General features: G+C 73.6%; 47 protein-coding genes (2 of these 47 cut by a window edge). 30 read left to right on the top strand and 17 right to left on the bottom strand.

Going from position 1 to position 57,671, the window contains the following annotated elements; all coding sequences use genetic code 11:
• Positions 1-359, bottom strand: partial view of a phytoene desaturase family protein gene (crtI, locus tag MXD95_RS01755; protein WP_250638710.1) — the 5' portion only. It extends 1,153 nt beyond the left edge of the window; only the first 359 of its 1,512 coding nucleotides appear in the window; the start codon lies at positions 357-359; its stop codon lies beyond the left edge, outside the window.
• Between the two features lie 109 nt (positions 360-468).
• A complete protein-coding gene (locus tag MXD95_RS01750; protein ID WP_250638709.1) occupies positions 469-1,599 on the bottom strand; it encodes a polyprenyl synthetase family protein in 1,131 nt (376 codons plus the stop codon).
• Between the two features lie 44 nt (positions 1,600-1,643).
• Between MXD95_RS01750 and MXD95_RS01745 the strand changes: the two genes are divergently transcribed.
• Entirely contained in the window at positions 1,644-2,429 is a 786-nt protein-coding gene (locus MXD95_RS01745; RefSeq protein ID WP_308301426.1) for a hypothetical protein, read from the top strand.
• An 82-nt stretch (positions 2,430-2,511) separates the two neighbouring features.
• The gene (gene metF, locus MXD95_RS01740; protein WP_250638708.1) at positions 2,512-3,408 is read left to right on the top strand and encodes a methylenetetrahydrofolate reductase [NAD(P)H]; all 897 of its coding nucleotides are present in this window, start codon (positions 2,512-2,514) and stop codon (positions 3,406-3,408) included.
• 84 nt (positions 3,409-3,492) lie between these two features.
• Here metF and MXD95_RS01735 read toward each other — a convergent pair whose 3' ends face one another.
• Complete coding sequence (locus MXD95_RS01735) at positions 3,493-3,789, bottom strand: hypothetical protein (RefSeq protein WP_250638707.1); 297 nt, start codon at positions 3,787-3,789, stop codon at positions 3,493-3,495.
• 271 nt (positions 3,790-4,060) lie between these two features.
• Between MXD95_RS01735 and MXD95_RS01730 the strand changes: the two genes are divergently transcribed.
• A complete protein-coding gene (locus MXD95_RS01730) occupies positions 4,061-4,813 on the top strand; it encodes a CDP-alcohol phosphatidyltransferase family protein (RefSeq protein WP_250638811.1) in 753 nt (250 codons plus the stop codon).
• A 347-nt stretch (positions 4,814-5,160) separates the two neighbouring features.
• Positions 5,161-5,775, top strand: a complete 615-nt coding sequence (locus tag MXD95_RS01725) for a hypothetical protein (protein ID WP_250638706.1) — start codon at positions 5,161-5,163, stop codon at positions 5,773-5,775.
• Between the two features lie 118 nt (positions 5,776-5,893).
• On the opposite strand, the gene MXD95_RS01720 is transcribed toward MXD95_RS01725, so the two are convergent.
• From MXD95_RS01720 to MXD95_RS01690, 7 genes are all read right to left on the bottom strand, one after another.
• Complete coding sequence (locus tag MXD95_RS01720) at positions 5,894-7,639, bottom strand: phytoene desaturase family protein (RefSeq protein ID WP_250638705.1); 1,746 nt, start codon at positions 7,637-7,639, stop codon at positions 5,894-5,896.
• Between the two features lie 10 nt (positions 7,640-7,649).
• The gene (locus MXD95_RS01715; RefSeq protein WP_250638704.1) at positions 7,650-8,831 is read right to left on the bottom strand and encodes a glycosyltransferase family 2 protein; all 1,182 of its coding nucleotides are present in this window, start codon (positions 8,829-8,831) and stop codon (positions 7,650-7,652) included.
• Positions 8,831-9,676, bottom strand: a complete 846-nt coding sequence (gene cruF, locus MXD95_RS01710) for a bisanhydrobacterioruberin hydratase CruF (protein ID WP_250638703.1) — start codon at positions 9,674-9,676, stop codon at positions 8,831-8,833. The genes MXD95_RS01715 and cruF overlap by 1 nt, the downstream gene beginning before the upstream one ends.
• A gap of 83 nt (positions 9,677-9,759) precedes the next feature.
• On the bottom strand, positions 9,760-10,350 hold the full coding sequence (locus MXD95_RS01705; RefSeq protein WP_250638810.1) for a GNAT family N-acetyltransferase: 591 nt from the start codon (positions 10,348-10,350) through the stop codon (positions 9,760-9,762).
• Between the two features lie 218 nt (positions 10,351-10,568).
• On the bottom strand, positions 10,569-13,358 hold the full coding sequence (locus tag MXD95_RS01700; protein WP_250638702.1) for an FAD-dependent oxidoreductase: 2,790 nt from the start codon (positions 13,356-13,358) through the stop codon (positions 10,569-10,571).
• A 191-nt stretch (positions 13,359-13,549) separates the two neighbouring features.
• Positions 13,550-14,308, bottom strand: a complete 759-nt coding sequence (locus MXD95_RS01695; protein ID WP_250638701.1) for a spheroidene monooxygenase — start codon at positions 14,306-14,308, stop codon at positions 13,550-13,552.
• Positions 14,309-14,440: 132 nt separating this feature from the next.
• Complete coding sequence (locus tag MXD95_RS01690; RefSeq protein ID WP_250638700.1) at positions 14,441-18,451, bottom strand: BTAD domain-containing putative transcriptional regulator; 4,011 nt, start codon at positions 18,449-18,451, stop codon at positions 14,441-14,443.
• 410 nt (positions 18,452-18,861) lie between these two features.
• On the opposite strand from MXD95_RS01690, the gene MXD95_RS01685 reads away from it, so the two are divergent.
• From MXD95_RS01685 to MXD95_RS01645, 8 genes are all read left to right on the top strand, one after another.
• Positions 18,862-19,587: a hypothetical protein gene (locus MXD95_RS01685; protein WP_250638699.1), complete on the top strand. Its 726-nt coding sequence runs from the start codon at positions 18,862-18,864 to the stop codon at positions 19,585-19,587.
• A gap of 212 nt (positions 19,588-19,799) precedes the next feature.
• Positions 19,800-20,276 (top strand): SAV_6107 family HEPN domain-containing protein, encoded by a 477-nt coding sequence (locus tag MXD95_RS01680; protein ID WP_285223483.1) that lies wholly within the window; start codon positions 19,800-19,802, stop codon positions 20,274-20,276.
• A gap of 6 nt (positions 20,277-20,282) precedes the next feature.
• Positions 20,283-20,978, top strand: coding sequence for a DnaE2-dependent mutagenesis accessory factor ImuA' (gene imuA', locus MXD95_RS01670; protein ID WP_250638698.1), 696 nt, complete (start codon positions 20,283-20,285; stop codon positions 20,976-20,978).
• 101 nt (positions 20,979-21,079) lie between these two features.
• Positions 21,080-23,731: an error-prone DNA polymerase gene (locus MXD95_RS01665; protein ID WP_480024031.1), complete on the top strand. Its 2,652-nt coding sequence runs from the start codon at positions 21,080-21,082 to the stop codon at positions 23,729-23,731.
• Positions 23,732-23,821: 90 nt separating this feature from the next.
• Positions 23,822-23,965, top strand: coding sequence for a hypothetical protein (locus MXD95_RS01660; RefSeq protein ID WP_250638697.1), 144 nt, complete (start codon positions 23,822-23,824; stop codon positions 23,963-23,965).
• Positions 23,966-24,075: 110 nt separating this feature from the next.
• Positions 24,076-25,077, top strand: a complete 1,002-nt coding sequence (locus MXD95_RS01655) for a methyltransferase domain-containing protein (protein ID WP_250638696.1) — start codon at positions 24,076-24,078, stop codon at positions 25,075-25,077.
• The gene (gene dinB, locus MXD95_RS01650) at positions 25,077-26,363 is read left to right on the top strand and encodes a DNA polymerase IV (protein ID WP_285223481.1); all 1,287 of its coding nucleotides are present in this window, start codon (positions 25,077-25,079) and stop codon (positions 26,361-26,363) included. Before MXD95_RS01655 ends, dinB begins: the two co-directional genes overlap by 1 nt.
• 154 nt (positions 26,364-26,517) lie before the next feature.
• Positions 26,518-26,928 carry an SCO2097 family morphological protein gene (locus tag MXD95_RS01645; protein WP_250638695.1) on the top strand — a complete coding sequence of 137 codons (411 nt, stop codon included), beginning with the start codon at positions 26,518-26,520 and terminating at the stop codon, positions 26,926-26,928.
• A 45-nt stretch (positions 26,929-26,973) separates the two neighbouring features.
• On the opposite strand, the gene MXD95_RS01640 is transcribed toward MXD95_RS01645, so the two are convergent.
• From MXD95_RS01640 to MXD95_RS01630, 3 genes are read right to left on the bottom strand one after another with little or no spacing between them, the layout of a single operon-like run.
• A complete protein-coding gene (locus MXD95_RS01640) occupies positions 26,974-29,514 on the bottom strand; it encodes a transglutaminase TgpA family protein (protein WP_250638694.1) in 2,541 nt (846 codons plus the stop codon).
• Positions 29,511-30,953: a DUF58 domain-containing protein gene (locus MXD95_RS01635; RefSeq protein ID WP_250638693.1), complete on the bottom strand. Its 1,443-nt coding sequence runs from the start codon at positions 30,951-30,953 to the stop codon at positions 29,511-29,513. Before MXD95_RS01635 ends, MXD95_RS01640 begins: the two co-directional genes overlap by 4 nt.
• An 8-nt stretch (positions 30,954-30,961) precedes the next feature.
• Positions 30,962-31,990: an AAA family ATPase gene (locus tag MXD95_RS01630; RefSeq protein ID WP_250638692.1), complete on the bottom strand. Its 1,029-nt coding sequence runs from the start codon at positions 31,988-31,990 to the stop codon at positions 30,962-30,964.
• Positions 31,991-32,635: 645 nt separating this feature from the next.
• On the opposite strand from MXD95_RS01630, the gene mraZ reads away from it, so the two are divergent.
• The 3 genes from mraZ to ftsL all read left to right on the top strand — a co-directional run bounded on the left by mraZ (position 32,636) and on the right by ftsL (position 35,211).
• Positions 32,636-33,067, top strand: a complete 432-nt coding sequence (mraZ, locus tag MXD95_RS01625; RefSeq protein ID WP_250638691.1) for a division/cell wall cluster transcriptional repressor MraZ — start codon at positions 32,636-32,638, stop codon at positions 33,065-33,067.
• Between the two features lie 330 nt (positions 33,068-33,397).
• Positions 33,398-34,381: a 16S rRNA (cytosine(1402)-N(4))-methyltransferase RsmH gene (gene rsmH, locus MXD95_RS01620; RefSeq protein WP_250638690.1), complete on the top strand. Its 984-nt coding sequence runs from the start codon at positions 33,398-33,400 to the stop codon at positions 34,379-34,381.
• The gene (gene ftsL, locus MXD95_RS01615; RefSeq protein WP_250638689.1) at positions 34,378-35,211 is read left to right on the top strand and encodes a cell division protein FtsL; all 834 of its coding nucleotides are present in this window, start codon (positions 34,378-34,380) and stop codon (positions 35,209-35,211) included. The genes rsmH and ftsL overlap by 4 nt, the downstream gene beginning before the upstream one ends.
• A gap of 65 nt (positions 35,212-35,276) precedes the next feature.
• Here the strand turns inward: ftsL and MXD95_RS29110 are convergent, their stop codons facing one another.
• The gene (locus MXD95_RS29110) at positions 35,277-35,402 is read right to left on the bottom strand and encodes a hypothetical protein (RefSeq protein WP_374121938.1); all 126 of its coding nucleotides are present in this window, start codon (positions 35,400-35,402) and stop codon (positions 35,277-35,279) included.
• A gap of 261 nt (positions 35,403-35,663) precedes the next feature.
• On the opposite strand from MXD95_RS29110, the gene MXD95_RS01610 reads away from it, so the two are divergent.
• The 7 genes from MXD95_RS01610 (at position 35,664) to murG (ending at position 46,397) form a co-directional block, all read left to right on the top strand.
• Entirely contained in the window at positions 35,664-37,373 is a 1,710-nt protein-coding gene (locus MXD95_RS01610) for a peptidoglycan D,D-transpeptidase FtsI family protein (protein WP_374121937.1), read from the top strand.
• A 131-nt stretch (positions 37,374-37,504) separates the two neighbouring features.
• Positions 37,505-39,205 (top strand): UDP-N-acetylmuramoyl-L-alanyl-D-glutamate--2,6-diaminopimelate ligase, encoded by a 1,701-nt coding sequence (locus MXD95_RS01605; RefSeq protein WP_374121936.1) that lies wholly within the window; start codon positions 37,505-37,507, stop codon positions 39,203-39,205.
• Positions 39,202-40,758, top strand: a complete 1,557-nt coding sequence (locus MXD95_RS01600) for a UDP-N-acetylmuramoyl-tripeptide--D-alanyl-D-alanine ligase (RefSeq protein ID WP_250638686.1) — start codon at positions 39,202-39,204, stop codon at positions 40,756-40,758. Before MXD95_RS01605 ends, MXD95_RS01600 begins: the two co-directional genes overlap by 4 nt.
• A 49-nt stretch (positions 40,759-40,807) precedes the next feature.
• Positions 40,808-41,875 (top strand): phospho-N-acetylmuramoyl-pentapeptide-transferase, encoded by a 1,068-nt coding sequence (mraY, locus tag MXD95_RS01595; protein WP_250638685.1) that lies wholly within the window; start codon positions 40,808-40,810, stop codon positions 41,873-41,875.
• Between the two features lie 82 nt (positions 41,876-41,957).
• Positions 41,958-43,409: a UDP-N-acetylmuramoyl-L-alanine--D-glutamate ligase gene (gene murD, locus MXD95_RS01590; protein ID WP_250638808.1), complete on the top strand. Its 1,452-nt coding sequence runs from the start codon at positions 41,958-41,960 to the stop codon at positions 43,407-43,409.
• A 3-nt stretch (positions 43,410-43,412) separates the two neighbouring features.
• On the top strand, positions 43,413-45,263 hold the full coding sequence (ftsW, locus tag MXD95_RS28790) for a putative lipid II flippase FtsW (RefSeq protein WP_250638684.1): 1,851 nt from the start codon (positions 43,413-43,415) through the stop codon (positions 45,261-45,263).
• Positions 45,264-45,266: 3 nt separating this feature from the next.
• Positions 45,267-46,397: an undecaprenyldiphospho-muramoylpentapeptide beta-N-acetylglucosaminyltransferase gene (gene murG, locus MXD95_RS01580; protein ID WP_250638683.1), complete on the top strand. Its 1,131-nt coding sequence runs from the start codon at positions 45,267-45,269 to the stop codon at positions 46,395-46,397.
• A gap of 25 nt (positions 46,398-46,422) precedes the next feature.
• On the opposite strand, the gene MXD95_RS01575 is transcribed toward murG, so the two are convergent.
• Together MXD95_RS01575 and MXD95_RS01570 are read right to left on the bottom strand one after the other, a co-directional pair.
• Positions 46,423-46,992, bottom strand: coding sequence for a nitroreductase/quinone reductase family protein (locus tag MXD95_RS01575; RefSeq protein ID WP_250638682.1), 570 nt, complete (start codon positions 46,990-46,992; stop codon positions 46,423-46,425).
• 126 nt (positions 46,993-47,118) lie between these two features.
• A complete protein-coding gene (locus MXD95_RS01570) occupies positions 47,119-48,765 on the bottom strand; it encodes a UDP-N-acetylmuramate--L-alanine ligase (RefSeq protein WP_250638681.1) in 1,647 nt (548 codons plus the stop codon).
• A gap of 467 nt (positions 48,766-49,232) precedes the next feature.
• Here MXD95_RS01570 and ftsZ point away from each other — a divergent pair, with 467 nt between their 5' ends.
• The 8 genes from ftsZ to MXD95_RS01530 all read left to right on the top strand — a co-directional run bounded on the left by ftsZ (position 49,233) and on the right by MXD95_RS01530 (position 55,121).
• Positions 49,233-50,774: a cell division protein FtsZ gene (ftsZ, locus tag MXD95_RS01565; RefSeq protein WP_250638680.1), complete on the top strand. Its 1,542-nt coding sequence runs from the start codon at positions 49,233-49,235 to the stop codon at positions 50,772-50,774.
• Positions 50,775-50,797: 23 nt separating this feature from the next.
• The gene (gene pgeF, locus MXD95_RS01560) at positions 50,798-51,592 is read left to right on the top strand and encodes a peptidoglycan editing factor PgeF (RefSeq protein ID WP_480024024.1); all 795 of its coding nucleotides are present in this window, start codon (positions 50,798-50,800) and stop codon (positions 51,590-51,592) included.
• Entirely contained in the window at positions 51,589-52,461 is an 873-nt protein-coding gene (locus MXD95_RS01555) for a YggS family pyridoxal phosphate enzyme (RefSeq protein ID WP_308301424.1), read from the top strand. Before pgeF ends, MXD95_RS01555 begins: the two co-directional genes overlap by 4 nt.
• A 10-nt stretch (positions 52,462-52,471) precedes the next feature.
• Entirely contained in the window at positions 52,472-53,032 is a 561-nt protein-coding gene (locus MXD95_RS01550) for a cell division protein SepF (protein WP_250638679.1), read from the top strand.
• A 49-nt stretch (positions 53,033-53,081) separates the two neighbouring features.
• Positions 53,082-53,366, top strand: coding sequence for a YggT family protein (locus tag MXD95_RS01545; protein ID WP_518455092.1), 285 nt, complete (start codon positions 53,082-53,084; stop codon positions 53,364-53,366).
• Between the two features lie 93 nt (positions 53,367-53,459).
• Positions 53,460-54,440: a DivIVA domain-containing protein gene (locus MXD95_RS01540; protein ID WP_250638678.1), complete on the top strand. Its 981-nt coding sequence runs from the start codon at positions 53,460-53,462 to the stop codon at positions 54,438-54,440.
• Between the two features lie 34 nt (positions 54,441-54,474).
• Positions 54,475-54,633 (top strand): hypothetical protein, encoded by a 159-nt coding sequence (locus tag MXD95_RS01535; protein WP_250638677.1) that lies wholly within the window; start codon positions 54,475-54,477, stop codon positions 54,631-54,633.
• Between the two features lie 179 nt (positions 54,634-54,812).
• A complete protein-coding gene (locus MXD95_RS01530; protein ID WP_250638676.1) occupies positions 54,813-55,121 on the top strand; it encodes a hypothetical protein in 309 nt (102 codons plus the stop codon).
• Here MXD95_RS01530 and ileS read toward each other — a convergent pair.
• Positions 55,084-57,671 carry the 3' portion of an isoleucine--tRNA ligase gene (gene ileS, locus MXD95_RS01525; protein WP_250638675.1) on the bottom strand. Its footprint extends 682 nt past the window's final position, so the window shows 2,588 of its 3,270 coding nt (coding positions 683-3,270); its start codon lies off the right edge, out of view; the stop codon is at positions 55,084-55,086. The genes MXD95_RS01530 and ileS overlap by 38 nt on opposite strands.

Raw genomic sequence — 57,671 nt, 5'->3', positions numbered from 1 at the left:
AGCTGCCGGATCGCGGCCGCGGTGTCGGCTGGGTCGGCCCGCACGTCCAGCGACGAACCGTCGGCGAAGAAAGCCCGGTACATCGGGTCCAGCCGGGTGAGGGTCAGCCAGTCGTCCAGGTTCTCGCCCACACAGTCCAGCGCGTCGGCGAGCAGCTCGGGCATGGTCAGCACGGTTGGGCCGGTGTCGAACCGGTAGCCGCCCAGGGTGAGCTGCCCGGCCCGGCCGCCGGGGACCGCGGCCCGCTCGAGCACGGTCACCTGCCGTCCGGCGCCGGCCAGCCGCAGCGCGGCGGACAGGCCGCCCAGACCCGCACCGACGATGACGACGTGGTCCGTCGGCCCCTGCACCGTGTGCATCAGCCCGCCTTCCGCCCGCCGGTGAGGTCGGGCTTGCGCCTGTGTCCGCCGCGGCGTGCCGCCGGATTCGCAGGGTCAGTCTGCTGTCCGCCCGCTCGCGGTGCCGCGCTCACTGTGCTCGGCGGGTGGCCGCGTTCGCGAGCTGGGTGAGCGCGGCCACGGTCGCGGCGTCCAGCCCGGCGCCGTGCAGCGCGGCCAGCGCCTCGGCGGCTCGGGCCGTGATCCGTTCCTCGGCCAGCTCGAGTGCACCACTGGCCGTGACGAATGCCCGGGCCGACTCGAGCGCCACCGGCCCGTCCCGCTGGTCGAGCACGGTGCGCAGCCCGGCCGCATCCTGCCCGCCAGCGTGGCGCACGGCGAGGTCGACCAGGGCGTTAGGCCGGCCATTGCGCAGGTCCTCCCCGGCGGGTTTACCGGTCACCGCCGGGTCGCCGAACAGGTCGAGGATGTCGTCCCGCAGCTGGAAGGCCTCCCCGAGCGGCCCGCCGAAGGCCGCATAGGCCGCCAGCAGCTCCGGCGGCGCACCGGCGAGCAGCGCGCCGAGCTGCAGGGGGCGGATCACCGTGTAGCCGGCGGTCTTGTAACGCGCGATCCGGGCGATCCGTACCGATGCCGTCTCCGAAGCCGGCGCTGTCCCTGAAGTCGGCGCTGTCCCTGAAGTCGGCGCTGTCCCTGAAGCCGGCGCTGTCGCCGCCTCATCGCCGACGTCCAGCGGATGGCTGGCGAGGTCGAGGTACTGACCAGCGACGAGCTCCGCGCGCATCGTCGAGTAGGTCGGCCAGGCCCGGGTGTACGCCGCCGGGTCCAGGCCGCTGGCCATCAGCAGGTCATCCGCCCAGCACAGGAAGAGGTCGCCGAGCAGGATCGCGGCCGACTGCCCGAACCGCTCGTCGTCTCCGGGCAGTGCCCGGCCCCCCGGCAGTGCGCGGGTGCGATGCAGCGCCGCGAGCTGACGGTGGGCGCTGGCCTGTCCCCGGCGCAGGCTCGAACCGTCCATCAGATCGTCGTGCACCAGTGCGCAGGCATGTAGCACCTCCAGGGAGGCGGCGGCCGTCACAATCTCGGGGCAGTCGGGCCGCCCCGTGCCGCGCCAGCCCCAGTAGCAGAACGCTGGGCGCAGCAGCTTGCCGCCCCCGAGCAGCACCTGTTCGGCGACCTCGAGGAAGGGGGCGAGGCCTGGGTCGATGCCGAGCAGGGCCAGGGTCCGGTCGCCCGCGAACCGGCGCAGTACGGCGGACACGCGCGGGCGGACATCCGTCATCGACACCCGGGGTACCGTGCGGTGTGCCCGTGCTCGACACCCTCGTCGTGGTGATCGCCGTCGTACTGCTGGCCGCCGCGCTGGGCGGTCTGTCCCTGTTGCGGCTGCCGCCTGCCGAACTCGTCCACACCGTTGACGGTATCGACGCAATCGAGGTGAGGGTTGCTGTTGGTCGGGTTGAGGTGGCCGACCGCGACCGCGGCGACGTCCGCGTCGAGCTCACCGTCCGCCGCCGACCTGGCAGGTCGTCACCTAGGGTGACGACCTTGGGTTCGTTGCTTCGCATCGACGGCCGGTACAGCGAGGTGCGGGTCAGGCTTGCGGTGCCAGTCGGCACCCGGGTGCGCGCCGAGGTCCTCACCGGCGAGATCACCCTGTGGGGTGCCGCCGGGGAGCTCTCACTGGTCACCCGGGACGGCACGATCGCCGGCCGGGAACTTGGCGCCCTGTCCGCGACGGGGCCCGACGCGGCGGGGCCCGTCGCGGCGGCGACGTCCGTACCAGCCGCGGTACCGACCGCCGCGTCAGGGACCGCCGCCGCGTCAGTGGCCGCCCGCAGCCAGAACGGCGACGTGAGTCTGCACTTCGCCTGCCCGCCGGCCGGTGTGCATGCCCAGAGCGAGTCCGGGCTGGTGACGGTGATGCTGCCGGACGCGGAGTACGACGTGTCGGTGGAGGCCGGCGATCCGCGTGGCGTCCAGCTGGATCTCGCCTCGGTGCCCGGGGCCGAGCGACGGGTGGTCGCCCGCACCGTCTCCGGTCAGGTCCAGCTCGGGATCACCGCGCCGCTCGGCCCACTGCCGATCTGACGGCTCGGCCTGGGTCCCTGCGATGGCGCGGAAATCCGGGGGGTGTCGCCGACTGTGGTCCTTACCGGGTTACCCTCTTGCCATGACGGCGGTTCGGAGTGTGAGCGCGAGACCGACGACGATGGCCGAGTTCCTCGCGAGTGGCGAGCCGTCCTTCTCGTTCGAGTTCTTCCCGCCCCGGACCGCCGACGGTGAGCGCCACCTGTGGACGGCGCTGCGGCAGATCGAGGCGCTGCGTCCCTCGTTCGTGTCGGTGACCTACGGTGCTGGCGGCTCCACCCGCGAGGGCACGATCCGGGTGACCGAGCGGATCGCGAGTGAGACCACCCTCACCCCGATCGCTCATCTCACCGCCGTCAACCACTCGATCGCCGAGCTCCGCCAGGTGATCGGCAACTATGCCGGCGCCGGGGTGCGCAACGTGGTGGCGCTGCGTGGCGACCCGCCGGGCGACCCGCAGGGAGTCTGGACGGCGCATCCGCAGGGACTGGAGCACGCCGACGAGTTGGTGCGCCTGGTCCGTTCGGTCGGGGACTTCTGCGTCGGGGTCGCGGCCTTCCCGGACAAGCACCCCCGCTCGCCGGACCTGGACGCCGACGCCCGCTACCTGGTCGGCAAGTTCGACGCGGGCGCCGACTACGCCATCACCCAGTTCTTCTTCGGCGCCGACGACTATTTCCGTCTGGTCGACCGGGTCCGGGCGCTCGGCTGCTCCAAGCCGATCATCCCGGGGATCATGCCGGTCACGAACGTGTCGCAGGTCGTCCGGATGGCGAAGCTGTCCGGCGCCGGCCTCCCGGCCGACCTCGTCGCCCGGTTGCACGCGGTCGCGGACGACCCGGCCGCGGTGCGCGCGGTCGGGATCGAGGTGGCGACCGACCTGTCCCGCCGCCTGCTCGACGGTGGGGCGCCTGGCCTGCACTTCATCACCCTCAACCGCTCCAGCGCCACCCGGGAGATCTTCCAGGCCGTCCGGTAGCCCCACGCGGTCAGCGCGACGCGGCGGGCGTGGGCGACGGTCGGCTTCGGTGCCGGCGTCTCGGCTGCCGTCGGCCGTCGGCCGTCAGGATGATGCGGCGGGGACGGGCGCCGGCGGGGCCGGTGGCGATGCCGGCGGGGTCGTGTCGTAGGCGTCGAACACGCATAGCAACCACTCGTCGCGGAACGAGCGCTCCCGCACCAGCGCGAATCCGGCTCGGTTGGCAGCGTCGATCACGTCGGCGACCAGCCCCAGATCGAGCGTGTTGAACACCGGGGTGATGCGTACGGCGAGGATCACCTGATCCCGGTGGGACGCGAAGACCGCCGCCGCGTCGAGGTCCTCGATCCTCTCGACCACACCGCTTACCTGCTCGCTCACGTCACCTCTCCGCCTCTCGGCGACTCTACGTTCCGGCTGTGGCCCTGTCCGGTAGCGCAGCGGCTCTGTCCCGGCGGCTGATCCGTCCCGGGGGAGCCCGCACCCGGCGGTCTCCCCACGGTCTGCTCGGATTTCCCCCGCGGTCTGCCCGCCATAGGGGTGGATCCGCCGGCTCGGTGCGCCTTGGCCGTCCTGACCGGTGCCGTACGCCCGGTGGGTGCGTTGCCCAGGCGTGTTCCGGCCCGGTTCCCGGCACGATGGGGGCGTGTCGATGCTCATCCCGGACCGGGACAGCTACCTGGCCCGCTGGTCGCGGCTGCACGGCGGGTACGACCCCCGCTCGGGGCTGTGGCTGGTCCGGGCGTTCCTCACCCTCGTGTACCGGGTCGCGCGTCCGCTGGCGGCCCGGCGGGTGTCGCCGTCGGCGGTGACCGTGGCGGGCGTCCTGCTCACCGCCCTGGTGGTGCCCGCCGCCGCCGCGGGCGGACGCTGGCCGCTGCTGGGTCTGGCCGCGCTGGCCCTCGGCGGGGTGGCGGACAGCGTCGACGGGGCGGTGGCGGTGCTGACCAACCGCGCCACCGCCTGGGGGTATGTGCTGGACTCGGTCGCAGACCGATGCGGTGACGTGCTGTGCCTGGTGGCGTTGTGGTGTCTGGGCGCTCCCGGAGGGCTGCTGGTCGCGGCTGGGTGCCTGCTCGGGCTGCTGGAGTACACCCGGGCACGGGCCGCCGGCGCCGGGTTCGGCGAGATCGGTGTCGTGACGGTGGGGGAGCGCCCCACCCGGATGATCCTGACCGGGGTCGGCGTCGTGGGCGCTGGTCTCCTGCCCGGGCTCGCGAGCGTCGCCGCCGTCATCGCCGCCGCCGGGACGGTCGCGGTGTGCGCGGTCGGCTGCGGGCAGCTCGGCAGCACAGTTCGTCGGACCCTCGTCGGTTCACCGCCACCGAGCGTGCCGTCCCCAGGCGAGTCGCCCGCGATCGAGCCGTCCCCGGACACGTCCGCCGCGGGTCCGGCCGAGCGATAGGCGCGGCCGACCCAGGCAGCCGCCGCGGAGATCGGCACCGGCAAGCACCCGTGCGGGCGTGGGTTCCCGCGCCGGACATTCCTTCTCCGACCGTCGTTCGACGGTTACCCGAAGTGTGCCCGCGACTTCATCTGGGCGATCTTGATTTGTGTACTGAGCGTTTGGCTCCGTCACCCCGGGTCGCGGATTCTTGGATCCGTATCTACGGATATTTTTCTGGTCCACTGCCGAATTTGCGGATGTATTGCTACGATCCGGCCGTACCCTCGTTTCGTCGAGCGCCCATGGCCGTGGCCAGGCGCTCGGCGCCGAGCTGCCCACGCCGCCATGAAGGATTTGCTGAAAAGATGCTGTCGCAGATCGTCCGCAGAATGTCGCTGCCGCGGCTGGCCGTCGCGATTCTCGCGCTTGCCGCCGCTGTCACCCTCAGCCTGCTGCCCACCTGGCGCGCGCAGGCCGCCGTGCCCACCCCGGTACCCGCGTCCTCGGGAACGGACGCGGCTGCCCTGGCCAAGTCCGGCAAGATCCCGACCGGCAAGGTGCTGCTGCTCGGGCGCATCGCGCATCCGGTCCTGCTCGATGTCAGGGCCCTCGCCACCAGGTACCCGCAGCACACCCAGACCGTCACCTTCCAGAGCGGCGCCGGCAAGCAGACCCACACCTACACGGGCCCGCTGCTCTACGACGTCCTGCAGGCGGCGAAGCCGTCGTTCCGCGCCGACGTGAAGAACGACTCGCTGCGCTACGCGGTGGTCGTCCACGCCAGTGACAACTACGAGTCGGTCGTGTCCTGGCCCGAGATCGACCCCGGCTACGCGAACACGGAGAGCCTGCTGGCGGTCACCGAGGACGGCAAGTCCCTGGCCGCCGACGGCCCGCGGCTGACCGCGCCCAAGGACACCAAGGGCGGTCGCTACGTGTCCAACGTCATCTCCGTCGCCCTGGTGCGCGCCGGCCTGTAGTTCCGACGGCCCTGACCCGCACGGTCCGGACACCTGGTTCGGACCGTGCGGGTGCGGGTGCGGGTGCGGCGGGTGGCCGGAGGCTCGAGATCCGGGTCTCGTCGGCCCGCGGGGATCCTCAGGCGGGGCCGACGAGGTCGGCGACGATCGCCGCGGACAGCACCACGAGCGGTAGCCCACCGCCGGGATGCGCCGAGCCGCCGACGTGGAACAGACCGGGCACGCTGGTGGCGTTCGGAGGTCGGAGAAACGCCGAACGCGCGCCGTGCGACGCCGGGCCGTAGATCGACCCGCCGACAGCCCCGGTGCGCCGCTCCAGATCGGCCGGGGTGATCGTCTCGTACCAGCGCAGCCGTCCCCGCACGTCGAATCCGCGGGCGGCAAGCAGATCCAGCACGTGCCGGGCGTACCCGTCGGCGAGTCCCGGCCGGTCCCAGTCCAGTCCCGGCGCGGCCCGTGGGCCGACCCGCGGGCCCCGATGGTGTGGCGTGGCGTGGTCCGCCCCGAGGCCGCCCATCTGATGCCCGTCTCGCCACCGCGCTGTCGCTGCCGGCCCGTCTGTCCGGGGCCGGTGGGGTGGGGCGTTGACCAGGACGAACCAGGCCTCGCCGTCCGGGGGAGCGCAGGCCGGGTCGGGTGGGGCACTGATGTAGATCGCCGGGTCGGCGGCGAGACGCCCGGAGAAGATCGCGTCGAACTCGTCGTCGTAGTCCGCGGGGAACGTCACCGTGTGCTGCGTGAGGCCCGGTGTTCTCGATAGGCCCGGTGTCGGCGGGAACTCTGGTGTCGGCGGGAGTTGCGGTGTTGGCGGGAGCTGCGGTGTTGGCGGGAGTTGCGGTGTCGGCGGGAAGTGCGGTGTTCGCGGGAACCGCGGCGTCCGCGCGAACCGGGGGCCGGGGGGCGGCAGCTGGGACAGGGCGAGTAGCAGCACGAACCCGGACATCGACCGGGGCTCCCGCGCCGCCCGGCGCCGGCCGGCGCGGCCGAGGCCTTCGGGGAGCATCCTGCCGTAGAGCGCCGCGGCGTCGACGTTCGCGACGACGACGTCGGCTGGCAGCCGGATCCCGTCCGCCAGCCGAACCCCGTCGACGCGGCCGCCCGGGGTGCAGGTCACCGAACGCACCCGGGTGCCGAGCAGGATCCGGGAGCCGCACCGCCGCGCCCGCGCCTCGATCGCCGCCCCGAGCCGGCGCAGCCCGCCCGGCAGGTACCAGCCGCCGAAGTGGCGCTCGGCGTGCACGACCGACACCAACGCCGCCGGCGCCCGCCGCGGGTCCGAGCCGGAGTAGGTGGCGTACCGGTCGATCATCTGCCGCAGGCGCGGGTCCCGGACCGTCGCATGGCCGAGCGCCCGCAGGCTGCGCCCCGGGGCTATCGCCGGGATGTCGCCAGGAGCCGCCCAGGCCAGCCGGGCAAGACTGGCGGCCCGTACGGGGCTTGCCAGGATGGGCCGCTCCGCCGCCTCGAACACCCTGGCCGCCCTGCTCGCCAGACGTTGCCAGTCCGCCCCGGCCGGCGCCCCGAGCCGGGCATCGAGCTCGGCGATGAACGCCTGGTCGTCGGCGTGTGCGGCGAGTGTGGTGCCGTCGGCGAACCGGTAGGAGGCGATCGGGTCCAATCGGCGCAGTGCGCCGATTGAGCCGGATGGGCCGCCGGTCGCGGTGAACAGGTCCTCGAACACCTGTGGCAGGGTGAGCAGGGACGGGCCGGTGTCGAAGCCGTACCCGTCCCGCTCATACCAGCCGAGCTTCCCGCCGGTCGTCGTGGACTGCTCGCAGACGGTGACATCGTGGCCGAGGGCGGCGAGCCGGGCCGCCGCCGCCAGCCCACCCACGCCGGCACCGATCACCACCACGCGGGCCATGCCGCCGACTCTACGACCCCGCCGCGTCGTGCCCGCGGACCGTCGGTGCGCCGCGGTCCACCCCGCCCGCTGGCGAAGGAAAGGTGACGCGGCGGCCTTTCCAGGTGGCCCGGCCGCTGCGGCGGCGCCACCAGGACAGCGCGGTGAGATAGCCGAGCAGGCTGATCGAGGCGGGATGGGTGAGCGGGTCGGGCCAGCGACGGCCGCTGGTGCGGTGCGCGGCGATCGTCCGGCTGGCGACGCCCGCGAGGCAGCCGACGACCGCGGCGGGGCGCCCGCGCAGGGCGGCGATCGCGGGCAGCACGTACAACCAGCTCAGCAGGCCGATCTGGGCAGCGCTGGCCGCGGGGCTGCCGCCGGCGGCGGCAAGTGACTTGGCGTAGCCGTCGCGCAGCGACGGCCAGCCGTCGTACATCCGGTTCGAGGCCAGGTCGGTGCCATCGACGACGACGCCTCGGCCGCCGGCGCGCTTGACCGCGCGTAGCAGAGCGACGTCCTCGATGATCTGGTCGTGGACGGCGGCGTGCCCCCCGGCCCGGCGATAGGCGGCCGCGTCGACACACAGAAACTGCCCGCCGGCGGCCGACAGGGACGGGCGTGGGCTGCGTTCGGCGAGGCGCAGCGGAAGCAGGGCGAGCCAGAGCCAGGACAACAACGGCTGGATGAGCCGTTCGGCGAGGCCCGACGCTTCCTGGCGCGGATACGGCGAGATCAGGTCGAGGCCGCTGGCGCGCAGCAGCAGGATGGCCCGGGCGATTCCCTGCGGGGCGAGGGTCACGTCGGCGTCGAGGAAGACGAGCACGCTTCCGGCGGCGACGGCGGCGGCCTGGGCGCAGGCGTGGGGCTTGCCGAGCCAGCCCGATGGCGGTGGTCCGCCGCGCACGACGGTGACCCGCGGGTCGTCGCGGGCCCAGGCGGCGAGCAGACGGTCGGTTCCGTCGGTGGACTCGTCGTCGTAGGCGATGATCTCCAGGCGGGGCAGGTGGGTGACGGCGAGCAGGGCATCGAGGCAGGGGCCCAGCCGCGCCGCCTCGTCCCGGACCGGAAGGATCACCGAGACGAGCTCGGTGATCGTCGAGGCAGGCGGGGCGACCCGCAGCAGTCGGGCGTTGAGCGCCGTGTGCACGGCGATGCCCACCGAGGCGACCGCGGCGGACCGGACGATGGTCGAGCTGGCTGCCGCCCAGCGCACTACGGATCCTGCCGGTCGTGCGGCGAGGGCGCGTCGGCGCCGCCGGGAACATCGCGGTTCCAGCGGCGCGACGAGAGCAGGAGAGCCGCGCCCATCGCGGGGCCGCCGACCGCCGCGACGCCTGGACGGGCGAAGAAGACGAGGTGCGCCAGCACCGACGACAGATAGGTCCAGAGCAACAGGGCCAAGGGGATACGGTCATCCCGCCGGGCACAGCGGCCAGGATCGGGCAGGGCGATCAGCGCGCCGGTCATCACCGTGCCCACCAGCAGCCAGCCCAGGAAGTTCGAGACGGGAATGCCGTTGATCGCCGGCCCGCCGCCGGGCCGCCAGGCCCAGTGGCCGGCCTTGACCATCTGCGGGTCGAGGAACAGGTCCCAGGTGGCGAGGATCAACCCGCCGAGGAACGCGGCCCGGTTGGGGATCCGCTGGTGGCGGCGGACCAGGACATAGGCGGGATAGGCCATCATCGCCCAGGCCAGCGGAACGACCGCGGCGACGCCGAAGACCCGCGGCCCGAGCGAGGTGCCGTAGCTGTACTCGCCGAACGGCACGCCGGTGTGGACGCCGAGGGTCTCGGCGGCCAGGCCGCCGCCCACGGTCACGACCAGGTAGCCGCTCGCCCAGCGTGGGCCACGGGTGGTCGTGGCGTGTGCGATGGAGGTGAGGAAGAACAGCACCACAACGGCGACTGTGACCGCGCCGAGGGCTCGCTGCCCGACCAGCGGGTAGGCGATCTGCGTGGCGACCGTGGCCCCCGCCGGCAGCCAGACCCAGCCGGGAACGCGGCGGCGCGGCGGCTCGTCAGACTGCCACGGCCGGGACGGCCACGACCCCGTCGGCACGCGACGGACGGGGGGTTTGCCCGGCCTGTCCCGTCCCTGCGGCCGACTCGCCCATGCCGCCGTGGACACCGGGCGCGCGGACATCAGCGCACGGGCGTCGGCTGGCCGGTTCCCGGGGCGTGCTCGTCACCGGAGGTGTCCTGCGGCACGGGGCCCGGCAGTTCCTTGCCGAGGACGGCATACGGGATCATGGTGCCGGGGAAACGGAAGTCGCTCAGCAGCGGGACGAAGCCCTCGCTCTCGTACAGCCGGCGGGCACGGCTGCCGCGCGGTTCGAGGGCGGACAGGGCCGCGGTGCGGTAAGGCGTCTCGTGCAGCAGCTCGCGCAGGAGCCGACGGCCAAGGGAGCGGCCCTGGTAGGCGGGCAGCACGTGCAGCTCGACGACCTCCAGACAGTCGTCCAGCCAGTGCTGGGCGGACGGCGGCGAGATGGCCGTGAGCGCGTCGACGACCACGTCATGCCACCACTGGCCGGGCCGCCCGGGCAGGGCATAGGTGATGCCGACAAGGGTGTCGTCCCCGGTGACGGCGGCGACGGCGAGCAGGTCGGGCCGGTCGAAATGCCGGCGGGCGTGGTGGGCCCGGTCCCGGGCGGCCCGGACCGGGTCGGCCTCGTGGAAGTCGAGGAAGGCTGCCTTGTACACCCCGATGACGTCGTCGAGCCGGGCGCGCATATGGCTCGGCGACCACCGGACCACGCTGACGTCCACGTCGGTCACCGGCGTCGCCTCCTGTCCGCGCCCCGCCACCTGCTCGCGTCCCGCGGCGCCGTGCGGGCCCTTCGCGCGGTTTCGGCGAGCCAACCGGCCAGAGCGCATCCTCACATCGCCTGACGATAACTCGACCGTCGGCGGATGCGCTGGGCGACAGGAGTGCCTGATACGTAACGTCGTCAGTCTGTCGCGCAGGGTGATTTCGTCGGTATCGGTGGTAGGCCGATCCGGTCCCCGAGCAGGGCCACCCCGGCGCAGCGGGAAGCGCCCTCCAGCAGGTCAGCCGCCAGCAGCGCGACCGCCGGCGCCTGAACCGTGCCGCCCGCGTTGGTTCCTGTCGCGATCACCACCCGACCGGCGTGGCCGGGAAGTGGAGTGACCAGGGGTAGCCCGTCCGGGGTCGCCGGACGCTCACAGATCCGGATTTCCCGCACGGCGTCGACGCCCTCGGGGTGGATGCCATGGGCGCCGTGCTCGTCATGTCCGCCGGCCGCGCGGCGCAGGGTGGGAAAGAGGCCTACGGTTGCCCGCAGGACGATGTCGCGCAGCTCGGCGATGCCGGCCGCGGCGGCGTCCTGGCGTGCCAGACCCAGGTAGCCGAACCCCGCGCTGACGTGGATGAGCTGCCCATCGGCGGAAAGCGTCACGTTCATGACGCCGAGCGGCTCACCAGCGTGGATCTTCACCGCCCGCCGCAGCCCGGGGTTGGGCAGGGTCAGGGACAGGCCGAGCATGGCGGTCACGGCACCGGCGCCGGGCCAGTCGGGTCCGAGTAGCTGGTAAAGGTCTCGCCCACCCACGGTGATGACGGTGCGTCCTGCGCGCACCGCCCGACCGTCGGCCAGCTCGAGCCGCACCCCGCCGTCCGGGCGGGGGGGGCTGCCGGCGCTGGCCGGGCTGGCCGGGCTGGCCGGGCTGGCGGGGTCGGCGGGGCCGGGGTCGGACGGGCCGAGCCGGACCACCCGGCAGCCCGCGCGGACCTCGACGCCGAGCTGGGCGAGGCGCCCGGCCAGCGCGCGGGCGAGGTCGTGGATGTTGACGGCGTAGCCATCCACCTCGACTGCCCCCGCGACGGCGCGCGTGCTGCCAGGCAACGGGACGGTGTGGCCAAGGGCCGGCCAGTCCTGGGCGAGCGCCCCGGGTGCCAGTCGCGTGACGACGCCACCCGCGCGACGCTGCAGGCGCTCACCCGCGTCGAGCTCGGCCGCGCCCAGATAGACCCGGGTGAGCCGGGTATCCCGGCGCAGGCCCGCGGTCCAGCGGGTGCCCGCGGCGGTGGTGCTGGCGGCAGGGGTGCGGGGCGGGGTGGCCGGGGCGGTGAACAGCTGGGACCAGCCACGCAGGCCGAGGCGGTTGAGAGCGATCACCAGGTCCTCGGCGGTGGCGCGCAGGCCAGGCTGGTCGGCGCGACGGGCGAACGCCTGAGCCCACGCGGACTCGACCGGGTCCAGCGTCCCCGGATCCCGCAGCGCCCAGCCGCGCCGGGCCGGCGACCGCTCAAGGACGTCCACCCGGTCCGGGTCGGCATGCGGCAGCGTCTCGGTCGCGGACAGGTGGCGGGCGTTGGCCCCGCCGAACGTCGTGCCCTGGGCGGCGGGATCGGCGCGGTCCTCCGGGGCGGCGTCGAGGACGAGGATCCGCCGGTGTCCTCGAGTGTGCAGCAGCAGGGCGGTGATCAGCCCGACGATCCCGCCGCCGACGACCACCACGTCGTACCCGTGTTCCTGGCTGTGCCCATGTTCCAGGCCAGGCGCGGGTTGCTGGCCGTGCCCGGGCCGAGGCGACGGTGCCGGCTCCCGGGCAGGCCCGACCCTGGCCGGACCGGAGGCGATGCCGATGATCGGGACGGCGGACGCCGGGGGCAGTGCTGGGAACAGGTCGGTTCCGGTCAGGTCGTCCAGATCGGCCCGGCCGACGACGGTGAGCACGGCCTGGTCGAGATCGTCCTCGCAGGCGGGGGAGCGCATTGCCGCGGAGCACAGGGTGAACCCGGTGCGCGGGATCCCGCCGTCGGCCTCGACGCGGGTTGCGAGCAGCGTGCGCACCGGCGCGAGCAGGCGGGGAGCATTGTCCAGCACCACGGTGAGGTCGCGCCGGTCGTAGGCGTCCAGCAGAGCCTGCGCCGTGCACACCTCGGGCTCGCTGACACAGACCAATCGGTTCCCGCCGAACAGCTTCAGGCGGGCCGCGTCGAGCAGGCCGGCGCTCGCCCACTCCCCGGAGTCGGTGAGCGGCACGGCGATGCTGACGGCGTCCGCCGCCTCGAACAGGTCCTCGACGGACGCCGCGACCCGGACCCGGTCGGCGGGCAGCCGGTGCCGTCGGGCCCAGGCCCCCGCCCCGGATGGATCGCCCGTCAGGGACGGCGCACACACCATCAGGTCATATCCGCGTGCCACCCCGGCCCGGGCCACCCGGCCGTTGATGTTTCCCGCGCCCAGCAGGCCCAGCATCCCGCCCGTCGCGGGCACCCGGCCCCGCCCGGCGGCCCCGGCGGTCCTGGCGGTCCCGGCGGGGGGAGCCTCGGCCGTCCCGGGGAACAACCGCTCATGGACGAACCGCGCGACATGCCGGGCGTTGACCTCGGCGGTGTTGCGCACGCAGATGCGGAGCTGGGCCGCGGCGGCCAGATCGACGGCGGCCAGGGAGGTGCCGCGACGCACCAGCAGCAGCGGACGCGGGTCGTCCGTGCGGCGGACCGCCATCGCCCAGCGGGACAGCGCGGTGGCGTCCACCGTGTTCGCGCCGACGACGAGCGTGTGCGGACGCAGCGCGACGAGCGTGTCGGCGAGATCCGTCGGGCTGGCGGCGAGGGCGGGGCGCAGCGTCACGGCCGGCGCGGCGGCCAGCAGGCCCGCGACCCGTGCGCTCGTCGGGGTGGCGACCAGGACCCGTCGGCGGTCGGAGGAAGGCGGTGCCGTCGCGGACGCGGCTGTGGCTGCACGTACCTGATCACGAGACGTGGGCATGCGGGTCGCTTCATCCCGGTTCGTCGGGGGCGTGCGCGGCGCGGCACGGGGGTGCAGCGGCGGCACGCGGGTACCTGGGCCCGGTGGCCGTCGGACCCGTCCACGGTGCCGAACCGCGGTCAACGGAACGTCAACGGCGCACGCTCCGCGGGCGGGCCGGCGCCGCCGGCTCGCGGATCTTCAACGGACCGTCAACCTGGGGTCGGGGCCAGGTGCAGCAACGGGTCGCGTCCCCCGAGCGTGCCCCGGGAGGCGAGCACGGCGAACCGGGCGAACAGCTCCTCGCTGTACCAGCCGACCTCCGGGGTGCGCCGGACGACCTCGGCGTGGGCCGGTCGGCCGTAGGCGAACCGGCGCAGCGAGCTGACATCCCGCCACAGACTGAACGTCCCCGTCAGGCCCACCGGTGCCTCCCCGATGCCGGCGGAGAACAGCAGCCCGTCGGCCTGGGCGAGGTCGGCCACCACCGCCGGCACGGCCCGCCGGAAGGTGAGGGTGTGCCGGGCGGCGAGCCGAGCGCGGGTGATCACCGCGATCTGGGCGTCGTCGGGGGCGCCGGGGCCGTGGGCGGCGGCCGGGTCGCCGAACGGCTCACGGCGCGACCAGCGTCCGCGCGACGACAGCGGGTGCAGGTCGATGCGCCAGCGTTCCTCGGCGAGCGCCGCCCAGGCCCGGATCGGCGCGGAGCGCTCGAACGAGCGCGCCGCCGACGGGGTGTCCCAGACCGCCACCATCGCCCACTGGCACGGGTCGGCCCCGCGCATCCCGAGACTGCTCGCCGACCCCGTGCCCAGCAGTCTGGCGAACCGCAGCCCACTGACGTGACGCAGCGTCGAGCGATCGGCGGCGACCCTGGCCAGGGCATGGCCGACCCGGCGGCGGGGCACCCGCCAGAAGTCGACGGTCACCAGCAGCGCGCCAGCCCCTGGCGTACCGGCCAGGCCCGTCATCGATGTCCCCGGCCCGCCCGCATGCCTCTCATCGGCATCTCCGTCGCTGTCGCGTCCCGCGGTTCTCGCGTCCCCGCGGCCCTTGTGTCCAGGCCCCCGCGCCTCATGAACTCCGGTTCCGCACGCATCCGGTCACCCCCCCATGGAGGTCAGCCGCACCACACCGTCGAAGGCGGTGCCGTATTTGCGGGCGAACGCCGTGGCCACCGCCTCGACTCCCTCGGCCTCGGCCGTCTCGCGTCCCGTGCCCAGGTGGGGGTCCGCGCCGGCGCGCTCGGCCGGCCTGGCACCGCTTTCGCCGCGCAGCGGCACCACGCGCCAGCGCCCGGTGCCGCCCAGGGGATGCGCGCCGGCGGCGGGCAGGGTGGCGACGAGACCATCGGGTCCGCCGCGCAACAGGTCGTGCAGGTCGGCGCAGTGCAGGTACGCGACCCCGTCCATGCGGACGTACGCGCAGCGCACCTCGCGCACCTCGCGCACGTCCGCGTCGGCCGGGGAGACGCGCAGTGGAACGCGCAGATAGTCGTCCAGCGCCATGCTGCCGGGCGGGGTCCAGAGCCGGTCGAAGTGCTGCTCGACGAACTGGACGAGGGTGGAGGAGATCGTCGCCTCGTGTTGGGTGGTGGCGGCCGAGGAAACCCCGATCGGGAAGCTCGACACCAGCGCTCCGGTGTCCCAGCGGTGGTAGCTGGCCAGGGGCTGCTCGGCATAGAGCCGTACGCCGAGGCGGGCCCGCCCCACCGGATCGAGCCGGGCGCGCAGCTCGGCGAGGGCCAGCAGGTTCGCCCGGATCAGCGCCGAGACGTCGACCCGGTGGGCGAGGTCGGCGGCCCGCGTCGCCGCGGCCGGCGCGTCCGGATCGAGCAGCAGGACCTGCACGATCGCCCCGGCTTCGACGGCGAGCAGGAGAGCGTCGGCGAAGGCGTCGCGGTGCGGCGGGAGGGCCAGGTCCGTCCAGGTGTTCAACAGCCGCACACTGCGCCGGGAGCTCGCCACCCGGGCGGTGAACTCCGCCGGGTCGAACGCGCCGAGCAGCCGCCCGCCGGTGAACTGGGTGGCTTCGGTGGTCAGCGGCGCGGACAGCCGGCGCTCGGCGGCGGCGAGCTCGGTGGATCCGCGTTCGCGCAGCAGGGTGACCCCCTGCTGCCAGGACCGGCGCGCGGCGGGCTGGTCGCCGAGTTCCGCCAGGATGTCGCCGCGGCGGACCAGCACGCGCGGCTCCCATACCGGGTCGGGCAGGTCCGCGAGCATCGGCAGGCTCTCGTTGTAGGCGGTCAGCGCCTGGTCGGGCCGGTGCTGGTGGCGGTAGAGGTCGCCGAGGCGGCGCTGGGCCTGCGCCCGCAACGGGCGGCTGGCCAGCTCCCGGGCGATCGACAGACTCATCGTCAGACAGGTGATGGCGTCGGCGAGCTCGCCGCGATCGCCATGAGCCATGGCGAGGCTCACCAGCGTCTCCGCCTCGGCGCGACGGGCGCCGGTGCGGCGCATCGTCGACAGTCCCGCCTCGAAGTGTTCCACCGCGCGCGCCCGGTCCCCTCTGCCGCGACAGACACTGCCCAGCCCGCGTACGGCCCGGGCCTCCCCGAGATCGTCACCCAGGCCGGCAAGGATCTCGCGGGCTCGGCTGAACCGCTCCATGGCCAGCGCCAGCCGGTCGGCGGCACCTCGGTCGACAGCCACCGCCGGCTCCGCGCCGGGATCGCCACCGGCGGCGTCGAGGCGCCAGAACGCCTCCTCGAAGGCCAGGGTGATCTCCCGCTCGCCGAGGTTGGTCAGCAGTTCCGCCTCGGCCCGACGATGGCCGCCGCGGCGCGCCGCGGCCAGGCCCAGCTCGTGGGAGCGGGCCCAGTCCGCCCAGTGCGCCCCGAACAGGTAGAAGTCGGTCGCCTCGGCGGCGAGCAGCCAGGTCGGCTGGTCGAGGCCACCTGCGTAGGCCTGCTCCATCAGCGCGAGCAGGTTCGACCGCTCGGCGGCGAACCAGCCCAGCGGCTGGCGCGTCAGCTCGGCGAGCGCGGCGCCACCGATGCGCGCCGCGCCGCGCTCGGCGAACAGGGCCGGCGCGTCCCCGGCGGGCAGGGCCGCCCGCGCCGCGCCGGGACTGAAGGTGTCGACCGCCGCGCGCAGCATCACCAGATAGGCGTACAGCAGCCGGCCGAGCGCCGCGGCGTGTTCGGTCGACAGCATCACCGGCAGGGTGCCCGGACGATCCGTCACCGCGGCAGCGACCCGGGAGCCGCGCTCGGCGACATCGGCGGCGACACCACTTTCGGGCCGGTCCCCGGTCCGTTCGTCGGGCCAGTCCGCGGACCGCTGGCTATGGCTGTCGTCCGCGGGGCCGGTCTCCTGCTCCCGAGCGAACACGCGCAGCAGCTCGTGTAGGCCGTACCGCTCGGTCCCGGTCGGGTCCAGGCCGCGCCGCTCCAGGAGCTGGGCGTCGGCGAGCCGGTCCAGGACGTCCTCGGCCTCGTCCACCTCGACGGCAAGCACCGCGGCGGCGGCCCAGGCGGTGAAGTCGTTGACCGCGGGCAGGGACAGCAGACGGAAGGCGCGCTGCTCGTCGGGCCGCCGGCCGTCGTAGCTCAGCCGGAAACTGGCCCGGATCTCCAGGTCGCCGAGTTCCAGCCAGGTCAGTCGGTCGCGTTCCACCCCGAGGCGGGTCACGATCCGCGACAGCCGCCAGTGCGGGTGGGCGGCGAGCTTGCGCCCGGCGATCTGGATCGCGAGCGGCAGGTAGCCGCACAGGCCGACGATGTCGCGGGCGGCCTTCTCCTCCGCGCCCACCCGCGCCGCGCCGACCACCTTCTCCAGCAGCTCCACCGCGTCGTCCGGGATGAGAACGTCCACCACCCAGCACGGCATGGCGAGCCCCTGCAGGCGAGTCCGGCTGGTGACGAGTACCGCGCAGCCCGGGCTTGACGGCATCAGCGGGCGCAACTGCGCCTCGTTCGCCGCGTTGTCCAGGATGATCAGAGCCCGCCGGGTGGACAGCAGCTGCAGGTACATCTCGTGCAGGTCGTCGGGGTCGGCCGGCACCGCCGCCCGGCTCACCCCGAGCGCCTGGACGAACCGGGTCAGCACCCGGGTCGGCTCCAGCGGGCCTCTGGTGCCGCGCAGGTCCACGTACAGCACGTCGGTGAAGGCGGCCCGGACCTGATGCGCGATCCGCACGGCCAGGGCGGTCTTGCCCGTCCCGGCCTTGCCGGCGAACGCGGTGGCCACGGTGCCCCGGGCCAACGCCGCCTCGTCCGTCAGCAGCGCCAGGGTACGGGCCTGGAGGGTGTCCCGTCCGGTGTACTCCTCGACGTCCGGTGGCAGGGAATGACCACTGCCGGTCGGCGGTGTCACGGTGGTGCGCCGCTCCAGCGACCGCGGTGGTGTCCAGGCCAGCGACGGCGCGGCCCGCAGCACGTCCTCCTGCAGCCGGCGCAGCATCGGCGACTCCAGCCCCAGCTCGTGCCGGGCCGCGAGACCCTCCCGGCAGGCCCGGTTCGCCTCGTCGACCCGGCCCTCGCGATAGAGGGCGAGGACCAGTTCGTGGCGCAGTCCGTCGTCGGTGGGATGCCGGTCGACCTGCATTTTCAGCTCGCCCAGAACCTCCCGGTGCCGGCCCAGGGCCAGATCGGCGGCGAGCCTGGTCTTCGTCACGTCCAGCTGCAGTTCGGTGAGCGCGGTGACGTAGCTGTGGGCGAACGGATGGTCTGCCACGTCCGCGAGCGACGGCCCGCGCCACAGCGACTGGGCCTCCTGTAACGGGGCGATCGCGCTGACCGGGTCGCCGTCCTCCATCGCGCGGCGCCCCTGGGCGAGCAGGCGACGGGCCCGGTGCGCGTCGATCTGCTCGGGATGGACGTCGAGAAGATAGCCCTCGCCCCGGCGCTGCAGCACGCGGGGCTCGGGGCCCGACTCGATCCGACGCCGCAGCTCGCTGATGTGCGTGCGCAGCGTGGCCTTCGCCCGGTCCGGCGGCATGTCCCGCCAGATCGCCTCCAGCAGTCGGTAGATCGGCACGGTCTGGCCGACCTCGAGCAGTAGCACGGTCAGCAGCACCTTGCGCTGGGTGCCGCCGAGCACCAGCGGCACTCCGGCCGCGGTGACCTCCAACGGACCGAGGATGGCGAACTGCAGACTGTCGCGTTCGGGCATCGGATCCTCTCGTCCGGTCCGCTCGCCGCGCGCGCCGGCTGCCACCCGCGACGCCAAGCGATGAGTGTCCACCGCAGAGTGCTCCGTGAGGGGACGGCCCGGCAACCACCGATGCGACCCGATCGGTGTCGCCTGCGCGTCAGAGCCATCGCGCCCACGTGCGCGACCGGGTCGCGATGGTGCCAGCTCTGGCCTGGCGCGGTGCGCTGACCACGGATTTTCCGGCCTTCGGCCGTTGGCCCGCGGCCCGCGGCGCGCCTGCGGTCGACCGGATCAACGAATTCTCAACGGATGCGGTTGACGTGTGGGGGACAGGCTGTTGATCCCGTGGGAGTCCACTGGCGGCACACAGAAACCAAGGACGACGGACGACCGGCGGGCGGCCGGTCGGTGCTGCGGAGGTGGGACGGATGACCACGGCAGTGACGAGAGCTCCGGAGCGCGAGCCGGTGCGGGAGCTTCCCCGGCGGGCCGGCGGCCTGCCGCACGAGCTGTTCCTGCGGGACGCCGCGGGCGGCCACGGCGGGGCGGTCCGGCAGGTGTGGGTCGAGGCCGATGAGGTCGGGGTGCTTGCCGACTGGGACTCCCAGGAGCGGGTCGAGCTGATGGTGGCGGGGCGGCCGTTCGTGCTGGAGCTCGACCTCGACGGCCAGGGGGTTCGCCTGGTCGAGCCAATGGGACGGATCCCGGTCGCGGTCTTCGCCCGGCAGCGGGTCGGCGGCCGGGTGCGGCTGGCGGACGGGACGGTGCTGCGCTGGCTCCAGCCGACCCGCGGGTCCTTCGACAGCGGGCTGGTGGGACATCGGGATGCCAACATCATCCGGTTTGCCATGGACGGGACGGCGCTCGTCTTCGCCGCCATCGACCTGTTCAACCCGCCGCCACGGCGGCCGTCGCGCTCGCAGCTGCCCCCGTGGCCGCTGTTGTCGGTGTCGTCGCGGTTCGCGCGCTGGCCGGGGCGGGCTCCGAGCGCGGGTTCGGGGGATACCTGTCGGGGGGATCTCCCGGACCCGCGGCGGGGCTGGTTGCCCGACATGCTCGGGCTGCTGGTGCTCGGCTGGTTCCTGCGCCTGCTGGAACTGCGTCCCGCCTTGGCTGCCGATGCCCGCTCGGGCGATCGCCACCTGGGTGTTTGACGGGTCGGCCGGAGCGAGCTACCTTCCAGATATTCGAACCTTTGTTCGACTTCGGGGAGGGCGTCATGGCTCCTGACAGGTCACTCGGTGGCGGTGCAGTCGGTGGCGGTGCAGTCGGTGGCGGGGCGGCCGGTCACAGGGCAGCCGGTCGCAGAGCGGCCGGTGACGGAGCACCCGGCCGGCAGCCGGTCGGGTCCGCCCGGGGGGAGGGTATGCGTGCCGGGGCGCCGGGGCGTGCCCTGCTGCCCGCCGCCGGGCTTCCGCGCCGCTCCCGGGACGAGCTGCTCGCAGCGGCGTGGCGAGGTCTCGGTGAGGCTGAGTACGCCACCCGCATCCCGCAGCGTTACGCCCTGGCCCATCTCGCCGCGCTGCGGGCGGCGGCCGCGGTGCTGGCCGACCGGGCGCAGCCCCGGCCCGGCCGCCGTGGCCGGCCGTTGAGTGCCTGGCGCCTGCTCGTTCGGGTGGCTCCCGAGCTGGGCGAGTGGGCGGACTTCTTCGCGGCGGGCGCCGGGCGGCGGGCCGCCGCCGAGGCCGGGCTGAACGTGGTGGGCCGCCGCGAGGCCGACGACCTGATCCGCCAGGTCCATCTGTTCCTCGGCGCTGTGGAAAGCATGCTCGGGCTGCCGTCCCAGCCAGCGCTGGCCGGCGGCGGGCCCATGGCGCCCGTGCGGCCGGCGCGGCGGGGGTAGGCCGGCGTGGCTGCTCCGGCGGCGCTGGCCGCCCTGCAGGAGATCGCGCACAGCCCCGTGCGGCGGGCCGCCCATGCCGGTGAGCGTCTGGTGCCGGTGGCATCCGCCCTGGCCGCGATTCTGCCCGAGGCGGGGCTGCGCCGAGGGACGACCGTCGCGGTCACCGGCTCCGCCTCGCTGGTGCTGACATTGCTGAGCGCTCCCTCCCAGGCTGGTGCCTGGTGTGCGGTGGTGGGGTTCGCCCAGCTCGGCCTGCTCGCGGCGGCTGAGACGGGGATCGTGCTGGAGCGGCTCGCCCTCGTACCGGCGCCGGGGCCGCGCTGGCCGGTGGTCGTGGCCGCGCTGCTCGATGCCATGGATGTCGTGGTGGTCCGCCCGCCGGCGCGGGCCGGGTCGGCGGGTCGGCGGCTGATGGCCCGGGCGCGCGAGCGCGGGGCGGTCCTGGTAGCCGTGGGCGCCTGGGAGGGGGCCGATCTGTGCCTGGTAGCTCTCGAACGGCGCTGGGACGGCGTCGGCGCCGGGCACGGTCACGTGCGGGTGGGCGACCTGCTGGTGGAGGCGTCCGGGCGGGGCGCGGCCCGTCGGCCCCGCCGCGCCTGGCTGTCCGACGCCTTGCTGGCTGACCGGGAGCCGGCCGATGGTGAGCCGGCCGTGGGTGGCCCGCCGCCGGCGGTGCGGCTGCGTCCGATGGAGGTGGCCTGAAGTGGCGGTTCGCGTGCTCGCCGTGCACTACCCGGACTGGCCGGTCCTGGCCGCCGGCGCTACGGAGGACCTGCCCACCGCGGTGCTTGCCGCCGGGCAACGTGGCGGTGGAGATCACCGACCACGGCCATCCGGGCGAGACGGATCGCAACGATGCCCTCGCGGCGCTCGCGCTTGCCGCGGGGCTGCCCCTGGTGGCGACCGGCAACGTCCACTATGCGGTGCCCGGCGCGGCCCGGCTCGCCGCGACGATGGCCGCGGTCCGGGCCCGGCGCAGCCTGGACGAGATGGACGGCTGGCTGCCGGCGGCGGGAACCGCGCACCTGCGCTCCGGGGCTGAGATGGCCGCCCGCTTCGCCCGCTACCCCGGCGCGGTGGAGCAGGCCGCCCGCATCGGTGCCGCGTGCGCCTTCGACCTGCAGTTGGTCGCGCCCCGGCTGCCCGACTTCCCCGTCCCGCCGGGGCACACCGAGGCCAGCTGGCTGCGGCTGCTGACCATGCAGGGCGCGGTGCGGCGCTACGGCCCGGCCGGCCGGGAGCGGGTCGCCGGTGCCTACGACCAGCTCGCCCACGAGCTGACCCTGATCGAGCAGCTTGGTTTCCCCGGCTACTTCCTCATCGTCCACGACATCGTCGAGTACTGCCGTCGGCACCGGATCCTCTGCCAGGGGCGGGGATCGGCGGCGAACTCGGCGGTCTGCTACGCCCTGGGCATCACCGGGGTGGACGCGGTCTCCTTCGGCCTGCTGTTCGAGCGGTTTCTCGCGCCCGAGCGGGACGGGCCGCCCGACATCGATCTGGACATCGAGTCCGGGCGGCGCGAGGAGGTGATCCAGTACGTCTATCGACGCTACGGGCGGTCCCGGGCCGCGCAGGTCGCCAACGTGATCACCTACCGGCGGCGGTCGGCGGTGCGGGACGTCGCCCGGGCGCTGGGATTCTCCCCGGGCCAACAGGATGCCTGGTCCCGCCAGCTCGACCGGTGGTCCCTGCCCACCCGGTCCGCCCTGCCCGCCCAGCCCACCCAGACCGCGGTGCCCGGACAGTCGATCATCGGGCCGGAGCATGACATCCCGTCCGCGGTCACCCGGCTCTTCGAGCAGCTGCAGGGATTTCCCCGGCACCTGGGCATCCACTCCGGTGGCATGGTCATCTGCGACCGGCCGGTCGGGGAGGTGGTCCCGGTCGAGTGGGCCCGGATGCCCGGGCGGACGGTCATCCAGTGGGACAAGGACGACTGTGCCGCCGCCGGCCTGGTCAAGTTCGACCTGCTCGGCCTCGGCATGCTCGCGATGCTGCACAAGGCGTTCGACCTCATCCGCGACCACCACGGGCGTGACCTGGACCTGTCCTCGATCCCGCCGGAGGACCCCGCAGTCTACGACATGCTCTGCGCAGCCGACTCCGTCGGGGTGTTCCAGGTGGAGAGCCGGGCGCAGATGGCGACGTTGCCCCGGCTGCGGCCCCGCCGGTTCTACGACCTGGTGATCGAGGTGGCGCTGATCCGGCCGGGGCCGATCCAGGGCGGCTCGGTGCACCCCTATATCCGCCGGCGTAACGGGGCTGAGGAGGTGACCTACCCACATCCGCTGCTGCGTCGCAGCCTGGCCAAGACCCTGGGCGTTCCCCTGTTCCAGGAGCAGTTGATGCAGATGGCGATCGACATCGCCGGGTTCTCCCCGGCGGAGGCGGACGAGCTGCGCCGGGCCATGGGATCCAAACGGTCCGCCGAGCGCGTCGGGCGGCTGCGCGGCCGGCTCTACGCCGGGATGGCGGCGAGCGGCATCACCGGCGCGCTGGCCGACGACCTGTACACGAAGCTGTCCGCCTTCGCGAACTTCGGGTTTCCCGAGAGCCACTCGGTGAGCTTCGCGCTGCTCGTGTATGCCAGTTCCTGGATCAAGCTCTACTACCCGGCGGTGTTCTGCGCCGCGCTGCTGAACGCGCAGCCGATGGGCTTCTACTCGCCGCAAAGCCTCGTCGCCGACGCCCGTCGGCATGGCGTCGAGGTCCTGCGACCCGACGTCAACGCCTCGGCGGCGCAGGCGAGCCTGGTCGGTGTGCCGCCTCGGGTCCGCCTCGGGCTCGCCGGGGTCCGGCGGGTGGGGGAGGACCTGGCTCGGCGCATCGTCGAGCTCCGCCGCGCGGACGGTCCCTACACGGACATGGCGGATCTCGTCCGCCGGACCGGCGTGACCGTCGACCAGGTCGAGGCGCTCGCCACCGCCGGCGCGTTCGCCTGCTTCGGGCTGGCCCGGCGTGAGGCGCTGTGGGCGGCGGGCGCGGTGGCGCAGGCCCGGCCAGACCGTCTCGACGACATGGTCTTCGGCGCCGACGTCCACACGGTCGCGCCGTACCTGCCGGGGATGAGCGCGGTCGAGGAGTCGGTGGCCGACCTGTGGGCGACTGGGATCACCGTTGCGGGTTATCCGACCCGGTTCCTGCGGGAACGGCTCGTGGCCCAGGGCGTGACCGCGGGTCGGCGCGTTCTCGTCGCCGGGATCGTCACCCATCGGCAGCGCCCGGCGACCGCGGCCGGGACCACCTTCGTGAACCTGGAGGACGAGACCGGTCTGGTGAACGTGATCTGCTCGCCCGGTATGTGGGCCCGGCACCGCACGGTGGCACGGACGGCGACGGCCCTCATCGTGCGGGGGCGGGTCGAACGGGCCGCGGGAGTGGTCAACGTGATCGCCGAGCGGATGTGGTTGTTGCCGGTCGCGGCACCCCGACAGTCCCGGGACTTTAGATGATCCACATGCCGTTGACCGGTACTTCGTGTCACCATCGTTCACTATCAGTCAGCGATCGGGTGCTGTTGGTGGCAGGGAGGGAGATCGTCGATGCGGGACATGCAGGTGCTCAGGGACGTACCGGCGCTGCGGAGCGCCTGGGCGCCGCGCCATGCCTGGACGCTGTCCGTGTTCGGGTTGACACTGGGTGGGCTCGCGGTCGGTCTTGCGATCGGTCTCGTCGCCGGTCGCTGAGCCGCGCCGGCACAGCGGGCTGCACGGGAGTGAGCCGCAGCGCGGCGGGCAACAGCGGAGTGGGCCGCAGTGCGGCGGGCAGAGGAACGGCGGGGCAGGGGAGTCGACACGTGAGCGGATATCCGGCCGATCCAGCCCGAGAGTGCGGCGCCCCCGTGGGCAGTTCCGCCGGTCGAGCCGAGGCTGCCGGCGTCGCCGCTGGTTCTGCCGGAGGTGTCGATGTGCGGCAGGCGGCGATCTGGTCCGGGGTGTGGGCGCTGCTGGCGGACGGCGTGGGCGCGGGCCGAGCGGCCGGTGGCGGACTCGGCGCCGGGAATCGCAGTGAAGATCGTGGTGGGCAGGGTGGGGACCGGGTGGGCATGTCCGTGCCGCTGGTCGTGGACGCCGGTGGCGGAAGCGGCGGGTTCGCTGTGCCGATCGCGGCAGCCGGCTATCCGGTAACCGTCGTCGATCCCTCCCCCGACGCACTCGCCGCCCTGCGCCGGCGGGCGGACGAACGCGGCCTCGGCGATCGGATCACCGCGGTCCAGGGGGATCTCGGTGATCTGCGTACCCTCGTTGGGGACGGCCGAGTCGACCTGCTGCTGTGCCACTCGGTCCTCGATGTCGTGGACGACCCGTCCGCCGCGCTGGCGCAGGCGCTGCGGGTGCTGCGACCAGGTGGGGCGCTCAGCCTGCTTGTCGCCGGACGGGCTGGCGCGGTGCTGCACCGCGCCGTGGCCGGGCGGCTGGACGAGGCGCTCGCCGTGTTCGGCGGCGAAATGCCGCGCGTGCCCCGACCGGCGCGGCGGTTCTGCGTGGCCGAGGCCATCGCGCTCGTCCAGACGGCCGGAGGGGAGGTTCTCGACGTGCACGGCGTGCGGATCTTCGCCGATCTGGTGCCCGGCGAGCGGCTGGCCGATCCTCGCGTGGCCGAGAGTCTACGACGACTGGAGCTCGCGGCCGCCGGGCATGAGCCGTACCGGAATTTCGGCGCCCAGCTGCACGTGCTGGCCCGCCGCCCAGGAGACACCTCCACCCACAGCCACAAAGGCACCCACCGCCGCAAAGACACGTTCGCGGACGTCGAGGCGGAGCGAGCAGTGCCGACCGGCGGGACGGGTGCCTCCTGATGGTCGCCGCCGCGGGCCGGGGCACACCCCCGGTATCGGGCGAGAGCCCGGTTGCGCAGGTCGACAGCACGGTTCTGCACGTCGACATGGACGCGTTCTTCGCGTCTGTCGAGCTGCGGCGCCGGCCGGAGCTGCGGGGCCGGCCGATGGTCGTGGCGGGTGGCGGGCGTGGCGTCGTCCTATCCGCGACCTACGAGGCACGCGCCTACGGCGTGCGCAGCGCCATGCCGATGGGCCAGGCCCGGCGGCTGTGCCCGACGGCGGTGGTCGTCCCACCCGATCACCATGCCTACCGGGCCGCGTCCAGGGAGATCATGCGAGTCTTCCGCGAGTTCACTCCGCTGGTCGCGCCGCTGTCCGTGGACGAGGCCTTTCTGGACGTGGCCGGTGCCCGTGGCCTGTTCGGCTCCGCCCCCGACATCGCCGCGGCCATTCGCCGCCGGGTCGCGACCGAACAGGGCCTGACCTGCTCGGTCGGTGTCGCTCCGACGATGTTCGTCGCCAAGATCGCGTCGACCCGGTGCAAGCCCGACGGGCTTGCTGTCATCGCCCCGGAGCAGGTTCTCTCCTTCCTGCACCCGCTGCCGACCGGGGCGTTGTGGGGAGTCGGGCCGCGGGCCGAGGCGACGCTCGCTCGGCTCGGGCTGCGCACGATCGGGGACATCGCGGGGACATCGCTCGACACGTTGCGCCGGTCCCTCGGCGATGCCGTGGGCACCCACCTGCACCGGTTGTCCTGGGGAGTCGACCCGCGGCGAGTGGAGCCGGAGCGCACTGATGTGACGATCGGCGCCGAGCGGACCTTCGCCGCCGACAGCAGCGATGCCGCGATGCTCGCCCGCGAGCTCCTGCTCCTGTCCGGGCGGGTGGCCGGGCAGCTACGCCAGCGGCGACGCCGGGCCCGGACACTCGCCGTCAAGGTCCGCTATGCCGACTTCCGCACCATCACCCGATCACGGACCCTGCACGAGGCGACCGATGTGACCCGGACGGTCCACAGCACCGCCCTCGACCTTGTCACGGAGCTCGGCCTACAGGGCTCGGGAATTCCGGCCGTGCGACTGCTGGGCATCCGCGCCGGCAGCCTCGTGGAGGCCGAGAGCTCCGGGCGTCAGCTCCTGCTCGGCGAACGGCCCGCCGGATGGGCGGAGCTGGATCGGGTCACCGACCGAGCCCGTTCGCGGTTCGGGATGGACGCCGTCGGCCCGGCCTCCCTGCTGCGGACCCCAGGTGGATCCGGTTCGCACCGTACGGGCGGGTTCGGTGCTTCCAGTGGAGGGGCGTAAGTATGAACGGCGCGGCTTCGGGCACGGTAGGGAGAAGAGGGAATGCCGCGGTTCCGGCCGTCATGACGGGTTGCCTACCGCAGTCGTCGCGGCACGCCTATTCTTGGTTGTGCGGGCCCGTCCCCGCGGGTCTGAGGTCGTGGGAGGAGCGTCGATGCCGCTCTCGGAGAACGAGCAGCGCCTTCTGGAGCAAATCGAGCGCGCTCTCGTCGAGGATGATCCAAAGTTCGCCAGCGCGGTCCGGTCGACGGACCCCCGCACCTACCTGTTGCGCCGGGTGCGTCGTAGCGCGGTCGTCTTCCTGCTCGGGCTCGCGGTTCTGGTTGTCGGCGTCGTGCTCAATCGGGTGCCGCTCACCGTCATCCTGGGCATCCTCGGGTTCGTGATGATGCTCTTGGCCGCCCTGCGCGGCGCCGCCGACCTGCGGCGGATCAGCGGCCGGGAGACGGGAGGGCGCCGTCCGGCCGGTCGAATCCGCGGCGGGAAGTCCCGTCCTCGGGTCCGGGCGTCGTTCATGGAACGGGTGGAGGAGCGCTGGCGCCGCCGCTGGGAAGACCGCCCCTGAACCTGCCCGCCCCTGAACCTGCCCGGCGTTGCGTGGCGCCAGTTCTCAGCGGCAGTTGGTGACGACCGGTTGCGACCCGGTTTCGGTGTCCGTGCGGTCCGGGGCCCGGGCGCCGGTGGGATCCGCCTGATCGGCGCTGGCGTGGCCAGAGTCCTCGGTGACCTGGGGTGAGCGTCGGAAGCGACTCGCACCGTCGCGACCGCCGCGCAGTACCGACGGGGGCGCCAGACGTGCCATGATCCGCCGGCCACGCGGGGCGACCGACCACAGAGTTTCCGTCGCGACCATGACGTCCTTCGTGATCTCGGCGGGCGGTGGCGGCCCGGCGAGATCGGCGGGCGCATAGCGGGCTCGCTCCTCGGCCGCCGCGAGCCGCTCCAGCGCCTCGCGCGCCTGCGGGTAGGCGGACGGCAGCGGTGAGGCGGGTTCGACCGGGCCGCGCTCGGCCGGCTCGGCATCCAGGTAGCTGGCCAACCGGGTGATCCCGCCCCGTGGGGAGTCGCTGGGCCGGATCGTGATCCCCAGGTCGGCAGCGACGTCCAGCAGCTCCGCCCAGGCATCGTGCACCTGGCCGACGGAACCGCCCGGATCCGTGGCCGGGCCGGGTCCACCGGCATGCCGACCGGGACGCAGCCGGGCCCGCCGGCGCCGCAGGCGCACCAGCGCCGGCACGCTCAGCAGGAGCAGCAGCGGCGCCGCGGCGACCAGCAGGGCGAGGGTCCACGTGGGCAGGCCAGAGCCCCTGGCGTCGATGGGGGCACCCGTCGGGGTGTCCGATGCGCCGTCGCCGACGGTTGGGGTCGGCGACGGCGTCGGATCTGTCTGCGCGCCGGTGGTCGGTTCGGGCTCGGGTGCGACCTGGGACTGCGGCCCGGGTGCGAGCCCCAAACCATCCGGGTCCGCGACGCCGGCCGGGGCGTAGGTGGGGGTGGTGGTCGCGCCGTCGGCGCGGCGGGTCGGTTCGAATCCGAGCCAGCCCAGGGTGGGGAACCAGACCTCGGGCCAGGCGTGCGCCTGGCGGTTGGTGACCAGGTAGCTGCCGTCGGGCTGCCGTTCACCTGGCACGAAACCGATCGCCACCCGCGCGGGTACGCCCAGCATCCGCACCAGTACGGTCATCGCCGAGGCGAACTGCTCGCAGTAGCCACGGTGCGTCACGAACAGGAACCTGGCGAGGGCTCCCTCCTGCGTGGTGGGCGCGCCCTGAAGGTCGTAGGTGAACACCGAGCTGCGCAGGTACTCCTGGACCGCGTACACCTTGTCATAGGTGGTGCGGGCGTCCTGGGTGATGGTGGCGAGCAGGCCACGCAGCCGGTTGTCGAGGTCCGACGGCAGCGCGGTGTCGACCGTCAGGCTCGCCGGGACGGAGCCGGTCGCCGACTCCAGCTGGGTCCGGGTCGGGTTCGGAATCACCGCCTCGACCTGGTAGCTCGCACCGGCCGTCGACGTCCGAGTAGAGAAGATCGTTCCGGTGGGGCTGGCGAGGCGCCAGTCGCCGGCCAGGCCCTTGATCTTTGTTGGGATGCCGGGAACGGGCAGGTACAGCTCGTTGAACCGGCTGGCGACCGAGATGTCGGCGCTGGTGGTGGCGGTCTGCCCGCCCACCTGCGGTTTCGGCAGGCCCTCGCTGACCCGGTCGTCGCGGGTGGCGTTGAGCGCGCGCAGGGTGAACAGCTGGCCGTCGAAGTTCTCCAGCGCCGTCAGACGCAGGTAACGCGGGGTGCTGGTCGTCACCCGCAGCAATGGGACAGTGGCATCGGCGTGCAGCTGCTGGCTGACCGACACGATCGGCTGCACGACACTGGCGGAGCTTGGCCCGTCCCCGGCGCCGTAGCCGCTTTTGCGGGACACCAGACCGGCGCCGTCGAGAGACGGCAGCCCCAGAGGCACCGTAAACGCGACCAGCAACGCGACGAGGGACACCCCAAGCGCGGTCACGGCCGCCCGAGGTCCGAAGGGCTCGCCGGCGCGCCGCTCGGCGCTCGCGCCGGCGGACACGGTTCGCCCCCACCGGCCGACCGCCAGTCGCCCGTCGAGCAGCAGCAGTCCGACGAAGCTCACCGTGCCGAGCAGGAACGGCACGGCGCCGACACCGCCGGGCAGGATGGCGGCGGACACGGCATACAGGGCCAGTAGCGGCAGCCCGCCCAGCGTTGGGCGTTCCAGGGTCACCACGATCAGCTCGACGAGCATGGTCGTGAGGTAGACGCCGACGACGATAAGCACCACCAGGCCGGGCCGGTGCGGTACCGGAGTGGCCAGCCGGGAGATGTCCGAGCCGCCGTCGCTGATGAGCGCGCGAAGGGTGCGCACGGTCAGCGGGGTCGGGATCACCCCGAGCACCGCCGTGCCACGGGCGCTCAGCGCGGTCACGGTGACGACGAGGCCGGCGAGGCTCACCAGCAACCGTGCCGCGACCGGCAGCCGCAGTAGCCGGCTCGCCGCCGCTGTCGACACGGCGACGACCACCGCGATCGCCACCGGGACCAGCCACCAACGGGTCCCATCGAACAGCCGTGACAGCGCGCTGGTCGACAGCAGGCAGGCTCCCGCGCTGACCGCGGTGGGTATCAGGCGGGTGTTCACCGCTGGACCCCGGATCCAGCCGGGATCGCCGGCCCGTCGGGGCCGACCGGGAAACCGGGACCGCCCGGACCTGCCCGGCCGGGCGGTTCGGGTGCCACGCCGAGGCCGGCCGCGGCACCCGGTCGCGCGGCCTGACCCCAGGCTGCCCGGCCGCTGTTTCTGGTGCCGGTCGTGCCGCCGCCCCGGCCGCGCGCGGACGACCCGCCGCCACCCGGCCACAACGCGGCCAGACGCGCCCCGCGCGGCGCGACGATCACGGCCCACCCGGCGCGCGACAGCATGGTCCGCACGGTGGCATCTTCGCCCTCGGCCGACGCGGGAGCCTGCGCGGGATCCCAGCTGGTCACGTCCACCAGCACGGCGATCGCCGGCGCCCCGGCAGGGCGCAGCCCGCACAGGACCTTGGCCAGAGCCGGTTCGGTTCGCCCCAGCACCGCCACAATCATCGCGCCCCGATCAGCGCCGGGGCGGCGCATCGCGGCGAGCGCGGGATGCAGGGACTCGGCGTTCGAGGGGGTGAGTGTGGACAGCTCGTCGAGCAACCCGGACACGGCCGTCCCGGCGATGGTGGTGACCGGGCCACGGTCGGTGATCAGACGGACTCGGTTTCCGCTGCGGGCCAGGTGCAGGCCGATTCCGCCCACCGCGCTGACCGCCCACTCGAAGGCATCCGAGTCGGCGGCGCCGGGCCAGGCTCGGGCCCGGGTGTCGAGCAGGATCGTGGCGGCGCTGGTGTGCGGGTGCTCCTCCCGGCGGACCATCAGCTCGCCGGAGCGCGCCGTCGTCTTCCAGTGCACCTTGCGCAGGTCGTCGCCCGAGCGATACGGGCGGGTGGTGGACTCGTCGTCGCCGGCAGGGCCGCTGGTACGGCGCTGTTCGGCGTGCTGGCTGGCGAACCCGTGCGGCCGAGCTGACGGGAGCCGCTCGATCGCCGGGGCCACGACGAGCTCGTCAAGGCTGCGGAAACTGCGCGAGAGCTCGCACAGGCCGAACGGGTCGCCGAGGCGGATCGCCATCGGGCCGATCTGGTACCGCCCCCGCGCCGCCGCCCGCAGCGCATAGGAAAGGTCACGCCGACCGCCGGGCTCGACCCGGTCGAGAACGAATCGGGCTCCGCCGCCGAGCCCGGAACCGGCGGTGTCCTCGACGAGCAGGACCGAGGAGGGCGAGCGGCTGACGTTCTCCATCTGGATTCGTACGGCCACCCGGTCGCCGACGGTGACGCGGCGTGGCTCGAGCCGCCGGGTGCACGACAACCGGTAGCGGGTACGGGAGACGACCGCGGCCGCGGCCAGCGGGAGGCTCGCCAGCAGGATGCCGATGCGGAGCAGGTCCTGCTCTCCGAGCAGAACCGCGGACACGATGCAGGCCGCCCCGGCCGCAAGGAACGAACGCCCCCGGATGGTCAGGCCACGCAGCGCCGCGACGAAGTCCCGCACCCGGAGCTCTAACGGCCGTGCCGCGGCGGGCGTGCCCCGCCGGGCCGCACAAGGGGCACCCGATCCAGGATGTCGGCCAGGACACGGGTGCAGATGTCCGTCGCCGGCTCGCCGGAGAGCAGGATCTCCGGATGGGCGAGCAACCGGTGGGCCAGCACCGGGATGGCCATGGCCTGGACGTCGTCGGGCAGCACGAAGGCCCGCTCTTCCAGCGCCGCCCGCGCCCGCGCGGATCGGATGAGATGCAGCGCCGCGCGCGGGGATGCGCCCAGCGCCACGTCGGGATGCGTGCGGGTGCCGCCGACGAGATCGACGATGTACTGGCGGACCTCGGGGGAGACGTGCACCGTGCGCACCAGGGAGATGAGGCGGGCGACCTCGGCGGCGTCGGTGACCGGCGAGACGCCGGCGAGCGGGTTGGCGCGGCCGTGGGAGTCGAGCATCGCCATCTCGGCCGCGGGTGACGGGTAGCCCATCGAGATCCGGGCGGTGAACCGGTCCCGCTGGGCCTCGGGCAGTGCGCGGGTGCCCTCCATCTCCACCGGGTTCTGGGTCGCGATCACCATGAACGGCGACTCCAGCCGGTAGGTGATGCCATCGACGGTGACCTGGTGCTCCTCCATGCATTCCAGCAGGGCGGACTGTGCCTTGGGCTCGGCGCGGTTGATCTCGTCGCCGACGACGATGTTCGCGAAGACCGGGCCGGGGCGGAACTCGAAGTCCCGGGTGCCCTGGTTGTAGACGCTCACGCCGGTGACGTCGCTGGGCAGCAGGTCGGGGGTGAACTGGATCCGCCGCACCCGTGCGTCGATCGAACGGGCCAGCGCCTTGGCCAGCATCGTCTTGCCGACGCCGGGCACGTCCTCGATGAGGAGGTGGCCCTCGGCGAGCAGCACGACGAGCGCGGTGGTGATCGCCTCGCCCTTGCCGTCGATGACGGTCTCGACCGAGGCGCGCACGCGCCCGGCGACGTCGGCGAGATGACCGATGTCGGTCACCGGGTCGCGCCAGTGACGCAGACCAGGGTCGGTCACCACCAGTTTCCCCCCTTCGGGAGCGTGTCCTACGGATGCCAGGTCATTCGAGTGCCCGAGTCGTCCAAGTCCCAGATCCTTTGAGCGCACAGGTCGTTCGGGTGCCCAGGTCGTCCGGGTGTCGTGACGGCGGCGCGCTCGGCAGCCGACCGCGCGCGGACGGGCGACCGACGCCGGGCGGTGCGCGGCCGGTTCCGGCGGAGCCCGTTCCTTCCGAGTGTGACATCCGCGGGGGCCCCACAGGCGCCGGTGGTCGGGATTCTCCTTCCTGATCGGATAGGTAACGGACTGATGACAAGCCGGCGATACGGGGTCGTCCGGCCGGCGCCGAGGTCCGGGCGGACCCCCGGGTGAGGGTCGCCCGCCCGGGCCGGGGCCGTTCCACCGACGTGCGAACCAGTCGACAACGCCGTTGCAGGTAGGGGGGTTTACCGCCGGTTTTTCGCGGTTTATACCACCCCGTAACAGGGCATAGCGGCCGCCCGCTGATGGAGTGTTCCTGGAGGGTTGGGGCGGGGTGTCGAGGGGGTGTTGGGTGGGGGGGAGTGGAGTAGAGTGGTGCGTAGTGGGGGGCATCGGCACTCGGGTGGCCGTCCTGGGTGACCAGGCGCCCTCCTCCCGGGTAGTGGCGGGGAGGCCGAGGGCGCCGTGTTCCTCGGCAGTCACACGCCACGGCTCGACGACAAGGGGCGGCTGACCCTGCCCGCGAAGTTCCGGGACGAGTTGGAGGGGGGACTTGTGATCACCAAGGGGCAGGAGCGCTGCCTGTACGTCTTCCCGATCGCGGAGTTCACCCGGATCAGCGAGTCCCTGCGTACGGCTCCGGCCACCGCCAAGGCGCTGCGTGACTACAGCCGGATCTTCTTCTCGTCGGCCGCCGATGACGCGCCGGACAAGCAGGGGCGGATCACCATCCCCGCCCCGCTGCGCGCCTACGCGGGGCTTGCCCGCGAGTGCGTCGTGAACGGGGCGAACACTCGCGTCGAGGTCTGGGCCGCCGAACGTTGGGCCGCCTACCTGGAAAGCCAGGAAGAGTCCTTCGCCGAGCTGTCCGAGGAGGTCCTGCCCGGAGTGATCTGAGTCGCCCCGGACCTCGCGATCCGCGTGCCGCAGGCCACCTGCGCCCGCACCGTGTCCGCGTGCACCGGCCACCCCTTCCCCGGCGGCCGGCGTGTGGCGGGTGTGGTCGTCGGCGCCGGGCAGCGCTGCCGCTGTCGGGGGTCACCGGTCCGCCGCCTGTGGTGCCCGTGCGCCGCGCCCGGGTGCGTCGCCGCACTGCGACGAGCCCGTCACGCACATCTAGAAGACACCCCTCCAGGGAGGCCGTGCCCGCGGACAGGCCATGCCTGGCAGGCACCGGCCTGGTAGACGAGGTCCACGAGCGGTCGAGGAGGCCCGGCACTGAACGCGATGCACACGCCGGTGCTGACCGACCGTGTCCTCGACCTGCTGGCCTCGGCCCTGACCATGCCGGGGTCGGTGGTGGTGGACGCGACGGTGGGGCTCGGTGGGCATACCGCCGCGATGCTCGACCGGTTCCCCGAGCTCGAGGTGATCGGTCTGGACCGGGACCCCGAGGCACTCGCGCACAGTGAGCGGCGCCTGCGCGTCCTCGCGCCCGGGCGGTTCCACCTCGTCCACGCCGTCTACGACGAGATCGACGAGGTCCTCGCGCGCCTGGGTCGGCCCACGGTGCAGGGCGTGCTGTTCGACCTAGGCGTGTCCTCGTTGCAGCTCGACACGGACGAGCGGGGCTTCGCCTACTCCCGGGACGCACCGCTGGACATGCGGATGGACGGGGGCACGGGTGGCGGACAGACGGCCGCGGACATCCTCAACACCTACGACGCGGCGGGGCTTACCCGGATCCTGCGCCACTACGGCGAGGAGCGGTTCGCCCGGCGCATCGCGGACTCGATCGTGCGGGCTCGGACGGACGCGCCGTTCACCACCTCGGCGCGCCTCGTCGAGCTGGTCCGCGACGCGATTCCCGCGCCCGCGCGGCGTAGCGGCGGCAACCCCGCCAAGCGCACCTTCCAGGCGCTGCGCATCGAGGTCAACACCGAGCTGGACGTGCTCGCCCGGGCGGTGCCCGCCGCGTTCGACGCACTCGGCGTCGGTGGGCGCCTCGTCGTCCTGTCCTACCACTCCCTGGAGGACCGGATCGTCAAGCAGCGGCTGGCGCCCTACGCCCAGGTGCTGGTGCCGCCGGAGATGCCCGTCATCCCGGCCGGCGCCGCGCCCCGGCTGCGCTGGCTGACCCGCGGCGCCGAGCCCGCGAGCGAGGCGGAGAAGGCCGACAACCCGCGGGCGGCCTCCGTCCGACTGCGGGCCGCCGAACGCATCGCACCGAACCCGGGCTCCGCCCGGCCCACCACCGGAGGTGTATCGTGACCGCTCCCGCGCAGCCGCTTTCCCGGGACGAGCGCACCGCCGCCGGCCGGGCCGCCTCGACCCGTTCGGCGCCCGCGACCCGTACCTCCTCCTCTCCGGCCCGTCCGGCCTCTGGTGCCCGTCCGGCCTCGCCGGGCGGCGCAGCTGCCTCGGCCCGTACCTCGGCCCGTACCTCTGCCTCGGCTCGTACCTCGGCGCCGGCCCGCACGGCCGCGGCGACCGCGCCCGTCCTTGAGCCGGCGCCACGGCGCGCGGCCGGGCGAGTACGGCTCACGGTGGTCCGCCAGGCGCCGCCGGGTGCCCGTAAGGGACCGTTCGTCGTGCTCCTGCTCGTCCTGCTCGGGGCCGGGCTGCTCGGTCTGCTGCTGCTCAACCTGGCGCTCATGGAGGGTTCCTTCCAGGAGACCAAGTTGCGTAACCGGGCGACGGCGCTGGCTGACGCCCAGCAGTCCCTGGCGGTCCAGGCCGACCAGCTCTCCGACCCGGCGGCGCTGGCCGCCCAGGCCGCCAAGGACGGCATGGTGCCCGGTGGTGTTCCCCGGTACCTCGCCTCGGGCGAACCGCTGCCGCCCGGCGCCCGGGTCCTGTCCCGGGAACCGGACAGCGGCTCCGTGCTCGTGATCGTCCCGGCTCCGGGCGGCCAGCAGGCGAGCCCCGCGCCGGCGGGCTCCGGCCCGTCGAGCGCTGGGGGCAGTACCTCGGCCACCGGCGCCGGATCTGCCATCGGCGCTGCTGCCGAGCCCGGTACAGGGACGGTCGCCGGTGCCGGTGCCGGTGCCGGTGCCGCAGGGCTGGGCACGGGAACCGGGCAGGGTGAAACCGGGCGGTGAGTTCCACGCGGTCCGGTCCGTCGCGACGAGGGCATGGCCGGCTGCACCTGGTGACGCCGCCGGCATCATCCCGGGGAGGCCGGCGGCGCCGCGATGTCGATCGGCGTGATGTCGATCGGTACGACGACGACCGGTACCACGACGACGAGCGGTACGAGGACTATCCGGACGTCGACCGGCCGGATGATCACCAGTCGGACCGGCGTGCCAGCCGGGACGCGGACGTGGGGCGCCGGCCCTCGCGGGCGACTCCGCGGCCGGCCGGCGCTCGGAGCGGGACCGCGCGCCGTCCGTCCCGCGGCGGTGCGCGTGGCCCGTCCAAAGCCCGCACCGCCGGCACGCGTGGCTCGGGGGGCCGTCAGGCGGGAGGGGGATCCGGCGGCCGGCGGCCTCCACCGCGCCGCGGTACGCCGCGGACCTACCGGCTGGGCAGCCCGCGCCGGCGGGTGCGGGTGACCGTCGTGCTGATGGTCGGGCTGCTCGCCATCCTCGGTCTGCGCCTCACCCAGCTGCAGGGGATCTCGGCATCGAAGTACGCCGCCCAGGCCGAGGCGCAGCGGCTGCGCACGATCGTGCTGCCGGCGGCCCGGGGCGCCATCACCGACCGCACCGGGCACACCCTTGCCCAGCACGTCGACCTGCGCGCCGTCTACGCCAACCCCTCGAACATCAAGAACGCGGGCGCCACCGCCGTCAGGCTCGCGCCGCTGCTCGGTGAGAGCGCTGACACGCTGGTGAAGCTGATGACCGTCGACCCGGCCAAGAACATCAAGTTCGTCTACCTGGCCCGGCGGCTCACCCCGGACGTCGGCGACAAGGTCACCAGGCTGGGGCTGCGCGGCATCGGCATCACCGAGGAACGCGGGCGCACCTATCCGGGCGGGTCGCTGGCGGCGAGCGTCGTCGGGTTCATGCGCCGCGGCGAGGGCGACATGCTCGGCGGCGGCGGCGGGCTGGAGCTCGAGTACGACGGCCTGCTCCGCGGCACCGATGGGAAGCGCCAACTGCTGGCCACCCCGGAGGGTATCGAGATCCCCTCCGGGAAGACCAAGCAGATCAACCCGGTGCCGGGCTCGGCGCTGCGGCTCACCCTCGACCGCGACATCCAGTGGAACGCCCAGAACGCCATCGCCGACGCGGTCCGGTCGTCCGAGGCTGACGGGGGAACCGTCGTCGTGATGAACCCGCGCACCGGCGACATCCTGGCGATGGCGGACGCGCCCACCTTCGACCCGAACCACATCACCGCGAAGGACACCGACGCGCTCGGCAACCGCGCGACCCAGGACGCCTACGAACCCGGCAGCGTCAACAAGGTGATCACGATAGCCGCCGCGCTTGACCGCGGACTGATCACGGATGAGACGCCGATCACCGTCCCGTCGTCGATCGTGCGTGGCGGCGTCCGCATCGTCGACTCCGAGGCCCATGGCGTCGAGCACCTGACGACGGCGGGAGTGCTGGCCCGGTCGAGCAACATCGGGACGGTGGAGATCGCCGACCAGGTCGGCCGAAGCGGGCTCGAGAAGGCGCTGCGAGCCTTCGGCCTGGGCACGAGGACCGGGCTGAACTTCCCCGGCGAGGGCGTCGGCCTGCTGCCACCATCGAAGGACTGGTCGGGCAGCCAGGCGGCGACGATCGCCTACGGCCAGGGCATGTCGGCGACGGCGCTGCAGATGGCCTCGGTGTACGCCACCATCGCCAACGGCGGGGTGCGCGTCACCCCGCGCCTCGTCGAGGCCATCACCGGACCGGACGGGACGGTCACCGCCACGCCCCACCCGAGCGGCCAGCGGGTGGTCAGCGCGCAGACCGCCTCGACGCTGACCGCGATGCTCGAGGCGGTCGCGACCAGCGAGGGCACCGCCCCACTCGCCCAGGTCCCCGGCTACCGGGTGGCTGGTAAGACGGGGACCGCCTACCGGCCCGATCCGGTGCATGGCGGCTACCAGGGGTACACGTCGTCGTTTATCGGGTTCGCTCCGGCAGACAACCCGCAGGTCGTGGTCGAGGCGGTGCTGGACAACCCGAAGAACGGGTACTTCGGCGGCCAGGTCGCGGCGCCGGTGTTCCAGAAGGTGATGAGTTTCGCCCTGACCACCCTCGGCGTGCCCCAGCCGACGACGAAACCCACGCCGCTCGTGCTCAGCCTCGACAAGTAGCCGCCGATGCCGGACCTGTCCACACCTGGCCGGCGACGCGGGCACGGCGCACCGCCGGTCCGTCGCGGGACCACCCCGATGCCCGGGCGCCCGTGCCGATGGCCGTGCTTGCTCCCACTAAGGTCGTCAGCGTGACCCCTCCGGCACCCCGACCGGCCGCCACGCCACCGTGCGTTCTGGCTGACCTGCGCGCGGCCCTCACCACCACGTCCACCACGTCGTCGGTCGCACCCGTGGCGGGCGGGGCGGCTGAGGCGGGCGGGGCATCCGAGGCGGGCGGGGCATCCGAGGCGGGCGTGGTCGTGCGCGGCGTCACCCATGACTCCCGCCAGATTCGCCCGGGGGACCTGTACGCGGCCCTGCCCGGCGCGCATGTGCACGGAGCCCGCTTCACCGCGTCCGCGCTCGCCGCCGGCGCGGTGGCCGTGCTGACCGACTCCGCCGGAGCCCGTCTGGTCGCCGCGGCAGCCGCGGCAGCCGCGGCAGCCGAGACCGGCGGATCGGGCGATGGCGATGGCGATCATGGTGTTCCGCGGAACCTCGGCGGGATGTCGGCACCGGCGCCGGTGCTGGTCAGCGCGGACCCGCGGCGTGATCTCGCGGCGGTGGCCGCCCAGGTGTACGGCGACCCGTCGTCCCGGCTGTGCCTGCTCGGCGTCACCGGCACCAACGGCAAGACGACGACCGCGTTCCTGCTCGAGGCGGGCCTGCGTGCCGCCGGCCACACGACGGGTCTCATCGGCACGGTGGAGACCCGCGTCGCCGGGGAACGGCTCGCCAGCTCCCACACCACCCCGGAGGCCAGCGACCTGCAGGCCCTGCTGGCGCTGATGCTGGAGCGCGGTGTCGACGCGGCCGCCATGGAGATCTCCAGCCACGCGTTGGCCCAACACCGCGCGGACGCCCTGCACGTCGCCGGTGCGCTGTTCACCAACCTCAGCCAGGACCATCTGGACTTCCATCCCACGATGGAGGACTACTTCGAGGCCAAGGCGAGCCTGTTCACGCCGGGACGGGCGCGGGTGGCCGTGATCGGCGTCGCCGACTCCTGGGGGCGCAGGCTGGCCGCCCGCCGACCGGACGCGGTCACCTTCGCCGTCGACGGCCCGGCGGACTGGACGGCCGGTGAGCTCGCCGCCGGCCCCCTCGGCTCCGAGCTCGTCGCCCGCGGCCCGGACGGCCTGCGGGTGCCCCTGTCGGTGCCGTTGCCCGGCCGGTTCAACGTCGCCAACGCGCTCGGCGCCCTGGCGCTGCTCGTGGCCATCGGCATCGACCCGGCCCGCGCCGCCGCCGGGATCGGCGCGCTCGCGGGCGTGCCCGGTCGGATGGAGCGGGTCGACGCCGGGCAGCCGTTCCTCGCCCTGGTCGACTTCGCGCACACCCCGGACGCGGTGACGACTCTGCTCGAGACCGTCCGTCCGCTGGTGAAGGGCCAGGTCATCGTCGTACTCGGCTGCGGCGGTGACCGTGACCGCGGCAAGCGCCCGCTGATGGGCGCGGCGGCCGCCACCCTTGCCGACCTCGCGATCCTCACCAGTGACAACCCGCGTTCCGAGGACCCGGGCGAGATCCTCGCGCAGATGCTTGCCGGCGTCCCGGCCCCGCTGCGCCAGACCGGACGGGTCCTGGTGGAGCCGGACCGGGCCGGCGCGATCGCGGCGGCGGTGGCGGCGGCCGGCCCGCAGGACGCCGTCATCGTCGCCGGCAAGGGCCACGAGCCCGGCCAGGAGCAGGCTGGCGTGATCACGCCGTTCGACGACCGGCTGGTGCTGCGCGCGGCCCTGGACTCCCGGGACGGCCGCGGGACGCGGGGCGAGGCGGCGGGCGGATGATCCCGCTGACGCTGGCCGAGGTGGCCGCGGCCACCGGCGGACGGCTTGCGGCCGGAGCGGACCCGGCGGCACTGGTGTGCGCGGTGACGGTCGACTCGCGGCAGGTCGGCCCCGGGACGCTGTTCGTCGCGATCCCGGGCGCCCGGGCGGACGGGCATGACTTCGCCGCCGCGGCGCTCGCCGCAGGTGCTCCCGCGGTGCTCGCCACCCGGCCGGTCGGCGTCCCGTCGGTGCTCGTCACCGACCCGCTGGCGGCGCTGGCGGCGCTGGCGGCGACGGTGCGCGACCGGGCCGCGGCGACTGTCGTCGCCGTCACCGGTTCGGCCGGCAAGACCACGACGAAGGACCTCCTCGCCGACCTGCTCGGCGCGCTCGGCCCGACGGTGTGGCCACCGGGCTCCTTCAACAACGAGATCGGCCTGCCGCTGACCCTGCTGCGCACCGAGGCCGACACCGCCTTCGTCGTGCTGGAGATGGGTGCGCGAGGCCTTGGCCATATCGCGGCGCTGTGCGCGGTGGCCCGACCGGCCGTCGCCGCGATCCTGAACGTGGGCAGCGCGCACGTCGGCGAGTACGCCGACGGCCGGGCCGGGATCGCCCGAGCCAAGGGCGAACTGGCCGAGAGCGCGACCGACGCTGTGATCCTCAACGCCGACGACCCGCTGGTCACCGGGATGGTCGCCCGGGTCCGCCCCGGCGTCGAGGTGATCACTTTCGGTCTCGCCGACCGCCCGGACCCGCGGACGGCGGATGTGCGGGCGGCGGATGTGCGGGTGGACGAGGCGGGACGGGCGTCGTTCACACTGGTCGCCGCGGGTGAGCGGCATCCGGTCACGCTGGGGCTCGTCGGCGCGCACCAGGTGCCCAACGCCTTGGCCGCGGCCGCGGTCGCCCTGCGGCTCGGGCTGCCTCCGGCGAGAGCGGCGGCGACGCTCACCGCGGCCCGCGCGCGCAGTCGGTGGCGGATGGAGGTCACCCGGACCCAGGCCGGGGTCATCGTCGTCAACGACGCCTACAACGCGAATCCGGAGTCGATGCGCGCGGCGCTGCGCACCCTGGTCGGGATGCGCGGGACCGCGCGCGCCTTCGCCGTCCTCGGCGGGATGGGTGAGCTCGGCGTCGACGCGCACGACGCGCACGACCGCCTCGGCCGGTTGGCCGTGGCGCTCGGCATCGACCGGCTCGTGGCGGTCGGCCCGCCGGCCCGGCGTGTGCACCTGGCCGCGCAGACGGCGTTGCGGGCGGCCGGTGAGGTGCCCGGCGGCGCCGCCGGCTCTGCTGGTCGGGGCCAGGACAGCCGCAACGTTGGGTCGAGCTGGGTCGCCGATGCCGACGCGGCGGTGGCGGCGGTGGTCGCGCAGGCCCAGGCCGGCGATGTGGTGCTGGTGAAGGCGAGCCGGTCGCACGGCCTGGAGCGGGTCGCGCAGGCGCTGGTCGCGGCGTTCGGCCCGGAGGACGACGGCACGGCCGGTCCGGAGACCGGCAGCGGAGGCGGTAGGCAGGCCGGCAGCGGAGCCGGTAGGCAGATCGGCGCAGAGATCGAGGGGATATGACGACGGACGGCTGGCGGCATCGACGTGGATCTGCGGGCAGGACGTCCGGGTGAGGGGCGTCCTGATCGCGGCACTGGTCGCGCTGATCGTGTCGTTGCTGGGTACACCCTGGGTGATCCGGTTGTTCCGGCGGCAGGGCTACGGGCAGGAGATCCGCGAGGACGGACCGTCCAGTCACCTGACCAAGCGCGGTACGCCCACCATGGGCGGGACCGTGATCATCGTCGCGACGCTGGTGGGTTACTTCTTCGCGCACCTGGTGACCGGAATCGGCTTCACGGCGTCCGGTCTGCTCGTGCTGTTGGTGATGGCGGGGCTCGGCCTGGTGGGCTTCCTGGACGACTACATCAAGATCCGTAAGCAGCGCAGCCTGGGTCTGACCGCCCGGATGAAGTTCACCGGCCAGGCCGCGGTCGCGCTCGCGTTCGGCCTGCTGGCAGTGCGGTTCAAGAACAACCACGGCCTGCTGCCCGGTTCCACCTACATCTCGATCGTGCGGGACACGACGTTCACCGTCGGGATCTTCGGGTTCCCGCTGCTGGCGTGGATCATCATCGCGGCCACCTCCAACGCGGTGAACCTCACCGACGGCCTGGACGGCCTGGCCGCCGGCACCTCGGCGATGGTGTTCGGCGCGTACGTCGTCATCTCGTTCTGGCAGTTCGGCAACCAGTGCGGCCTGTCGGGCGACCAGTCGGGCTGCTACCTGGTGCGTGACCCGCTCGACGTGGCGCTGGTGGCGGCGGCGGCGATGGGGGCATGTTTTGGCTTCCTGTGGTGGAACGCGAGTCCCGCGAAGATCTTCATGGGGGACACCGGTTCGCTCGCTCTCGGCGGCGCGTTCGCCAGCATCGCCATCGTCAGCCGCACCGAGCTGCTGCTGGTCGTCCTCGGTGGCCTGTTTGTCATCGAGACCCTGTCGGTCCTGATCCAGGTGGCGTTCTTCAAAGCGACGAAGCGGCGCGTGTTCAACATGGCGCCGATCCACCACCACTTCGAACTCGCCGAATGGCCCGAGACGACAGTGATCATCCGATTCTGGATCGTCTCCGGCCTCGCGGTGGCGTTCGGACTCGGCCTGTTCTACGCCGAGTTCCTGAGCCACGGCGGAAACTAGTGCCCGCCGCACTGCCGCCGCTGGCATGGCGATCGCCGGCATGGTGGACGCCGGCATGGTGGACGCCAGGTCAGGTCTGGAGGTGAACGGCGTGGGAGAACGCAGCCCGGCGGACGGCCGGGGGGGCTGGGACGGCCGGCCGGTGCTGGTCGTGGGGGTCGCAGTGTCCGGCGCGGCGGCCGCACGCGCACTGCTGGCCCGCGGAGCGCGGGTCCGTGTCGTTGACGCGGGGGACGGGGAACGACAGCGCACGGCCGCCGTCCAGCTGCGAAAGCTCGGCGCCACGGTGGACCTCGGGGGACTGCCCGCGGGCCCGGATGGCGCGTCGCTCGTCGTCACCTCGCCGGGTGTGCCCCCGACCGCGCCGCTGATCATCGCCTCGGCCGCCGCGGGGACACCCGTCTGGGGTGAGGTGGAGCTCGCCTGGCGCTGGCGGGGCACGGTCGACTGGCTGGCGATCACCGGCACGAACGGCAAGACCACCACCACCGAGATGCTCGGTGCCATCCTCACCGCCGGTGGGCTGCGCGCCACCACGGCCGGCAACATCGGCACGCCGATCGTCGAGGCCGTCGGGGCCGAACCGCCCTATGAGGCGCTCGCCGTCGAGTTGTCCAGCTTCCAGCTGCACTACACCGAGCGACTCGTTCCGCTGGCCGCGGCGGTGCTCAACGTGGCCCCGGACCATCTCGACTGGCATGGCGGCGCCGACGCCTACGCCGCGGCGAAGGCGCGGATCTGGCCGGACGCGGCGACGATCGCCGTCGGTAACGCCGACGATCCGGCGAGTCTGCGCCTGCTCGCCGCGGCACCCGGCCGCCGCGTCCTGTTCGGCCGCGACCCAGCCGCCTGTCCGGATTCGGGCACTGACCTGGGCTCCGGTCCCGGTCGGCGGGATGGCCGGGACCTGCCCGCGGTGGGGGTGACCGTGGCGGGCGGCTATCTGGTGGATCACGCCTTCGGCGGTGGACGGATCGTCGCCGTGCGGGACCTGCGGGTCTCCGGGCCGCACATGATCTCCAACGCGTTGGCCGCGGCCGCGCTCGCCCGGGCGCGGGGCGTCGCGCCCGACGCGATCGGCGCGGCGCTCGCCGGGTTCCGAGCCGGCGCGCACCGCAACGCCGAGGTGGCCTGCATCGAGGGTGTCCGGTGGGTGGACGACAGCAAGGCGACGAATCCGCACGCGGCCGCCGCGTCGCTGGCGGGCTACCCCTCCGTGGTGTGGATCGCCGGCGGCCTGAACAAGGGCCTACGCTTCGATGAGCTGGTCCGCGAGGCCCGTGGCGTGCTGCGTGGCGTTGTCCTGATCGGTACCTGCGCCGACGAGATCGCCACCGCTCTGGCCCGACACGCCCCCGATGTCCCGCTCGAACGGGCCGCCGGCATGGACGATGCGGTGAAGGCTGCGGCAGCGCTCGCGCGGGAGGGCGACACGGTGCTCCTCGCACCGGCCGCGGCGTCGATGGACATGTTCCGGGACTACGCGGCCCGCGGTGACCAGTTCGCGCAGGCGGTGCGCGCGCGAGAGGGGTGAGGCGTGGCGGGGTCGGGGCCGAACGACCGGTCTGGGGCGCGGGGTCGCTCGGGGGCACGGGCCGCCGCCGTGGGCGTGGACGGGTGGGACGAGGCGGAGCCGGCCCCGGGGGCGACGACCCGGGTCGCGTTGCTGGACCGGCCGTTGGCGTCCTACTACCTGTTGCTGTCCTCGGTCGGCCTGCTGCTGCTGCTCGGCCTGGTGATGGTGCTCTCGGCGTCCAGCGTGCGTTCCTACGCCGACTCCGGCTCGTCGTACACGTTGTTCATCCGGCAGGCGATCTGGGTGGGTATCGGCGTACCGATCGCCGTGGTGGCGAGCCGGATGCCGGTGCGGGTGTTCCGGAGGGTGGCCTACCCGCTGCTCGGAACAACGATCTTCCTGCTGCTGGTGGTGCTGGTCCCGGGCATCGGCAGCGTGCGCGGCGGGGCCCGGCAGTGGATCGTGGTCGGGCCGATCACCGTCCAGCCCAGCGAACTGGTGAAGATCGCTCTGGTGCTGTGGTGCGCGGATCTGCTGGTGCGCAAGCGCCGCCGGCTCTCGGAGGCCAAGCACCTGCTCGTCCCGCTGGTCCCGATGTTCCTGTTCATCGACCTGTTGATCCTGCTCGAGCCGGACCTCGGCGGGGCGATCTGCGTGACGGTGGTCCCGCTGACCATCCTGTGGGTGATCGGCACCCCGAAACGATTCTACGGCGCCATGCTCCTGGCCATCATCTTCGGCGCGACGATGCTCGCGGTACTCGAGCCCTACCGGATGCGCCGGCTGCTGTCGTTCACCGACCCGTTCGCCGACGCGAGCGGCGACGGCTACCAGTCCGTCCAGGGCATCTACGCGCTGGCGACCGGTGGCTGGTGGGGGGAGGGGCTGGGCGCATCCCGGGAGAAGTGGCCCAGCCTGCTGCCCGCGGTGCACACCGACTTCATCCTGGCGATCATCGGTGAGGAGCTGGGCCTGGTCGGCAGCCTGGTCGTGGTCGTGTTGTTCGGCGTGCTCGGCTACGCCGGGCTGCGCATCGCCCACCGCGCCGACGATCTGTTCGTCCGGCTCGCCGCCGCCGGGGTCACCGCCTGGATCATCATTCAGGCGGTCGTGAACATGGGCGCGGTCGCCGGCCTGCTGCCGATCACCGGGGTGACGCTGCCGCTGGTGTCCTTCGGCGGGTCGTCGCTGCTGCCCACCCTGGTCGCCCTCGGCATGCTGCTCGCCTTCGCCCGCTCCGAACCGGCCGCCGCCGAGTACCTGCGACGCCGAGCCGAGGAGCGCCGGGCGGCGCGGGCGGTGCCGATCCGGCTGCGGACACGACGGTGGCTGCTTCGCGGACGTTCGCGCCGGCCCGTGCTCGGCCTGGTGAGCGTCGAGGGCGCCCGGATCGACGTCCCCGCCGCGGGTTCCTCCACCCGTGGGCGAGGCCGGGAACGGGCCGGCGAGCCGCGCGGGACCGCCAGCAGGACGCCCCGCGCGGCTGGGCGGCGCGGCGGCGACCCGCGCGGCGGAGACACGTTGGCCCGCACACCCGTCGACGGGCCGGCAAAGCGGTCCGGATCGGCCGGGCGCACAGCCGGGCGCTCGGGCGAGCGCGGCGGCGCCGGCCACGCGGGCCGTGGAAGCGGCGACCGGGAACGTGGCGGCCGAGCGGGAAACGGCCAGGCGGGAGGCAGCCGGAAGGCCGGCAGCCGGAAGGCCGGCAACCAGAAGGCAAGCCGCCGGGAGACAGGCGGCCGGGAGCGAGGCGGACGAGCTTCGACCGGTTCGGGTCGGTCGGGCCGTGCCGGCGACATATCATCCGGCGCTGGCGGACGGGCCGGCGGGACCGGCATCGTGCGGCCCCGCCGCGATGTGTCATCGTCTTGACCGATGTTGCGAAGCGTGGTGCTCGCCGGCGGCGGGACAGCCGGCCATGTCGAACCCGCCCTTGCCGTGGCGGATGCCCTGCGGGCCACCGATCCGCGGCTTCGGCTGACCTTGTTGGGCACGACCGCCGGAGTTGAGGCGCGCCTCGTACCCGCGCGCGGGTACGAGCTGGCAACCGTGCCGAAGGTACCGATGCCCCGGCGCCCCGGGCCCGATCTGCTGCGGCTGCCCGGCCGGCTGCGGGACGCGATCCGCCAGGCCGGCGCGACCCTGGACGAGGTGCGGGCCGACGTCGTGGTCGGCTTTGGCGGCTACGTCTCGGTGCCGGCGTACCTGGCGGCCCGTCGCCGTGGCATCCCGATCGTCGTGCATGAGGCGAACCCGCTGCCAGGTCTGGCGAACCGGCTCGGCGCCCGGTTCACCCCGTTCGTCGCCACCTCCTATCCGGGTACCGCGCTGCGCGGGGGGACCCTCACCGGTATCCCGCTGCGCGCGGAGATCCTCACCCTGGACCGCTCCCCAGCCGCGGCGCGTGCCGCCCGGGCCGGCTACCACCTCGACCCGCACCGCCCGACCCTGCTCGTGTTCGGCGGCTCGCAGGGGGCGCGCAGCCTCAACCAGGTGATGATCGCGGCTGCGCGCCCGCTGGCCACCGCCGGCGTCCAGGTGCTGCACGCCACCGGCCCCAAGAACTACGACGAGGTCGCCGCGGCGCTGCCCCGTGGCCTGCCAGCTCCCTATGAGCTGCGCCGGTATCTCGACCACATCCCGTCGGCCTACGTCGCCGCCGATCTCACGCTTTGCCGCGCGGGCGCGATGACCTGCGCGGAGCTTGCCGCGGTGGGCCTGCCCGCGGCCTACGTGCCGCTTCCGATCGGCAACGGTGAGCAGCGCCGCAACGCCCTGCCCACCGTGGAGGCCGGGGGCGGCCTGCTGGTCGAGGACGCCGATCTGTCCGCCGACTGGCTGCTCACCCACGCGCTGCCGGTGCTGACCTCGGCGGAGAGCCTGGCCAAGATGTCGGCGGCCTGCGCCGGCACCGGCCACCCGCGGGCCGCGGCGGCCATCGTCGAGCTGATCCGCGCCGCTGCCGCGAGCCGGCGCCATTCCCGTCCCCGACACGCCGCATCCTGATTCCTCCGCCGAGCCCGGCCACCCATCATCCGAGCAGCGCGAGGACGACCACCGGGATCTCTCGTTCGACCTGTTCCTGGTGTCCACGGATGCCGGGCATGGTCTCGGCCAGCGCCGCGTGCAGCCGGTCGCGTTCGGCTCCGACGGCGGTGACGGCCTCCGCCTCGACCCGCTCCCGGCCGAGCTCGACGACGACCTTCGGGTTCGCCGTCAGGTTGAGATACCAGTCCGGATGCCGCGGTGCGGCCATGTTCGAGGCGAACACGACCAGGCGGTCGGGGCGCCCACCCGGCGAGCCCGCCCCCGCGGGTCGGCCGGCGTCCCACGACTCGGCGGCCTGGCCCAGCGGGTCAGCGGCCTGGCCCAGTGGGTCGGTGGGGGCGCCCAGCGGGTCGGTGACGTAGCCCAGCGGGGTGGTGTGCTCCCGGCCGGTTCGTCGTCCGGTCGTCGTCAGGAGCACGAGGCGGGAACCAGGCAGCGTCTTCTCGAGGACACCGCCGGTCGCCCGATATTCGGTGATCACGGTCTGGTTGACGGCCCGGAGGTCGAAGCCGGGACTGCGGGGATCCTGCGTGGCGGGCTGCGCGTCGGGCATCGTCTCGATCCATCCTCACCGGTCGCCGCCGGCCGGAGCCGACGGTGGGCGTGTTGCGGCAGTCAACCATTCACTCCGCGTGACGGCGAGCAGGATCACGTCAGCCGGCTGACGCGTCGAGTGCAATCAGGCGGGCAGTGGCGCGCGCAGCGAGGCCAGTAGCTGGGGGCCGACAGTCGTGATCGTCCCGGCGCCCAGGGTCAGCAGCAGAACGCCGTGGGACTCGGCGGCATCCTCGCCGAAATCGTCGAGCCAGGCGCGTACGTCCGCGCTGAGCCGGTCGATCAGCGCTGGCCAGGGCACGTAGTACGCCTGGGCGGCGGCGATGCGTTCCACCAGGTCAGCGGGATGGCGGCCGAGATCGTCGGTCTCGCGGGCGGCGTAGATGTCGGTCACGTAGACGCGGTCGGCGTCCGGGAACGCGGCGGCGAAACCGTCGAGCATCGCCGCGAAACGGCTGTAGGTGTGTGGCTGCAGGACAGCCCACACCTGGCGGCCCCGGGCCCGCGTGCGGGCCGCCGCGAGGGTCAGCCGAATCTCGGTCGGATGGTGCGCGTAGTCGTCGATGATCTCAAGGCTGTGCGTGCCGTCCGGGTCGGCCGCGGTCGGCGGGACCGCCACCGCGTCCGCGAGAGCACCGTCCGCGAGAGCACCGTCCGCGAGGGCTTGGTCCATCGGCGTGTGGCCGCTCAGAGGGCGGTCGATCCCAGCGGTGGACTGCCAGAAGCCGACGAACTCGAAGCGGCGGGCGGCTCCGGTATAGGTCGCGAGGGTCGCCAGGGATTGCGCGGGCGGGACGCCCAGCTCGGTGGCGGTCGCGAGCGCGGCGAGCGCGTTGAGCATCGAGTGTCGCCCCGGGACGGCCAGGGCGAGGCGTCCGACCTCCGCACCGGCCCGCAGTACGACCGCCCGCGCGGTGTCGTCCCCGGCGGCGGGGACGACGTCCACGGCTCGCCACAGCCGCTCGGTGCCGAAGCCGTAGTCCACCACGGTGACGCCGTCCGGCCCGGCCGATCCGGCCACCGTCACCCCGGCCGGGCGCGACGCCTCGAGGTCGCCCGAGGAGCGCAGGGCAGCGAGGACGGCGGCCACGCCGGGATCGTCCCCGCACACGACGAGTCGACCGCCGGGGCGGATCCGTCGGGCGAAGGCGGTGAAGGCGGCGCGCACGGCCGCCTCGTCCCGGAAGATGTCGGGATGCTCCCACTCGACGTTGGTGATGACGGCGAGGGCGGGCGCGAGGCCGGCGAAGGCCCCGCCGTACTCGTCCGACTCCAGGACGAAGACGTCTCCCGTGCCGGCGAGCGCGTTGCCGCCGAGCTGGGAGACCTCCGCGCCGATGACCGCGGTCGGGTCCAGTCCGGCGGCCCGCAGCACCAGGGCGAGCATCGCGGACGTGGTCGACTTCCCGTGCGAGCCGGCCACCGCCACCAGCCGGTATCCGTCGGTGAGCTCGGGCAGCCACTCGGCGCGGCGGCGCACGGGCAGGCCGAGGGCCCGGGCGGCCACGATCTCGGGATGGTCCTCGGGGAGCGCGCTGGAGGCCACGACGACGTCCACTCCGGCGAGCTCGGCGGCGAGCTCGGCCGGGCCGGCCGATGGCCCCACCCGGACCGGAACCCCCCGGGCGCGCAAGCTCGCGACGCGGGGGGAGTCCTGCGCGTCGCTGCCACTGACGACGCCGCCGCCGGCGAGATGGATCTGGGCCAACGGCGACAGCCCGGCGCCGCCGATCCCGAGAAAGTGGACGTGCTGGGTGCGCTCACGGGTCACAGGGGCAGTACATCATCCTCGGCTCGCGACCCGCTGTCGCCCCGTGACCGCGTCCCGCGGTGCCCGCGGCGGCTCCCGGATCTCGTCGGGTGCCCCGTCGGACGGCGTGGGTGAGCCCGGCTGGGCGACCTGGGTGAGCACGGTGGTGCCAGCGGTCCAGGGCGTCCGGATGCCAGTATTCGGCGATGCGGGGGCGGCGCGGGGGCGGGGGCGAGTCGGGATTGTGGGGGAGAGCTGGGACACGAAGCGGGGTGACGCGCCGACAGCGTCCTTGACCCCCGCCGAAGCCGTGCCTACTGTCCGATTCACAGTCGGAAGTTGACATAACTGTAACCGTCTAGCTGACGGTGAAGGTTGAGACTCTGGCTGTTTCCCCCGCTCGCCGCGCGGCAGTGTCGTCCCGCGGTGCTGCAGGGGCGGGGCAACCCCCCGTCCGACCACCGACGCCGCTGGAGGACCGACACCGCATGGCTGCCCCCCAGAACTATCTCGCGGTCATCAAGGTCGTCGGGATCGGTGGTGGTGGTGTCAACGCCGTCAACCGGATGATCGAAGTCGGTCTCAAGGGCGTCGAGTTCATCGCCATCAACACCGACGCCCAGGCCCTGCTGATGAGCGATGCCGACGTCAAGCTGGACGTCGGCCGTGAGCTGACCCGTGGCCTTGGGGCCGGGGCCGACCCGGAGGTGGGCCGCCAGGCCGCCGAGGACCACCGCGAGGAGATCGAGGAGGTCCTCAAGGGGGCCGACATGGTCTTCGTGACCGCGGGGGAGGGCGGCGGTACCGGTACCGGCGGCGCGCCCGTGGTGGCGAACGTGGCGCGCTCCCTGGGCGCGCTCACCATCGGTGTCGTCACCCGGCCGTTCACCTTCGAGGGCCGGCGCCGGGCGACCCAGGCCGACACGGGCATCGACACGTTGCGCAACGAAGTCGACACCCTCATCGTCATCCCGAACGATCGCCTGCTGGCGATGACCGACCGGGACATCAGCGTGCTGGACGCGTTCCGTAGCGCGGACCAGGTGCTGCTGTCCGGTGTCCAGGGCATCACCGACCTGATCACCACCCCCGGTCTGATCAACCTCGACTTCGCCGACGTCAAGACGGTCATGTCGCACGCCGGCAGTGCCCTGATGGGTATCGGCCGGGCCCGTGGCGACGACCGGGCCACGGTGGCCGCCGAGCAGGCCATCGCCTCGCCGCTGCTCGAGGCGAGCATGGACGGCGCTCAGGGCGTCCTGTTGAATATCTCCGGTGGTTCGGATCTCGGTCTGTTCGAGATCAACGCCGCCGCTGAGCTGGTCGCTGACGCGGCGCATCCGGAGGCGAACATCATCTTCGGCGCGGTGATCGACGACGCGCTCGGTGACGAGGTGCGGGTGACGGTCATCGCCGCCGGCTTCGACACCGTGCAGGACCGCCGCACGCGCACGCTGAACGCCACGCCACGTCGCCCGCCCGCGCCGCCCACCCCGGCCGGCAGCGCGGGCGCTGGCGGGGCGGCGGGACCGGTCACCGGCGCCGTGGGTGCGGGTGGTCCGTCGACGACGATCCTTCCGCCGCTCCCGACGATCGCCAGCACACCTGCGCGAACCGTCACCGCGGCCCCCACGCAGGCGCCGCCCGCGCAGCCGGCTCCGGTGGCGCCGGCTCCGGTCCAGGCGCAGGCCGCCCCGGTCACCCCGAGTTACCTGCAGACGCCGCCAGCGCCGATCAGCCCGTCGAACGTCGGCCACTACCACCCCGAATCCCTGCCGGATCCGCCGGCGCCGCGGGCGGGCGTGAGCCAGGGTGACTCGACGGTGATCCCCACGGTTGAGTCCCGGATCGCTCCGCCGGCCCGCGAGCTGGCTCCGGAACCGTCGAACGCGGACCATGGCTACGGCGCGGTCCAGCACCGGGCCGAGCCGCCGCGCGCGAGCGGCCCTCGGCCGACCTACCCGCCGCGCCGGCCCGTGCGCCAGGCCGCCGACGACGACGAGCTGGACGTGCCGGACTTCCTCAAATAGCCGGGCCAGGGGAGAATCCGAGGATGCCGGTTCTCGTCACCTCCCGGGCGGGCGGGGTCAGTGAGCCGCCCTTCGGCGGGCTCAACCTCGGTGATCATGTGGGGGACGACGACGGCGCGGTGGCCGCGAACCGGGCCCGGCTGGCCGCGCGGGTGGGGCTGCCGGTGCGGTACATGCGTCAGGTGCACGGACGTCACGTCGCGCTGGCCCGCGAGCCCGGGCCGCCGCCGGAGGCAGACGCGCTGGTCACCGACACGCCGGGCCTGGCACTGGCGGTGATGGTGGCCGACTGCGCGCCGGTGTTGTTCGAGGCTGTGGGTGCGGTGGGGGTCGCCCATGCCGGCCGGGTGGGCATGGCGCAGGGGGTCATCGCCGCGACCGTCGAGGCTCTCGCCGATCTCGGTACCCGGCCCGCCCAGCTCGCCGTCACCATCGGCCCATGCGTATGCGCGGGCTGTTATGAGGTGCCCGCCGAGCTGCGCACCGAGGTCGGGCGGCAGGTGCCCGGCAGCGCCGGCCGTACCCGGCGCGGCAGCGCCGCGATCGACCTGCGGGCCGGCATTGTCGGCCAGCTCACGACGATGGGTGTGACAAACATCGCCGTGTCCGGTCGCTGTCCGGCCGAGGACCCGGACCTGTACTCGTACCGTCGCGACGGGCGGACCGGCCGCTTCGCCGGGCTCGCCTGGCTTGCCCCGGTCGCCGCCGCGTCCGACCCCGGCAACCGCGGTGATCATCATGATCGCGGCGACCAGCCCGAGCATGCTGGCCGCTTGGATCACGATATGGGACAATCCGTCACGGATGGGCTACCGTGAGGGGCGTGGCTGACGAGCGGCGCCGAGCGGATCTCGCCAGCCATCTCGCGGACGTACGTGAGCGCATCGCCGCCGCCGCCCGGGCTGCCGGGCGTGGCCCGTCGGAGCTGACCCTCATCGCGGTGAGCAAGACCTATCCGGCGGAGGACGCCGTGATCCTGCACACCCTCGGACTCCGGCATTTCGCCGAGAACCGGGAGCAGGAGGCCGGACCGAAGGTGAGTCTCGTCACGGACCGGCTCCTGGGTGCCCTGTGTTCGCCCGATGGGGAGCCCGTCGTGGGGTCGAGAGGCGGGTTCGAGGCGGTCGACGGCGCCGGCCCGGCCGTGGCCGGGCTCGCGGAGGTTGCCGGGGCCGACGGCGGACCGGTGTGGCACTTCGTCGGTCAACTTCAGCGCAACAAGGCGCGTTCCGTTCTGCGTTGGGCGGACTGGGTGCAGTCGGTGGACCGGCCGGGCCTCGTCGGTGTGCTGTCCCGGCTCGCGGTCGAACGAGGCAGGCCGCTGTCGGTCTGCCTCCAGGTCTCGTTGGATCGTTCGAGGGCGTCCGGTGGGGCGGATCCGGGTGGGGTTGCCGCTTCGGGCCGGGGCGGCATCGATCCAGGCGGTCTGGGCGAGCTTGCCGATCTCGTCGCGAAGGCTCCCGGACTGATACTGCGGGGCGTGATGGCGGTTGCGCCACGTGGCGAGCCGCCACGTGGCGCGTTCGCCCGTCTGCGGACGGTCGCGGAACGCCTGGTCGCAGACCACCCTGGAGCCACAGTCGTCAGCGCCGGCATGTCAGCCGATCTTGAATCGGCGATTGCCGAGGGCGCGACACACCTACGGATCGGGACCGCTTTGTTCGGTGAACGGCCTGGTGTCCCTTAGAGTCGCGCCCATGGGGCTCGGGCGCAGGGCGATGGTCTACCTCGGTCTGGCCGAGGAGGACGACGACTATCTCGATGACGACTATGACGACGACGGTCGTGCGGTCGATCATGATGATCGCCGTCACGACGACCGGCGCATGGTGCATGATCCGGTTCCGATGGATCGTTCGGTCCGTCGGATCGACGCACGGGAGGAGCCAGTCGCCATGCCGCGACGTCCACCGGTCGAGCCGCTGCGCCCGGCCGGCCCGGTGCCGGTGCGCCGGGTGGCCCCCGTTGAGGAGCCCCACCCCTACCGGATCACGACGCTCCAGCCACGTAGCTACAATGAGGCTCGCCAGATCGGTGAGGAGTTCAGAGACGGCACCCCCGTCATCATGAACCTCACCGACATGGACGATGTCGATGCCAAACGGCTGGTCGACTTCGCCGCAGGGTTGATCTTCGGGTTGCGTGGTGACCTCGAGAAGGTGACCAACAAGGTCTTCCTTCTCTCGCCGTACAACGTCGAGGTCACCGAGACGGACAAGCGACGCATCCGCGAGGGTGGGTTCTACAACCAGTCATGACGGGGTTCGCGAGCCGGTCGCGTCCCCTCGGTCTTCAGGAGAGGGCACCATCAGCACGCTAGGACAGCTGCTCTCGTGGCTGCTGCTGGTCTACCTTCTGTTTCTGATCGCCAGATGGATCACGGACCTGGTAGTGGTACTCAACCGCTCGTTCCGTCCGACCGGGCCACTGTTGTTGATCTTCGAGTCCGTGTACACGGTGACTGACCCCCCGTTACGGTTCATCCGGCGTATCCTGCCCCCGTTGAGGGTGGGTAGTGTCCAGCTTGACCTCGGATATCTGGTGCTCTTCCTGGTGATCTTCGTTCTGCGAAGCTACGCCCAGAGGCTGTGACGGGGTTGTGTGCACACCGCGAACGCGGGCGCGGCAGACTGCCCGCAGACCGCCCTCTCTTCGGGGAGCGGCGATGCCGCACGAGGAGGCGACGTGGCTCTGACACCGCAGGACGTACAGAACAAGGTCTTCAGTCCGACGCGGTTCCGCACCGGCTACAACGAGGATGAGGTCGATACCTTCCTCGACGAGGTCGAAGCGGAGCTGACCCGGCTGCTCGACGAGAACAGCGACCTGCGTCGCCAGCTCGACGAGGCCCGCCGTTCCGGCGGCGGCGGCGGTCCTGGCGTGCCCGCCCAGATCCTGGAGGAGAACCAGGGCCTGCGTCGCCAGGTCGACGAGGCCCGCCGCCAGATCGCCCAGCTGCAGGCACAGGCCGCGCAGGCCGCCCGCGAGCGCGCCGCGGCCCCCCCGCCCGGTGGTCCCCAGCAGCCCCAGCCCCAGCAGCAGGGTGGTGCCCCGACCACGGTCATCCCCTCGGTCGGCCAAGGTGCCGCCGTTGCCCGCACCGGCCCCGGTCAGGCCGGCGAGGCGGAGATCGAGCAGCGCGTCGCCCGCACGCTCGTCCTCGCCCAGCGCACCGCCGACGAGGCGCTGCGGGAGGCCCGCGCCGAGTCCGAGCGTGCCCGCCGCGAGGCCCGCGCCGACGCGGACCGCATCATCGGTGAGGCCCGCGCCCACGTCGCCGAGCAGCTCGGCGGCCTGGAGGAGGACAAGCGCCGCCTAGAGGGTCAGGTCGAGCAGCTGCGCGCCTTCGAACGCGAGTACCGCACCCGCCTGCGGGCCTACCTGGAGATGCAGCTGCGTGACCTCGACGGCATGCCGACCCAGCCGGCCGTCGGTGCCGGCGGCCCGCCCCGACCCGGTCTGAACCCTGGCGCTCCCGCCCCGCAGTCCACCGCTGTCGGCATGGGCCCCGGCCCCGGTGGCATGCCGCAGGGCGGCCCGGCCCACCAGCCGACCTTCCCCCCCGGCCCGCCACTGCCCGCCGGCGCGATGGCCCGGGACAACGGCCATGGCCGCCCTGACGTCGACCCTGCCCGCCGCGACGCCCCCGGCATGCAGGAGTACTGACCGACCGACCGTTCTGAGCGAGGGAGAACACCGCGTGTTGACGCTCTGTGGCGCGTTGCTCGCGGTGGGCGTGATCCTCGCCGTGCTCGGTATCGTCGCCGGTAGCGGCTTCGTCTACGCCTCCCTGATCGTCGTGCTGGTCGCCGCGGCCCTCCTGCCCGTCGGCGTCCTGCGTCGCCTCCCCACCTCCTGACCGTCCGAACCTCCTGACCGTCCAAGCCTGCTCGGGGTCTACCTGGCCGGCGTATGCCCGAGACGTCGGCCTCGAGCCTGCTTCCGCGCAGTCCGCCAGCCTCGCACCCGTGAGCCTCCTAGTGACGCCATCCAGGCGGAATTCGACAAAGCGGCTCTACGCGCCAGCGGTCGGGGTGCATGCCGCGTGACGCGGGCGGTGGATCCGGAGCCGCGGCGGACTTCCGGCTCGCGGTCCCGCCCTGGGGGGGGGGGGGGGGGGGGCGGCCCCCCCCGGGGGGGGGGGGGGGGGGGGCGGGGGGGGGGGGGGGGGGGGGGGGGGGGGGGGGGGGCCGGCGCCGCGGGGGGGGGGGGGGGGGGGGGGGGGGGGGGGGGGGGGCGGGGGGGGGGGGGGGGGGGGGGGCCCCGGGGGGGGGGGGGGGGCGCCCCCCCCCCCCCCCAGGGGTGGGTGTCAGCCGACTGCCGCGGCGTCGGCGCGGGTCAGGCTGAAGGTCAGGCCGAGCTCGCCGATGGTGCCGGGAGCCGGATCGGCCCGCCGGGTCGGCTCGCCCCCCTCGGTGGGTTCCGTCGTCTGGGCCGGCTGGAGGGACGGTGCCGGGGCGACGTCGGCGGGGTCGACCTCGGTGAAGGTGACGGCGAGAACCTCCTCCGCGACGCTCTGAGCGTGGTGGCGCAGGGCGAGCGCGGTGGAGGCCCTGGTCGCCGCCCAGTGGACGACCACGCGGTCGGTGATCGCGAGGCCGGCGGCCTTGCGGGCATCCTGCAGGATACGGACGACGTCCCGGGCGAGCCCGGCGCGGGCCAGCTCGGGAGTGATCTCCAGGTCGAGAGCTACGGACAGGCCGGACTCGGCGGTGACCGCCCAGCCCTGGCGCGGCGTCTCGGTGATGATCAGGTCGTCGCCGGAGAGCTCGACGGTCTCGCCGTCCACGAGGACGGACAGGCGGCCGTCCACCGCCGGCCCGGCGGCGGCGATGGCGGCGGCGACGGCCTTGGTCCGGTTGCCGAACCGGCGACCGAGCGCGCGGAAGTTGGGCTTCACGCTGATGTCGACGAGGTCGGACGTCGCCGCCTCCACCGTGGTGACGTTGAGTTCCTCGGCGATCTGGGCGCGCAGCTCGGGCGTCAGGGTGTCGAACGCCGCGGCGCCGACGACCGCGCGGGGCAGCGGCTGGCGGGTGCGGACCCCACTGGAGGCCCGGGCCGCCCGGCCAAGTTCGACGATCCGGCGGACCAGATCCATCTGCGCTGACAGCCGCGGCGAGCGCAACCCGGCGGGCAGCTCCGGCCAGGCGGCCAGGTGCACCGAGTCGGGAGCGGCTGGGGTGACGTCCGCGAACAGCCTCGCCCACAGCCAGTCGGTGAGGAACGGGGTGAACGGCGCCATCACCCGGGTGAGGGCGTCCAGGCAGGTGTGCAGGGTGTCCAGGGCGTCCGGGTCGCCGGCCCAGAACCGCCGACGAGAACGGCGGACATACCAGTTGGACAGGTCGTCGACGAACCGGGCGATGCGGCGGCCGGCACGCAGCGAGTCGAAGGCGGCCAGCGCCTCGTCCACCTCGGTGACGGTGTCGGCGAGCTCGGACAGCGCCCACCGGTCCAGCACGTGCCGCCGCGCCGCCGGCGTGGGCGTGGGATCGCCGTCGGCCGTGGCGGGGCGCCAGCCGGCGGCGCCCGCGTAGAGCGCGAAGAACGAGGCGGTGTTCCAGTAGGTGAGCAGGACCCGGCGCACGACGTCCTCGATCGCCTCGTGGCCCACCCGACGGTCGGACCAGGGGGAGCCGCCGGCGAGCATCAGCCAGCGCACCGCGTCCGCGCCGTGCTGCTCGAACAGGTCGAACGGGTTGAGGACGTTGCCGATGTGCTTGCTCATCTTGCGGCCCTCGCCGTCGAGCAGCAGGCCGAGGCAGAGCACCGTCTCGTAGGACGAGCGGTCGAACACCAGCGTGCCGACGGCCATCATGGTGTAGAACCAGCCGCGGGTCTGGTCGATCGCCTCGCAGATGTACTGCGCCGGGTAGTGCCGGGCGAACTCCTCGGCGTTTCGGTGCGGCGCGCCCCACTGGGCGAACGGCATCGCGCCGCTGTCGTACCAGACGTCGATCACCTCGGGCACCCGGCGGGCGGTCGCCCCGCAGGACCGGCAGGCCACGGTGATCTCGTCCACGAACGGGCGGTGCGGGTCGAGCGCGGCCAGGTCCCGTCCGGCGAGCTCGGAGAGCTCGGCGAGCGAGCCGACGCAGGTCAGATGGCTCGGGTCGTTCTCACAGCGCCAGATCGGCAGCGGCGTGCCCCAGTAGCGGTTGCGGGACAGCGCCCAGTCGACGTTCCCGCGCAGCCACTCCCCGTAACGGCCGTCCCGGATGCGTGCCGGGTGCCAGTCGGTGCGCGCGTTCTCCTCGAGCAGGCGCTCGTGGATCGCGGTCGTGCGGATGTACCAGGACGGCAGCGGGTAGTAGATCAGCGGGGTGTGGCAGCGCCAGCAGTGCGGGTAGCTGTGCGTGTACGTCTGTGCTCGCCACAGCCGGCCGCGGGACTGCAGGTCCGCCGTCAGCGGCGCGTCGGCCGCCTTGAAGAACAGGCCGCCGACCAGCGGTGTCTCGGTGACGAAGCGCCCGTCGGTGCCGATGGGGTTGACCACCGGCAGGCCGGCGGCGCGGCAGACCGCGAGGTCCTCGGCGCCGAACGCCGGGGACTGGTGGACGAGCCCGGTGCCGTCGGTGGTCGTGACGTACTCGGCGGTGACCACACTGTGCGGCACGCCTGTTCCCGTGGCGAACAGCGCCGCGTCAAGCAGGTCGAACGGCCGGGAGTAGCGGGCACCGGCGAGCGCGGACCCGCGGAACCGTTCGAGGATCTGGGCGTCCTCACCGACCGCGGCGGCGACCAGCGGCTCGGCGACGACGAACAGCTCGCCGCCGGCGGCGCGGACGAGTACGTACTCGACGTCCGGATGCACCGCGACGGCTGTGTTCGACACGAGTGTCCAGGGCGTGGTCGTCCAGACCAGCAGCTCCGCGCCCCGTTCGGCCAGCCGCG

Origin of the sequence: Frankia sp. AiPa1, from assembly GCF_023243075.1 — a bacterium.
Lineage (GTDB): Bacteria > Actinomycetota > Actinomycetes > Frankiales > Frankiaceae > Frankia.
Note: the sequence above shows the minus strand (reverse complement) of the source record. Positions and strands in the feature narration are given on the sequence as shown.

Excerpts from the sequence above, each read along its gene's own strand:
- MXD95_RS01660 (WP_250638697.1), top strand. The coding sequence starts at position 23,822 with ATGCGGGACATGCAGGTGCTCAGGGACGTACCGGCGCTGCGGAGCGCC.
- dinB (WP_285223481.1), top strand. The coding sequence starts at position 25,077 with ATGGTCGCCGCCGCGGGCCGGGGCACACCCCCGGTATCGGGCGAGAGC.
- ftsZ (WP_250638680.1), top strand. The coding sequence starts at position 49,233 with ATGGCTGCCCCCCAGAACTATCTCGCGGTCATCAAGGTCGTCGGGATC.
- pgeF (WP_480024024.1), top strand. The coding sequence starts at position 50,798 with ATGCCGGTTCTCGTCACCTCCCGGGCGGGCGGGGTCAGTGAGCCGCCC.
- MXD95_RS01730 (WP_250638811.1), top strand. The coding sequence starts at position 4,061 with ATGCTCATCCCGGACCGGGACAGCTACCTGGCCCGCTGGTCGCGGCTG.
- MXD95_RS01550 (WP_250638679.1), top strand. The coding sequence starts at position 52,472 with ATGGGGCTCGGGCGCAGGGCGATGGTCTACCTCGGTCTGGCCGAGGAG.
- MXD95_RS01600 (WP_250638686.1), top strand. The coding sequence starts at position 39,202 with ATGATCCCGCTGACGCTGGCCGAGGTGGCCGCGGCCACCGGCGGACGG.
- MXD95_RS01700 (WP_250638702.1), bottom strand. The coding sequence starts at position 13,358 with ATGCCCACGTCTCGTGATCAGGTACGTGCAGCCACAGCCGCGTCCGCG.
- MXD95_RS01645 (WP_250638695.1), top strand. The coding sequence starts at position 26,518 with ATGCCGCTCTCGGAGAACGAGCAGCGCCTTCTGGAGCAAATCGAGCGC.
- metF (WP_250638708.1), top strand. The coding sequence starts at position 2,512 with ATGACGGCGGTTCGGAGTGTGAGCGCGAGACCGACGACGATGGCCGAG.
- MXD95_RS01695 (WP_250638701.1), bottom strand. The coding sequence starts at position 14,308 with ATGACGGGCCTGGCCGGTACGCCAGGGGCTGGCGCGCTGCTGGTGACC.
- MXD95_RS01575 (WP_250638682.1), bottom strand. The coding sequence starts at position 46,992 with ATGCCCGACGCGCAGCCCGCCACGCAGGATCCCCGCAGTCCCGGCTTC.
- MXD95_RS01685 (WP_250638699.1), top strand. The coding sequence starts at position 18,862 with ATGACCACGGCAGTGACGAGAGCTCCGGAGCGCGAGCCGGTGCGGGAG.
- MXD95_RS01720 (WP_250638705.1), bottom strand. The coding sequence starts at position 7,639 with ATGGCCCGCGTGGTGGTGATCGGTGCCGGCGTGGGTGGGCTGGCGGCG.
- murG (WP_250638683.1), top strand. The coding sequence starts at position 45,267 with ATGTTGCGAAGCGTGGTGCTCGCCGGCGGCGGGACAGCCGGCCATGTC.
- MXD95_RS01680 (WP_285223483.1), top strand. The coding sequence starts at position 19,800 with ATGCGTGCCGGGGCGCCGGGGCGTGCCCTGCTGCCCGCCGCCGGGCTT.
- MXD95_RS01530 (WP_250638676.1), top strand. The coding sequence starts at position 54,813 with ATGCCGCGTGACGCGGGCGGTGGATCCGGAGCCGCGGCGGACTTCCGG.
- MXD95_RS01725 (WP_250638706.1), top strand. The coding sequence starts at position 5,161 with ATGCTGTCGCAGATCGTCCGCAGAATGTCGCTGCCGCGGCTGGCCGTC.
- rsmH (WP_250638690.1), top strand. The coding sequence starts at position 33,398 with ATGCACACGCCGGTGCTGACCGACCGTGTCCTCGACCTGCTGGCCTCG.
- MXD95_RS01690 (WP_250638700.1), bottom strand. The coding sequence starts at position 18,451 with ATGCCCGAACGCGACAGTCTGCAGTTCGCCATCCTCGGTCCGTTGGAG.
- MXD95_RS01705 (WP_250638810.1), bottom strand. The coding sequence starts at position 10,350 with ATGCGCGCCCGGCTCGACGACGTCATCGGGGTGTACAAGGCAGCCTTC.